Source organism: Synechococcus sp. N19 (genome assembly GCF_900474045.1).
GTDB lineage: Bacteria > Cyanobacteriota > Cyanobacteriia > PCC-6307 > Cyanobiaceae > Parasynechococcus.
In genome coordinates this window covers 1-55147 of record NZ_UCNR01000008.1, presented here as the reverse complement: position 1 = coordinate 55147, position 55147 = coordinate 1, and the positions used below count along the sequence as shown (strand labels likewise).

Genomic DNA, 55147 nt, shown 5'->3' with positions numbered 1-55147 from the left:
CCGCTCGCTCGGGTTTGTCTTTCAGCAGTTCCATCTGCTCGGCCACGCCAGCGCCATGGAGAACGTGATGCTCCCGATGATCTATGCGGGGGTGCCCAGGGAGGAACGGATCGAGCGTGCCCAATCGGCCCTGCGCCGCGTTGGTCTGGCGCAGCGTTTGGAGAACAAGCCCAATCAGCTCTCCGGAGGGCAGCAACAACGAGTGGCCATCGCCCGGGCCATCATCAACCGCCCCAGTCTGCTGCTGGCGGACGAACCCACAGGGGCTCTGGACTCCAGCACCACCGCCGAGGTGCTGGAACTGTTTGATGAACTCCACCAACAGGGCATCACCTTGGTGATGGTGACCCATGAGGACGATGTGGCGGCCCGAGCACAACGCATTGCTCGATTCCAGGATGGTCGGGCGCTCACTGGATGCCCACAATGAGTGCAGTGCCCCTGCGCTAATGGAGGAGACCCCCAATGCTCTTCGTGTTGCAGTCGTGGAGGATGGTCCGCGCTTCAGCAGCTGATCAGTGCTGAAATCACCGATGAGGGGCACGCCTGCTTCTGCTTCGGGTCCGCAGATGACTTTCTCGACGAAGCCGGTTCTGATCGTTTCGATCTGCTGCTGCTGGACTTGATGCTGCCAGGCATGGACGGCTTGGCCTGCCTGAAACAGCTGCAGCACCAGGCTGCTTCCCAGCCTGCGTTGGACGCACTGACGTCTCTGTTTCGCTCAGCATCGCTCTGGGCTAGGGCTGATCCCGTTCAAGGCTGCGCAACACCTGGCCGAACAGGAGCGAAACAGGATCGTTGTTGGCACGCATCACGGCGGAAACATCCAGATCCCCTGGATCAACGGCCTGCCAACCGGCCCGCGAGGGCGTGCGCAACTCGAAATGCAGGTGCGGCCCTGTGCTGAGACATGTGCTGCCGACGCGGCCAATCACCTCTCCCTGCCGCACCGGTTGACCGGGTCGCACGTAGATCTCCGAGAGATAGCCATAGAGCGTGCGGCGCAATGGCTCGGCGTGTTCCAGTTCGATGGCGACGCCATACCCACCGGCAAGACCACTGCTTAAGACCTGCCCCGAAAGAGCAGCCACCACCGGTGTGCCCTCCGGTGCCGCAAAGTCCCGCCCGGCATGCATCAGCCAGCTCCCCAGGATCGGATGCAGACGCCAACCAAACCCACTGCTTTTCAAAGCATCTCCAGCCACCGGGAAGAGCAGTTGACTGTCGCCATTGCCAGGAGTTGGCAGCGGACGGGGCGTGACCGCAAAGACGGATTCCAGCCGAAAGGTGCCGCCATCGGGGGCGAGAAGCGCTGACACGGGAACACGCAACGGTTGGCGGGAGGGGATCAAGCGAACCCGTGCTGAGGCAAGTGCCCCCGGCGGACGCCTGGCCACCCCGGAAGCACAGTCCTGCCGGGACAGAGCACCGGTGCGACAGGCCTCCTCAAAACGGCTTCGTTCGATGGGAACCGCCGCGCCACCGCCCCGGAGCAGCTTGCGCTCCTGGGACGTGATCACCCGTTGGCGAACCAGACCATCGAGCGACTGATCAAAACCCTGCGCAGCCGCGGCTGGAACCAACATCCAGATCAGCGCAAACCAAGCCAGCAAGGGACAAGACGGCTGTGCTCAGGAATCCTATGGATGGGACACCAACTCAGGGCCAGCGGCGCCAGGTTTCAGTCCTTGAACCCTGACGCAACCGCAGCCCTCCATCGCGTTCAAGGCCAGCAATCCTCCAGATCTGACCGTCTTGAGGATGGACGAGCTGATCAGACCAGAGCCTGGCCTGAACGCCATCGAGGCACCAGGCCCCATCGCCTCCTTCGTCGTGACAATGATCGAAGGCCAGCAAAACCTCCGCCGTCCATCGGATCGGATCCGCAGCCTGCTGCCCTTCAAGCCTTCTCAGAGCAATGGCATGGCCAGGAACTGCATTCCGCACATTCAGGCCCAGGCCGATGCGTAGCAAACGCAGCTGGGAGCCCCGCTGCACAACCCCTGGCAGAAGGCCCGCCAATTTGCGGCCGTTCACGAACAGGTCGTTGGGCCATTTGATCTGAACCGAAAGGCCCTGCTGCTCAAGCCGGTGCACCACCGAAAGGGCCAGCGCCAAGCCAAGCAAGCCGGCCTGACCGGACCCTTGGCTCCGCCAAGGCAAGGCAGCACTGATCCAGACACCACCTGGCGGAGAAACCCAGGCGCGCCCCCATTGGCCGACTCCCCGGCGCTGGTGGGTGGCAATGACGGCGCGAGGTCCCCTCAATGAAGGCTGATCGCGCAACCAGGCCCCCAGCAGCTCCTCCGTGCTGCTGCACACAGGCACATGACGGATGGACCAGTGGCGTGCCGAGGCACCAGCGAGGCGGCGATACGTCGCCATCAACCGGCCACCACCGAAGTGTGGGAATCGATGTTGCTGCATGCGTGGCTCAGTCATCCATCGCATCCGCGAGACGCGATGCAGCGTCCACCAACTCATTCACTGGCCGTACAAGCGCCATGCGCAGCCACTGGCGACCGCCGCCACCAAACCCAGACCCAGGGGTCAAGGCGACACCACTGCGCTGAAGCAGTTCCCTCGCGGCATCTTCATCACTCCAGCCCCGACGATGGGCCGCATCAGGCAAGGGGAACCAGAGGTACATCGCCATCTCTGGACAGGGAACCGACCAACCGCGTGCCCTGAGGGTCTCGACCACACGATCCCGTCGTTCGCGATAAGTCGGATGCAGTTGCCGCGGCCAATCGGGGAAGCGTTGCAAGGCCTGAATCGCACCCTGCTGCAGAGCCAGGCTCTGGTTGAAATCGATGACGGCCTTGGCGCGACGCAGGGCGGCAATCAGCGGTGCAGCCCCAACTGCAAAACCGAGTCTGAATCCCCCAAGGCACCAGCCCTTCGAAAGGGAGAAGAATTCAATGCCGCACTCCCTCCAGTTCGGAGCCTGCAAAAGCGAGGGAGGCTCTCCATCCAGGGCAAGATCCACATAGGGATTGTCGTGAGCGATCACCACGTCGTGCCGAGCTGCGATCGCCGTGATGCGATTGAGATCCTCCTGATCCCCCACCCGGGCTGATGGGTTGTGGGGATACCCCAAAACGAACAGCTTTAGTTGATCCCAGAGCTGGGGGCTGATGGTCGTCAGGTCCGGCCGCCAGTCGTTTTCTGGGGAAAGGGAAAGGGCCTTGGTCCGGGCTCCCGCCAGGTGCAATCCACCGGTATGGGATGGATAACAGGGGTCCAGATGCAGGGCGGCGTCATCCGGATCCAGGATCGCCAGCGGCAGATGGGCGGTTCCTTCCTGGGATCCCACCAACAACTGGACCTCATGATCAGGATCCACGGCAACGTCGAAGCGATGCCGACACCAGTCCGCGACGGCGGCATGAAAAGGCCTCAGGCCGGCTTGAAGGCAATAGGAGCTGCTGCTGGACTCCATGACCCCTGAGGCCATGGAGTGCAACAACGCCGTGGGAGGCCGAAGATCAGAGGATCCGATGGAGAGATCCACCAGATCCGAACGAACTGAAGAAGACGCCTCGAGCCGATAAGCCTGTTTGGCGGCATCAACACGGGCAAAAACAGCGCTGCCCAGTGAGGCAAGCCGCTTAGAGGTTGGCATCCAGGAAGGACTGCAACTGCGGTTTGGCGATGGCACCCTCGTGCCTTGCCACCACTTCACCGTTGCGGAAGAGGATCAGTGTGGGGATGCCCTGAACCTGATAAGCGTCACGGGTCTGAGGATTGGAATCCACCTCGAGCTTGCCGACGCTGACGCGATCGCCGTAGTCGCTCGCCACCCAATCCATCAACGGAGCGATCAGTCGGCAGGGGCCGCACCAGGCAGCCCAGAAATCGACGAGGACCGTGCCGGAAGCCTTGAGAACTTCACGTTCAAAACCAGCGTCGGTGAAATCGGCAACAGCTCCAGCCAAGGCACTCAAATAACTGAACTGATCCTATGGAAAGCCGGACGACTTTCCTGGGTTGATCAGAGCTTGTCGATGGATCGTTTCAAGTCTTCGAGTTCAGCATCCACCTCTTCCACCTGCACGGGCTTCACGACCTCAGAGGTCTCAGATGCGGGAAGAGCAACGGCTTCCGGGCCTTCCTTCAGCTGAGCGCGCAACGCCTCGAGATCATCATCAACACCGCCACCGCTTTCCAAAGCCGCGAACTGACTCTCCAGATCAGATCCAGCCAGCTCAGCCGCAGCCTGACCGGTGGCCTCCAGGGCCTCCACCTTTTCCTCCATTCGCTCGAAGGCCGCCATAGCGGAATCAGTGCCGATGCTGCCGACGGCACTTTGCAACTGCTGCTGGGCCTTGGCCGCCTGGGCCCTGGCCTTGAGCATGTCCTTCTTGGTCTTGGCCTCAGCGATCTTTCCTTCGAGGGCAACCAGACTCTTCTTGAGCGATTCCACCTGGCCGTCTTGGGCCTGCACCTGGGCCGTCAGCGAGGTCGCCGTCTCCTGGAAGGTCTTGCGGCGGGTCAATGCTTCCCGAGCCAGGGATTCCTCACCCTTCTTCAACGCCAGCTCAGCACGCTCATACCAGGTCTTGGATTGAGCTGCAGCCTGCTCAGCCTGGCTGGTCAGTCGCTTTTGACTCGCGATCGCCAGGGCAACCGCCTGACGCAACTTGACCAGATCCGCCTGCATGTCAGCGACGGATTGATCGAGGATCTTGGCCGGGTCCTCCATGCTGCTGACGGCAGCGTTGGCGTTGGCACGAACCAGCCTGCTCAGCCGATCAAAGAAACCCATGACTTGGCCTCAGACGCGCTGAGATTAGCGAGGTTCCTGCAGCAGTTCTGCCTAGGATCAACCCATGGCGGTTGCACCTGAATCCCAACGGCGTCGCCTTCCGGGCCTGGAGCTGCTGCAGTCAGCTGCGCCAGCGCCGGCGGAACACTTGAAAACCTGCCTCGGCGCACTTCAGAGGGAGTGGCGCAGGGACGACCATCTGGCAGCGCTCTGGCAGGACTGGCCGAGAGTTGCGGGAGCGCAACTGGCACCGCACTGCCGCCCCCTATCGCTGCAACGCGGGGTGCTGACCGTGGGAGCCAGCCATCCCCAATGGCGCCAGGCTCTCCTTTACAACAAGCCCCAACTGATCAGCGCCCTGCACCAAGCCGGCCACGCGGTGCGTGATCTGCGCATTCAGCAACACCACTCCCTCCAATCCCCGGTGCTGGAGAGCGAAGCCGGCATTTGGGCCAAACATCCGAGCCGCACCGATGTGCACGGCATGGGGACATGCCCGGACTGTGGCCGACCAGCACCCAACGGAGAAATCAAGCTCTGGGGGCACTGCGGTTTTTGCCATCGCCAGACCTTGTCGCCCTCTTAGGACCCCACAACTCAATACCGCTCCGGGCGCGGCTCTTCCCAGTCGGCATCGACGCCATCGGCCATCAGGGTTTGTGCCCGTTGCTCAAGGCGAGTGCGGTCCAGACGCCAAACGTCGTAGATCCCGATCTGTCCCAGCAGCTCAGGCTGCAGGTTCCTCCAATGATCCCGTTCTGCCGTTCCGCGATCGATCAGCACCAGCACGGTTCTGGAGGCACCGGGGCTCCCGAGGGGATATCCACTCCAGCCGCGTCGCTGTTCATGGGCCAGGCGATCCGCAATGTTGACCAACGCCCCATCGGATTGGCCTTCGTAAAGGATCACCTGGCCTGTGTAGAAGTGCAGCGAAGGCTTCATGGCGCCAACCATGACCATGGGCTCTCCACGGCGCTGCTGCGACAACATCAGTGAGGCCGCATCACGCACGGGCTGCTGACGCAGACGATCGGCGAGTTCAGCGATGGGAACCAGAGCCGTGAGATGAAATCCGAACAGACAGCCCTGCATGGCCAGCAAGGCCTGGGCGGCAGCACAACGCTGAAGAAACAGACCGGCTCCAAGCACGGCTGCAGCGCTGAACCAGACCGCAGACCACTTCAACAAACCGCTGGCGAGCAAATCCACCGACAGCGTCGGCATCTCCGGATCCTCGATCAAGTCAACCCAGAGCGATCCCAGCCAGAACCCAGCAGCCAGGACAGCGATCAAGGCCAGGCAAGTTGCCCAGGCCATCCGTTGCCAGCGCGAAGAGCCCACCGTGGCCTGGGCCACCAACAGGGCCGCCGCGGGGGTGGCGGGTAACCAATAACTGGGGAGCTTAGTGGCTGCGGTGGTGAACAGCAGCAGCACCGCCAACAGCCAGCACGCTGCGAATTGATGCAACGAATGCTCCGGAGCGATCCGAGATCGGGGCACCCTTGCCAGGCCTATCAGCAGGTAGGGCGTGAAGGGCAGGGCAGCCACGAGCATCACCGGGCCGAAAAACCACCAGGGCTGCAGGTGATTGTTCACCACGGAGGTGAAGCGTTGGAGGTTGTGGTAGCCGAAAAAGCTGTCCCAGAAGGGCTGTCCTTCCACCAGCAACTCCAGGGCGTACCAGGGAAGGCTGATCAGAGCGGTGAGCAGCAACCCGGGCAGCGGGCGCAGCCGCCGCCAGGGTTGAACGAGATCCCGTCGCAACGCTCCGAACATCAGCAGAGCGAGACCAGTCAGCACCACAGCAACAGGCCCCTTGGCCAGCACTGCGAATCCGAGGATCACCCAGGCTGGCCACCAGGCCACCTCTTGGGGGGCGGCAAAACGCCTCCATTGCAGCAACAGGCTGAGACCCAGCAGGCCACACAGCAGGGCATCACTCACCGCGGTACGGCTCCAGACGAGCACCAGCGGCGAGAAGGCAAAGGCCAGCGGTGCGATCAGTGCCGTCAAACGCGGTCGGGCATCGCCGGGGAACGGCCAGCGCAGCACCGTATCGGCGAGGCCAAGCATCAACCCAAGCGTGGCCAGGGTGGAAGGAAGCCGTGCCGCCCAACTGCCGAGAGGATCCCAAACCTCGCGTCCGGGCAAGGCATAACCGAACCCCATCAGCCAGTACACCAGGGGCGGTTTGTCGTAACGGGGCAAGCCGTTCACCCGAGGCGTCAGCCAATCGCCGGTGTCAGCCATGGCCCGTCCGGCTGCGGCAAACAACGGCGGAGTTTCATCCACCACACCGGTGGATCCCAACCGCCAAAAAGTGATAACGAGTCCCAGGGTCAGCACAAGTGCCAGAACCTGGCGTCGCTGGCGTCCTGAAACATTGACCGACAAGGGACCCTCAGCTCCTGCGGTCGATGCTGACATCCGCCGTCAGTCCTGTTCGAACCCACGCTTCAACACGCTGACTGAAGACCTCACAGGAGGCGTGCTCTTCAGCCCAGCTGCGGCAGAGGGAGCGCTCAATGCTGTCGACGCGCCGAAGCGCCTCCGTGAGGGCAGCAACATCGTCGGGCGGCACCAACCAGCCAGTGCGACCGGAACAGATCAGCTCCCCCGGTCCACCACGGTCATAGGCGACGACCGGAACACCACAGGCCAGGGCTTCAACCACAACATTGCCGTAGGCCTCATTCCATTTCGGTGTGTTGATCAGAGCGCGGCAGTGGCCCATCTCCTGCTGCAGCTCCTGGGTCGATCGAAATCCACGCCAGTCGATCGTGCCCTTGGGAACACTCGACTCCACCTGCCGCGCATAGGCGTCGTCCTCACGCAATCCCCAAACCAGAAGCTGTTCACCCAGGGCGGCAGCGGCAGCAGCAGCATCCTCCAGCCCCTTTTCCGGTGCGATGCGGCCCGCCCAACCCAGAGGGCCATTGGTCTGCCCTTGAAAGGTGTAGTTGCTGAGATCAAATCCGTTGCCCACAACACTGGGCGGAGAAGGCAGCCGGAAATCAGCGGCCTGGCGGTGGGTGTGAAAAGCAAGGCGACAGGAATCCCAGGCGGCGACGGCTTCGATCACATCGCGCATCACCGCAGCCACATCTCCCATGCTCACAAGATGAAAGAGCCTGGCGCTGACCCGTTGCGTCAGCCACAGCGGCAGCCAGTCGTAGCCACCGTTGATCACGGCGTCGGCGGACTGACCCACATCGAGCGCGGCCTCCCAGAGAGCCGGCAGAAGCCCATTACGGGGAATTTCGACCGGCGCATGCTCGGCGGCGTGCTGCCAGCTGGGCTGGTTCACACCCTCTACCTCCAGCAACTCAACTCCGGTGCAGTCGGCGGGGAGTGTGGAGCCCTTGGCGGCCACAACCGTGAGCCTGTGGCCATTCCGCACCAACCCCTGCACCAAGGATCGGAGGGTGAGCTCCACACCTCCACCCTCGCCACTGCCGAGGGCCCCGATGGGCGTGTTGACGATGACGAGGTGAAGCGGCGACTCCGTCATGAGGAGGGGTCCGCAAGCGGTAGCGGCTCCCAGAACCGGCGACGTTGACTCACAAAGATCACCGACACGAGCACCATCACAACACCGATCCACTGGAGCAGATCAAGGCGCTCTCCCAGCAACCAACCACCGGTGGCCAAGGCAAACACAGGGGTGAGAAATCCAAGGCTGCTGAAACTGGTGAGATCGCGCTGATTGGCGAACCAGAAGAACAATCCGTAGGCCAGGGCGCTTCCGAGCAAACTTGCGTACCCCATGCGCGCCCAGTCCGTTGCCGTCCAGACCAAGCCGGCATCCGTGCGCTGCAGGGCATGAACCCCGAGCAAGGGAAGTCCCCCCAGCACCATGTGCCAGGCCGTAACGCTGACCGGATCACTGTGGCGTGAGGCAAAACGAATCAACACCGTCCCAGCTGCCATGGCGACGGCCGCCAGCAACATCCAGCCCTCACCGGGCTGAAACAACTGCTGCACCACCGGCGGGTCAGCCAGCAACCACCAATGTCCCAACAGCTCAGCCGGTAGGCCGATGCAGACGATTCCAGCCAAACCGATGGCCAGCCCCATCCAGCCGATGGGATTGATCGACTCCATGAACAACGCGCGTGCCATCAGGGCCACCAACAGAGGTTGGCAATCAATCAGGACGGAACCGAGACCCGCGCCTGTGCCCTCCAACCCCCGCGCCAAGAGGCCTTGAAACAAGGTGGCATCCACCAGGGTGAACAGGAGGAACCAAGGCCGATCACGGGAATCAATCGCCAGGCCTCGGCCGGTGCACTGGCCCCAGAGCAGAAGAGCCAAACCGGCGGGCACAAGGCGCAAGCCAGCAACCAGCCAAGGCCCTGCGCTGGCGAGCAATGGCGCCATGGCGGTCATCGCCGTTCCCCAGAGCGCGAAGGGCAACACCATCAGAAACCAGAGTCGCAACGACGGCATGGATGGGCGCTGGGGTGCTCTTTTTAAGATCTGGAGCGATGCAGATGCGCAACATGATCTGGCCCTGGCGGCGAAAATCCCGACGACGGATGGCGCGCATCGTTGTTGATGGCCCCATCACCGGTGCCACGAGGAAGCGGGTGCTCAAAGCGCTGCGGGAGGTGAAGCAAAGGGAATTTCCAGCACTGCTGCTGCGCATTGACAGCCCCGGCGGCACGGTCGGAGACAGCCAGGAGATTCATGCAGCCCTGCTGCGGCTCCGGGAACAGGGCTGTCGTGTGGTGGCCAGCTTCGGCAACATCTCCGCCTCCGGCGGCGTCTACATCGGTGTGGCTGCGGAGAAAATCGTCGCCAATCCCGGCACGATCACCGGTTCCATCGGGGTGATCCTGCGGGGCAACGACCTCTCGCGGGTGTTCGAAAAGATCGGGATTCGCTTCGACACGGTGAAGAGCGGCCCGTTCAAGGACATCCTTTCCCCGGATCGTCCGCTGAGCGATGCCGAACGTGCCTTGCTTCAGGAGCTGATCGACAGCAGCTACGGCCAGTTCGTTGGTGTTGTGGCGAAGGGACGAAACCTTGAGCTGGAAACGGTGAAGCGCTTCGCCGATGGACGGGTGTTCAGCGGAGAACAGGCACAGGCGCTGGGCTTGGTGGATGAACTCGGCGACGAAGACCATGCCCGTCAACTCGCGGCGCAACTGGCCGATCTCGACGCGGACGACATTCGCCCCGTCACCCTGGGCAAGCAACGCCGCAAGCTCAGTGGCTTACTGCCTGGATCCCAGCTCCTGCATCAACTGCAGCAGCGACTCTCGATTGAATTGATGGGCAGCGGTCAAGTGCTTTGGCTGTACCGCCCATGACCAGCTCACCCCTTGTTCTGAGAGGCCTGCGCGGGGCCACCACCTGCACAGAGAACAGCTCGGAGGCCATCCATGCGGCGGTCAGCGCCCTGATGGACGCCCTTGTCGATCGCAATGATCTGACCCCCGATCAGCTGGTGTCGGTGACCTTCTCGGTCACCGCCGATCTCGACGCCTGTTTCCCAGCGGCCATTGCCCGGCGGCGGCCCGGCTGGGACACTGTGGCTTTGCTGGATTGCCAGCAAATGGCTGTTCAAGGCGACCTCCCACGCTGCATCCGTGTTCTGGCCCACGCCTGGATCCCACAGGACCAGCAACCCGTGCATCCTTATCAAGGCGACGCGCAGCGGCTCCGTCCAGACAGATCTGGTCACAACTGACAGATCAGCCTCCGACCCCTGAGATCACCGCCCACTGGTTGGACTCAGGAGAATCCCATCATCAAGATTCTTCCCATGGCCCGTTCCACCATCAGACGCTTGCTTGCTGGAGCCGGCACTGCTGCAGCTCTATTAATGGGCTCAGCACTCACCGGAACTCCCGAGCAGATCGCCCACGCCCAGGGCACACCGGGGCTGATGGAATTCCGCTGGGACAACGACCGCGATTACCGGAAGCTGTACTACTACCAAACCTCCAGCATCGAAAACGACCGCTCGGAGTGGTATCTCACCCTGCGCGAAAAGGACCGCAAGACCGCGATTCTCAAACTCACCGTCACCGTTCCGGACTACTTCGACTCCAAGCTCAAGCCCCACCGCATGCGCATTTGCCGCACCAGCGTTGGCAGCATGATGAGCCGCAGCAAGTGTCTCGAAGAGATCCCGGCGGTGATCGAGGTCAACAAAGACCAAACAGAAATCGTGGTCTTCCCCGACACGCCGCTGCCTTCAGACGGGGACTACGCGCTTCACATCAAGCTGTTCAACCCCCAGGGGAAGCGCATGTATCAGTTCAACGCTCTGGTGCAGGCCCCCGGCGATGTGCCGATGTCCGGCTACCGCGGCAGCTGGCTGATCGATGTGGACTGACTGATAAAATCCCAGATTCAGATCGGCCGGTAGCCAGGAGACGTCCATGACCAAGCGCACCCTCGGGGGAACAAACCGCAAGAGGAAGCGCGTCTCGGGTTTCCGTGTACGGATGCGCTCACACACCGGCCGTCGTGTGATCCGCACGCGCCGCAAGCGCGGCCGCGCCCGCCTCGCCGCTTGATGGTGTGGGGTGAATTCAGAGGATTCACCCCAGCCTCGGCATCCCCAAACAGGATTGGTTGATGGTCCTTCCCGCCTCCATGCGATTGCGCGGGCATCGATGCTTCAACCGTTTGCACCGGTCCTCCAAGCGCCAACACGGAACCTTGATGGTTCTGCGAGTCGCTGCAGGTGATCCCAAATTGCTTCGCCGGGAGTTGTGGGGCATCCAGGAAAGAACCTGCCGCTGCGCCTTGGTGATCAGCAACAAAGTGAGCAAGCGTTCCGTCAAGCGGAACCGGCTCAGGCGGCTTCTGCATGACCACCTGCGTCGACGTTTTGAACAACGAAACGATCTGGCGGGCCGGTGGTTGCTGATCAGCCTTCGCCCGGAAGCCGCGGAAGCCGACCCCACACAGTTGCTCGAAGAATGCGACAGTCTTCTGAGAAGCGCCGGACTAGATCCATGACCAGCATTCAGGAAGATGTCCACTACGACGGTGGACCAGCCCGCGGGGATCTGATCTTCAACATCCTGCTTGGCTTCACGCTGATCGGTCTTCCCTTCACCATCGGAGCCGTTGTTCGGGCCCTTTGGTTGCGCTTCCGCATCACCAGTCGCCGCATCTCGGTGACGGGGGGCTGGATGGGCAAAGACAAAACCCAGGTTGTGTATTCACAGATCAGCGAAGTGCGCACCGTGCCCCGGGGCTTCGGTGCCTGGGGAGACATGGTGTTGGTGCTCAAGGACGGCGCCAGGCTCGAACTGCGCTCGATGCCCCGATTCCGGGAAGTTGAGGCCTACATCCTCGAACGCATCAGCAGCCGTGCGGCCAAAGCCCAAGAGAAAACCACTGAAGGTTTCGCCGCCTGAGTGCAGCTGTTCATGCACACTGGCCTCACAACGTCCCGCCCCCCCGTTTCTTCAACGTGATCGGATACATCTCCGACAACCTGCTGATTCCAATCCTGGACTTCTTCTACGGGTTGGTTCCGAGCTATGGCCTGGCCATCGTCGCCCTCACCCTCGTGATCCGGATCGCGCTCTACCCCCTGAGCGCAGGATCGATTCGCAGCGCTCGGCGCATGCGCATCGCCCAACCGGTGATTCAGAAACGTCAGGCTGAGATCAAAAGCCGGTATGCCAACAATCCTCAGAAACAGCAGGAGGAGCTGGGCAATGTGATGAAGGAATTCGGCAGCCCCCTGGCGGGATGCCTGCCGCTGCTGGTGCAGATGCCGATCCTGTTTGCACTGTTTGCAACCCTGCGGGGGTCACCGTTCGCCGATGTCCCTTACACCTTGAACATGAAGGTGTTGCCGGCCGACCAGATCGCTGCCGTTGAACCCAAACCCTTCAACAGCGCCAGCCATTCCATCTTCATCGGTGAAACCGACCACGTGCCGGTGATCGCCAGCCTGCCGCGGGGCACCAAGATCGGCGTTGGCGACAGCGCCACCGTGAACCTTCATACGAAGGACGGTCGCGCCTTCAGCGACGTGCTCACGGATGTTGAGAACCCTGGACGCTTCTCCCCCACATGGGCAGTGACCAAAGGTGATGACATCGTCAGCGTCAGCGAGGACGGCACGATCACGGCACTCGCCTCCGGTGACGCCACCGTTGAAGCGAAGATTCCGGGCCTGGCAGCCCGTAGCGGCTTCCTGTTCATCAAAGCCCTAGGCCAGGTCGGCTTCTATGCCGACGGTGCCATCAACTGGGACATCGCCATTCTCGTTGCCGGCTTCGGCATCACCCTGTTCATCTCCCAACTGCTGTCGGGCATGGGCATGCCTGCCAACCCTCAGCAGGCCACGGCCAACAAAATCACTCCGGTGATGATCACGGGGATGTTTTTGTTCTTCCCACTCCCCGCCGGCGTTCTGCTCTACATGCTGATCGCCAACATCTTCCAAGGCCTGCAGACGTTCATCCTCACCAAAGAGGCACTGCCCGACAACCTGCAGAAAATTCTGGATCAGCAAATGGCCCAGAAAACAGTGACGGTCTCTGCCACCTCAGGCGGCTCACGCCTGCCCTTTGAACCGAAGGGCAAGTGATCGAGGCACTGGAGCCTGTTCCCCTCCAGGAGCTCCGGGCCCTCGGCACCGCGAAAGTCTGGGAGGTTGAGGGTGAGCTCGATGAGCTCCCCTCACTCACACCAGTGCGAGGCCATGTTTCCGCAGAGCACCGCGGCAACGTCTTGGCGGTTGAGGGGAGACTCAACACGATCGTCACGCTCTGCTGCGATCGCTGCCTGAATCAGTTCAATCAGAAGCTCAGCTGCACGCCTTCCGAGCTGATATGGCTAGGAGACGAGCAACCGACGGCCGACGAGCTGGAGCTTTCCGGAGAGGCGGCCGAGATGGAAGGGCTGGTGGATGTTCTCGATCCACGCGGTCAATTTGACCCCCAGCAATGGGCCTTCGAACAACTCAACCTGCTGTTGCCGGTCGTCAACCACTGCGGTGACCACTGCCCAGGCCCACCCGGCCTCCAGCAGCAGCCCGTGATCCCAGACACCAAGACAAAGGCTGTGGATCCCCGCTGGCAGGCCCTGCAGCAGCTTCAGCAGCAGATCGATCAGCCATGAGCAGTGCCACCTGGGGACATCAGATCGACCTTCTGGTGCGGGCGCGCACACCCCTGATCTGGGTGCGGAGCAATGAGGAAGCCCGGGTGGAGAGCCTGCTGGGAGAGGCTGCTCAGCGGCTTGCACGCCAGCTGGTCTGCTGGAATTTCATCGATGGCATCAGCGGGCCGGTGAATGCCGATGGCCAGGGGAGCCGTCAACCGATGGCCATGCTGCAGTGGCTTCAGCAACGGGATGCGGGCAGCCCTACCCTGCTGCTCGCCAAGGATTTTCATCGTTTCTGCGATGACCCGGGCGTTGCCCGGATGCTGCGCAATCTCGAAGCATCCCTGCGCAGCACCCCGCACACCCTGGTGTTGTGCTGCGGGCAATGGACACCCCCCGGCGACCTGGAAGAAAGCCTCACGCTTCTCGATCTCCCCCTTCCCGACAGCGACGACCTGCGCCGGCTGATCAGCAGCATCGGCACCAGCAGCGGCAGCCCACTGCCAGCTCCTGTCCTGGATGAATTGGCTCAGGCCTGCAGCGGGCTCAGCGAGATGCGTGTTCGCCAGGTGGCCGCCCGGGCCCTTGCCCGCCGCGGCCAATTGGGATCTGAGGATCTGCAGGACGTTCTGGACGAAAAACGCCAGACGATTGCCCGCAGTGAGGTGCTGGAGTTCTGTCGCAGCGATGCGGGCACCGAAGCCATCGGAGGCCTCGATGGTCTCAAGACCTGGCTGAACCAACGGCACCGGGCCTTCTCGGAAGATGCACGGCGTTTCGGACTGCCTCTGCCCCGTGGGGTCCTGCTCGTGGGTCCTCAAGGCACCGGCAAATCCCTCACGGCCAAGGCCATTGCCTGCAGTTGGTCGATGCCCCTGTTGCGGCTGGATGTGGGGCGGCTTTTCGCGGGTCTGGTGGGGGCCAGCGAGGCACGCACCCGCGAGATGATCCAACGGGCTGAAGCCATGGCACCCTGCGTGCTCTGGATCGATGAGATCGACAAGGGCTTCGGCGGGGATGGCCGCAGTGACGGCGGCACAACCCAGCGGGTTCTGGCCAACGTGCTCACCTGGATGGCGGAGAAACAGTCACCGGTGTTCGTGGTGGCCACCGCCAACGGCGTTGAGAAGCTGCCACCGGAGCTGCTGCGCAAGGGACGTTTCGATGAGATCTTCATGCTCGATCTGCCCAGCAGCGCTGAGCGCCGCAGCATTCTTGAGCTGCATCTGGAACGGAGACGACCGGGGCTGAAGCTTCCCCTGGAGACGGTGGTAAGCCGCAGTGAGGGCTTCTCAGGTGCCGAGCTGGAGCAGACCGTGATCGAAGCGATGCACCTGGCCTTTGCCGACAACCGTGAGTTGACGGAGCCTGATCTGATTGGAGCGGCCTCCCAGCTCATCCCCCTCTCCCGCACCGCCAGCGAACAACTCGAGCGGCTGAAACAGTGGGCTGACGGCGGCCGTGCCCGCCCCGCCTCTGTTGCTGCAGGTAACGAAGCCTGACGCGGCGTAACGAACACCCGCCTTGAGTAAGGCGCTGGCCGGCGCGCTCCCTACGGTCCCAACAACAGCAGGACCAACGTGGAGAGCCGCAACGACATCGCCACTCAGCTCTGCGTGGCCTGCCTTGGTGCCGGTGTGATCACGACCATGGCCGTCGCCCAGGGGCAAAGCCCCCTCACCGCCCTCGGCATCACCCTGTTCTCGGGCATCGCAGCGGTGATGGTCGGCCAGGTGCTCTGAAACGGACTGCCATAGGCTGCCGGCGCTGACGCCCCTGAAACCGTGCTCGATCAGCGCCTTGTGCGTGACAACCCCGAAACGATCGCCCAGCAACTGGAGCGTCGAGGTAATGCTGTTGATCTCACCAAACTGCAGTTGATTGCCCAGCAGCAGCGCGATCTGGAGCAACAACGCAGCAACCTGCAGGCGGAAGGAAACCGGATCGGCAAGGAAGTCGGCCAACACATCAAGTCGGGCGCTGATCCCAAAGGCGACGAGGTCGCCGAACTCCGCCAACAGGGCAATGCCATCAAGCAGAAGGTGGCGGTGCTGGAGGAGGAAGAGAAGCAGCTCTCCAGCGAGCTCAAGCAGCAGCTACTGGGGTTCCCCAACCTCCCCTCAGAGGCCTGCCCTGATGGACGCAGCGAAGACGACAACGTTGAAGTGTGCCGCTGGGGTACCCCCCGGGTTGATGACAGCCTCGACGAGCACTGGCAGATCGCTGAGCGGTTACAGCTGTTCGACACCGAACGCTCCGTCCGCATTGCGCAGAGCCGTTTTGTCACGCTGATGGGCCAGGGGGCACGCCTGGAGCGTGGCCTGATCAATTTCATGCTCGACCTCCACACGAGCAAGGGCTACCGCGAGGTGCTGCCCCCTGTGCTGGTGAACAGCGCCAGCCTCACCGGATCAGGACAACTGCCCAAGTTCGCTGAGGAAAGCTTCCGTTGCGCGGAGGACGACCTCTGGCTGACACCGACCGCTGAGGTGCCCGTGACCTCCCTGCACCGGGACGAAATCATCCCGGCAGATCAACTGCCCCTGCGCTACGCCGCCTACAGCCCCTGCTTCCGCCGTGAGGCCGGCAGCTACGGCCGCGACACCCGTGGCCTGATCCGCCTGCACCAATTCAACAAGGTGGAGCTGTACTGGTTTGTGCACCCCGATCACTCCGAAGAGGCGCACCAACAGATCACGGCTGATGCAGAGGCCGTGCTTCAGGCGCTGGAGCTGCCCTATCGGGTTTTGGACCTCTGCACCGCCGACCTCGGCTTTTCCGCCCGCCGGACCTACGACCTCGAGGTTTGGCTGCCGGGAGCAGGGGCTTACCGGGAAATCTCCAGTTGCAGCGTCTGTGGCGATTTCCAGGCGCGACGGTCCTCCATTCGCACCAAGGAGGGCAAGGCCACAAAGTTGGTTCACACCCTGAACGGCAGTGGCCTGGCCGTCGGCAGAACCATGGCGGCCCTGTTGGAGAACGGCCAACAGCCCGACGGCAGCGTCCTGCTGCCCAAAGCGCTGGTGCCCTACGTCGGCCGCGAGCGACTCCAGCCAGAATGATCCGACTGGACTCCTGACGGACATATGAACGTGTTGGCCGCCCTTCTGGTGCTCGCCCTGCTGATCGTGGTGCATGAGGCCGGCCATTTCCTTGCTGCCACGCTCCAGGGCATCCGCGTCAGCGGTTTTTCCATTGGCTTTGGCCCGGCCCTGATCAAGCGGCAACGGCGTGGGGTGACCTACGCCCTGCGGCTGCTGCCCCTGGGTGGTTTCGTCGCCTTCCCTGACGACGATGAGGAGAGCACGATCCCGGCTGATGATCCGGATCTGCTACGCAATCGGCCCATCCCCCAGCAAGCCCTGGTGGTGGCTGCGGGGGTGTTAGCAAACCTGGCCTTGGCACTGGTGGTGCTGTTCGCTCAGGCAGCGTTTGTCGGCGTTCCCGCCGCGCCGGATCCGGGGGTTTTGGTGGTGCAGGTGCAACCGGGTGGCGCTGCCGCCCGCTCCGGGCTTCGTGCCGGTGACCAGATCCTCAGCCTGAATGCCCAACCCCTTGCTGCAGGACAACGGGGCGTTGAAGCGATGGTTCGGGATGTGAAAGCAGCACCCGAGCGAGCCATCCGTGTGGAGCGAAAGCGAGGAGACGAGACGTCCAGCCTTGAACTCATCCCTGACGATCAACAGGGCACAGGAAAAATCGGCGCCCAGCTGCAGGCCAACATCAGTGGGGAGATGCGCCCCGTGCGCAATCCCGGTGAACTGGTGCTCACCACCGGCTCGCAATTCAGCCAAATGCTGCAGCAAACCGTGCGTGGCTACGCCGGCCTCCTGACCAACTTCCGCGCCACGGCGGGGCAGGTGAGTGGCCCCGTCAAGATCGTTGAGATGGGAGCTCAGCTCAGCCAGCAGGGGGGATCCGGATTGGTGCTCTTCTCAGCCCTGATCTCCATCAATCTGGCGGTGCTCAATTCACTGCCACTGCCGCTGCTCGATGGCTGGCAGATGATGATGCTGGCGATCCAATCCGTTCGGGGGCGTCCGGTGTCTGAACGGATCCAAATGGCCTTCGTGCAATCCGGTTTTCTTCTGTTGGTGGGGCTCACACTTGTGCTGATCGTGCGTGACACCAGCCAGCTGCCGGTGGTCCAGCAATTGATGGGTCGCTAGGAGGATGATGGCGCCCATGTATCGTTGACTATTCGTTCACTCGCTGCCCTCAGCTGCATGGCCAAGAAGTCGATGATCGCTCGCGATGTGAAGCGCAAAAAAACGGTTGAGCGCTATGCGGCCAAGCGCGCAGCACTGATGGCAGCCTTCAACGCAGCCGAAGATCCGATGGATCGCCTGGAGATCCATCGCAAGATTCAGGCTCTGCCCCGCAACAGCGCACGCATCCGTGTGCGCAACCGCTGCTGGGCCACCGGCAAGCCCCGTGGCGTTTATCGCGATTTCGGTCTCTGCCGTAACCAGCTGCGTGAGCGCGCCCACAAAGGTGAACTGCCCGGCGTGGTCAAGTCCAGCTGGTGATCAGCCTGTCGCCATGGCGTCGTGAGGGGGAGGCTTGGCCTCCCCTTTCTTGTGAAGAGCAGCCATGAAATGTCAGACTTGGGATTGACAAAAGGACATAAGACGTCGTGCAAGGACAAACCCAGTCGATCTCCTTTGACGGACGCGAGATTCGACTGACCACCGGGCGCTTCGCCCCTCAGGCGGGAGGATCCGTCTTGGTGGAGTGTGGCGACACCGCCGTGCTTGTGACCGCAACCCGTTCAGGCGGACGAGAAGGCATTGATTTTCTGCCGCTGATCTGCGATTACGAGGAGCGGCTTTATGCAGCTGGCCGCATTCCCGGCAGCTACATGCGTCGTGAGAGCCGCCCCCCCGAACGCGCCACGCTCACGGCCCGACTGATTGACCGCCCGATGCGGCCACTGTTCCCCAGCTGGCTGCGCGACGACCTGCAGGTGGTGGCCACCTGCCTGTCCCTTGATGAGCGGGTCCCCGCTGATGTTCTTGCGGTGACGGGCGCATCGATTGCCACGCTGCTGGCGGGCATCCCCTTCAACGGCCCGATGGCCGCCGTGCGGGTGGGTCTGCTCGGGGATGACTTCGTGCTCAACCCGAGTTATCGGGAGATCGAACGGGGTGATCTGGACCTGGTGGTCGCCGGCACCCCTGACGGCGTGGTGATGGTCGAGGCCGGCGCCAACCAACTGCCCGAGCAAGACGTGATCGAGGCGATTGATTTCGGCTACGAAGCGATCTGCGAACTGATCAAGGCACAGGAACAGCTGCTGAAGGATCTGGGCATCACCCAGGTAAAGCCTGAGAAGCCGGAGGAAGACAGCACCGTTCCTGCCTATCTGGAGAAGCAATGCACCAAGGCGATCAGCGCTGTCCTCAGCAAATTTGATCAGAGCAAGGACGAGCGGGACACAGCCCTGGAAACCGTGAAGGGCGAGGTGTCCGAGACCATCGCAGGTCTGAAGGACGACCATGCCGTTCGCCAAGCCCTGGCCAGCAGCCCGAAACTGCTCGGCAACAGCTTCAAGGCGCTGACCAAGAAGTTGATGCGTCAGCAGATTCTCAAAGACGGCAAGCGTGTGGATGGACGCGGCCTCGACGAGGTGCGTCAGATCAGCGCCATGGCCGGCGTCCTGCCGCGCCGGGTGCATGGTTCAGGTCTGTTCCAACGTGGACTCACCCAGGTGCTCTCCACCGCAACACTGGGCACCCCCAGCGATGCCCAGGAGATGGACGACCTCCATCCCAACACCGAGAAGCTGTACCTGCACCACTACAACTTCCCTCCCTACTCCGTCGGTGAAACGCGGCCGATGCGCTCCCCCGGTCGTCGTGAGATCGGCCATGGCGCCCTCGCCGAACGCGCCATTCTTCCGGTGCTTCCCGAGAAGGACACCTTCCCCTACGTGGTGCGTGTGGTGAGCGAAGTGCTCAGCTCCAATGGCTCCACCTCGATGGGTTCCGTCTGCGGCAGCACTCTGTCCCTGATGGATGCCGGTGTGCCGCTAAAGGCTCCGGTGAGTGGCGCAGCCATGGGTCTGATCAAAGAGGGCGATGAGGTGCGGATCCTCACCGACATCCAGGGCATCGAGGACTTCCTCGGCGACATGGACTTCAAGGTGGCCGGCAGCGAAAAGGGCATCACCGCCCTGCAGATGGACATGAAGATCACCGGCCTCTCGGTGAAGACGGTGGCCGAAGCCGTCAACCAGGCACGTCCAGCAAGGCTCCACATCCTCGAGAAGATGCTCGAGGCGATCGACACCCCTCGGGACAACCTGTCTCCCCATGCCCCACGTCTGCTCAGCTTCCGGATTGATCCAGAGCTGATCGGCACTGTGATTGGCCCCGGTGGACGCACGATCAAGGGCATCACCGAACGCACCAACACCAAGATCGACATCGAGGACGGCGGCATCGTAACCATCGCGTCCCACGATGGTGCTGCGGCTGAAGAAGCCCAGAAGATCATCGAAGGCCTGACCCGCAAAGTGAACGAGGGTGAGGTGTTCTCCGGTTCGATCACCCGGATCATCCCGATCGGCGCCTTTGTGGAGATCCTTCCGGGCAAGGAAGGCATGATCCACATCTCGCAGCTCTCCGAAGCTCGCGTCGAGAAGGTCGAAGACGTGGTGAAGGTGGGCGACGAGGTGACCGTGCGGGTGCGAGAAATCGACAACCGCGGCCGCATCAACCTCACCCTGCGGGGCGTGCCCCAAGCCGGCGATGCCTCCGAAGTGGAGCCTCAACCCACCCCGGTGGCACCGCTCAGCTGATCAGGTCTCAGACCTGAAAGCCGGGATCGATCTCGGCCATGGCCCGCGTCGCACGCTCTCCGAGCTCGGCGTGGGCTTTTCCATGGCTGGCGATCAGACAGCCGGCCTGTCGCACATCGCCGGTGTTGTAGGTGAGGTCGGCCTGATCGGCATGGGTGAAACGACCACCGGCCGCCAGCAACACCGCCTCCGGAGCAGCCATGTCCCAATCCTTGGGAGCGCTCGTGCCGGAGAGGGAAACGTAGAGGTCGGTTTCGCCTCTCAGGATCGTGGCCACCTTGAAGCCAACGCTGCCCACGGCTTTGGAACCGCCGAGATTGAGGGCATCAATGAGCTTGACCAAACGGTCGTCGCGGTGGCTGCGGCTGGCCACCAGGATCAGATCTGAAACCTCGGTTCTGTCGCTGAAGCGAACAGGCGACCGCTCACCTTGACGGTCTTCACACCAGGCACCCTCACCAACGATGCCGATCCAAAGTTCATCGGCATCCGGCAGAAGCACAACGCCGATCACCGGCCGCTTGTCGCGAACCAGGGCCAGATGAACGGCGTATTCGCCAGTGCCCTGCAGGAAATCCTTGGTGCCGTCCAGGGGATCGAGGATCCACAACCACTCCGCCGGCAGCGGTTGGCCTTCGGTGAGCTGCTCCTTGGCGGTCTCCTCGCTGAGCAGCATCCAGTCGGCCTGGGGGAACGCGGCCGACAGTCCATCCAGCAACCACTTGTTCACGGCCAGATCAGCCGCAGACACAGGGCCCTCTCCGCCGTCATCGACACTCAACGCCTTGGGGAAACCATGCGGAGGCTGCTCGCCGCGGGCATAGGCCCGCAGGATGTCGGCGGCACCCCAACTCAGGCGACGCAATTCCGTCAGCAGAGCCTCCTTGTCAACGCCAGCGGGGAGGACGGCGGAGCTGGGCATCATGATCAACAGAGGCGCTCGCCATTGTGATGCAGCGGGATGAACCAAGCGGCGGCAGCCTGTATCTGGTGGGCACTCCCATTGGTCATCTGGGGGACCTGTCACCACGCGCCCGTGACTTGCTCCGCAGCGTGGATGTGATCGCCTGTGAAGACACCCGCCACAGCGGACAGCTGCTCAGCAGCCTTGGAGCGGGCGGCCGCAAGCTGTCCTTTCATCAGCACAACACCCGCACCCGCGTGCCACAACTGCTGGATCTGCTGGCGGAGGGTCAAAGCCTGGCGGTGATCAGTGATGCCGGGCTGCCGGGCATCAGCGACCCCGGTGAAGAGCTGGTGGCCGCCGCGCATCAGGCCGGCCATCCCGTGATCTGCATCCCTGGCCCCTGCGCCGCCACCACTGCTCTGGTGAGCAGCGGCCTGCCCAGCGGACGCTTCTGCTTCGAAGGATTTCTGCCGACCAAAGGCAAGGAACGGCGGGCCCGCCTCGAAGCCATCAGCCATGAACCCCGCACAACGGTGCTGTACGAAGCGCCGCACCGCCTGATCACGTTGCTAGAGGAACTCCAGCACCACTGCGGAGGAGACCGTTCTCTGCAGGTGGCACGGGAACTGACCAAACGCCATGAAGAACAGGTGGGGCCGACGGTGGATCGTGCCCTGCTGCACTTTCAGCAGCACCCGCCCCAGGGGGAATGCACGGTTGTGCTGGGTGGAGCACCGTCGCAGAACGTAGAAGAACCCAACGACGACGACCTGCTCAGGCAGCTGCAGGCGTTGCAGGACGAGGGTGCAAGCGCCAGCGACGCTGCACGGCAATTGGCCCAGACCACAGGGCTGTCCAGAAGACGCCTGTATGCCCTCTTGCACCAGGGCACGTCAAACTGAGCCCGTCGACGGTTGTGCTGTGTTGATTCGCCTGCGTCTTCTGCTGATCAGCTTTGGCGGTGGCCTGCTGCTGTTGCTGCTGCTCTGCCTTGGAGCCCAGAACCTTCAGGATCGCCACGCGCTCCAACTCGGGGGGCAGCGCTCAGTGCCTCTTCCCACGGGTTTTCTCGTGGGGATTGCGTTGGTGATCGGCGTGATCAGCGGCGGAACGGTAACGGCCGTTTTGCTTCCCGATCAACGCGATCGCTTCGATTGAGAGCAATGAGGTAAGAGCAATCAGCGGCGGTGCTCAGGCATCCAGCGCAATCAAGGTTCCGTCCAACACCAGTCGTGTAATGCCCCGGGCCAACAGGTAACTGCTGGTGCGCTGAAACACAGCCGTATCGGGAACCTTGATCACCCGCTGACTACGCCCGCACTGGCGCTTGGCTGCACGGGGGCTGGCAAACAGGCACAACCCCTGACGTTCCTGTTCGGCATCGTCGAGGAGGCCCAATTCGGGGAACTCTTTGAGGGGGCGCGCATCCAGCTCGACCACCTTGTCGACCAGCATGTAGGCGCTGTCCGGCAGCAGGTCGACACTGAACGGTTGGGCTTGATTCAGTGGGCGATCGCTGAGATTTCCCACCCCAAGCAGGGGAACAAGCTCCGTGAATGTTTCAACGCTGCCGTTGTCATCGTCTTCGGCGAGCTCCTCCTCAGAGTCTTCGCCGAAGTCATCGGCGTCATCAAGAGCCAGGCTGCTGTCGTCTTCCTTAAGGGAGTCAACCTCTGGTTCTTCCGCCTGAGTGACGGTTGGCGGGGGAGGAGTGGCCAGCCCTTTTTGCCTGCTGGCCTTCAGCGCGGCATAAGCATCAGCTGGCAATAGTGCTTTCACCGTGCGACTCACGGTGTTGGGGCTGCAGCCAAAAGCCTCAGCCAAAGCTGATGTTGACTCGCCGGCCTTGTAGCGACCGACCAGATCCTGCTTCTCGCTGTCGCTGAGACGACGCGGGGCCATGGATGCCGATCAAGAGCCCATCACCTTAGGTGGCGCAAGGCTTCCAAATCCAGCCTGCCTCGATGCAGCCTGCCAAGATGTGGTCGCTTGCTCCCTTAGCTCAGCTGGATAGAGCAACTGCCTTCTAAGCAGTCGGTCGATGGTTCGAATCCATCAGGGGGCGTCAACAGTCATGCCAATGGTTCTCAGCGATTTGCTGGGAGCCGTTTTCCCTTGAAAATCAACAAATGTGCGCAAAATTGTGCGCAGATTTGACCCAAGCCCAGCCGGACAGGGTGTTGGGTAGCGATTTCCGCGCACAGACTGCAAAGAGCGGTACCCGCACTCGAAGAGGACCCATCCCCAGCAAGGCCACTGTTCAGCGGTGCATCAGCAAGCTGTCGCCACACTGGGATGACGAGCAGCTTGAGGCTGTCGTATCAATGTTCAAAGCGCACGGCTTGCTGTGAACCAACTACTGATTGCCATCCTCTTTTTGGCTGCTGCATTGGACGCTCCAGCTAGAGCAGATAGCGAAGCAGATTGGAGAAAGGTAGACGAAGCGTCTTCTTATATGGGTCAAGAAATGTCCCCACCAAAATTCGTTGATATTAATTCTGCTTTACTTACATCTGATGGATATATCGTCTTCAGGCAAATAGCTCCTATCCCAACTTATGAGATGAGGAACGGAAAAGTGTATGCCAACAAAAGCAAGCGCAATTTTGAAAATCGATGGCAATATTATGGAATTGACTGCAAAGAAAAGCACTTTGCCTCCTCTAAGCAGTATCCAAAATTCAAGAGTTCAGCAAGGCATTATGGAAAAGATGTTGTTCACAATGGGAACAAAGTATACAACAACACTTGGCCAAGAAATGTTGAGAAGCTTCTGTGTGGCAAGACTGGGATCAGGTCTATTCCCCATACAGTTGGTCAAATACTATTTTTGAATTGTATCGAAGGGAAAAATTCAAATATCAAGCCTTTGCCCTATGACAAAGCTGTGATGCTTGGAGTGATCAAATGAATCCTTTGGCGCAGATTAGTCGGTTTTTATTGACAGTTCCGTTGATCGCTGTGTCGACAACACTTTTGCATGCACAGCGACCCATTTATGCTTCGGAGCTTATCCAGGATTTCTTTCTAGATGATGCACGCATGCAGCAACATATGCAAAAATCATCTGGACAGGAAGATGCTCTAATTACAAAAAAAGATATCGACGAATTTCGTAAAGGAATTTGCTTGGCATGGGATAACTACCGACGATACCCTCCTAATCAGGGTATTAAAGAGCTGTGCGTAAAGCTTATTTCAGGCAATGCTCCTTCAAGAATAAATGCTTTGCCAACCAAGCAAAAGCCTCTCCAGGAAGATTCTCATTCAGCCTGCCTCAACGCAAAAGATTACGAGGGCTGCATGCGGTATCAGGCTGGCCGATCTGAAACTAAAGCAGACAATTGCAAGCCAGGTAAGTGGTGTAAGGCTACTGCTGGCATAGATATTTTAGGCAAGCCTAAGATTGAAGGATGGTGGATGAAGTCGACGCCCGAATCCCAAAGTGTTGGTTATTTGAGGCCAAAGCCTCGAAAAGTCCTTGTGAGGGGAAAAACGGATAGATATATCGCTAGGGAAATGGTAATTCGCTATTACCAGGCTCCAAGAGCTGGAACAGCGCCAACGACAACAACCATTGGCTCTTCGACTACAAACTGTTATGACGCAGGTTATTCGTTTAATTGCACAACCACACCAGCAACAACGATCACTAGTCCTGGTGTAGCAGCCCGACCAGGAGGCGTTGTTCAATTCACGGTTACAACTGTTATTGACTGCCATGAAAAGACAGTGGGCAATCACCGTGGCAATCAGTTAGACGGCAAGTGGGTCAAGCTAAGTAAAACAAGTCATCAGAAATTGGCGAATAACTTCTGCCCAGTCGTTGAATCATTGGAATTGTCGAGCTTCAGTAAATATGCTGAGTAGTGTTGGATCATTTAAATACTGAGATACCTGAAGCCACAGAAACAAATCATTTTTTTAGGGGCTGATCAATGGCCAGAACCAGCAGAGCTGAACGCCACAGACGCCGTGAATCAGCTTTAGCTCTAGTCAGTCAGGGCAAGGGGTTCAGCGACGTTGTGACCGCACAGATGTCTCAATGGGGGTGCAGTAGGTCATCTGCCCAGCGGGACTGTCGTTGGGCGCATGACCAGCTCCAGCTGAGCATTGATTCACACGATGCTCAACACCTGATGGTCCATATGGCTACAAGCCTTCAACGCATCTCTCTGAAAGCCGAAGAGTCAGGTCAGTTCGCAGCTGCTGTCGGCGCACAGAAGATGCTCTACGAGCTTCTTCTGCGCAGGAAATTGGACCATGAAGCCGCCAAAGCCAGTCGTCCTGGCTGGGGTTATCGACATGGCAACACCCGGTAGTGATTGGCGTTGCTACCAGGAAGTGAGGTTTGGAAATCCAATGCTTCCAGCAATCGTCGTCATCTTGTTTTTCATCGGTGCCGTTATGGCTGCGTTGAGCTTGTTTGTGGCCCACGCAATCGATGAGCACAGCAAGCACGATCTGAGGGGCTATGTCGCTTCGCTCTGGGGCTTGATTGGTGTTGGGGGAGCCATTTGTGGCTGGCAAACCTTGGAGGTCCTCGCCAGAGGTGCGTCGTTTTAGGGCACCGGAGGCTGACAGCTGCGGGAGAATACAGAAAGCACCTGCTTACCCATGACGCAGAAGAGGCTTGACGAATGGACTTTCATCAGTTCCCGGTGTTCTTTTTGAAGTCTCTTAGAGCTAACTGTAGCTGACCTAATGCAGCGCGAGCAATGTTGTAGCCGGCCCATGAGAGTGCTAAAAGGATTGGAAGTATTACAGCAACGATTCGATAATCCATACACGCAGTAATAGCTTGTGGAGGCCTTATTAAGGATATAAATCTTACAGCGAACGCCAGGATGTCTATTGGTCATAAGAGCAAATAGGTTGTAAGATTAATTCCCTCTCGCCTATCATTTGTTATATTCATATTTTACTGAAATCAGCCTCTCTGCTTGCTTAGTATCGTAAAATTTGATTTTTAAAAGAAATATCTTGCGATAAAGTTGCAATAAGCCTATAGGCAGCAAGATGATTGAGCCTAATTGGGATTACTTTATTCATGCACCCTTGGATGAGGGCGTAATTCGCTTCGAAACTAAAACAGAACGAGCACTTCATGCCAAGGTTGTAGCAAGTGAGGCCAACTGGGTGGAATATCAAACTAGTGAACGTCTTGAGAAATGGTGGCGAGCGAAAAATGACTTAGAGGCTTTTCTGGAAGGACAGGCAATTAGGCGAAAAAGAGAAACTCCATGAAATGAATCACAGATCAAGATCTGAATTAATGAACAATGTCGTGATGGCACCTATCATGATGCCTGAATAGATTATATAGCACCAAAAGTTTAGCCAAAACAATAGCTGTTCAAGCACTTGCTTATCAAATCCTTGATGTAGTTGCCATTCTCTTCCATTCTTTCTTGCGGCAATGGCTTAAATGGAACAACTTCTGGCTTGGATTGACGCTAGTGATTGGATGATTTGTGTTACTCGTGAAGTTAAGTTCGCAACACGTATGCGCAACACTAAGGCATAGAGTATAGAAAATAAAATTCTATGTATCAAGATTACACCGCTATCGCACTTCTTTTGTTGACTGCAGTACCTCTGGTAGCTGTTGCCACAACGGTTTTTTTCTATGTGCGTAGTAATGATCGGAAGACTCCACTCAAGAGAGAAGATTTTTACCGATAATTAAATCGATTTGTTTGCCTGCATCGCGTCATTATATCAATCGTGCTCAAGACCCTTGTGCTATATCTTCTGCATGCGGATTACTCAATGTGATCAAAACCAATTTGCTCAGTTGTTTGCAAGAACTTTGATTCCCTTCCAGGGGAGCTTACAAGTTGGTTGATGGAGTTACTGTTTATGCGGTACAGAGCCGAAAAATTATCTTGAAATCGACTGCGCTGCAACCAGTCTCATTTTCGGATGGACTGCATGTCATGCGGCTGGCACCGGTTCGATTAGTAATTACGCACGATAAACAGCGCGGGAATCCTCAATTTCAGTAATTGCACAGGGTTTAGACCAAGTGACCTATTGGTGTGGGCAATCGATCTGTCCAAACGACAGGCTTTGACATCGCTGATGTCACCCCGAACCAACTGCGCTGCAACTGATCCGGGGAAATCTGACAAAAGGACAAGGATTCAGCACCGCTCACAACAGTGGGTGTTGCAAGCGGTGAGAGCATTGTCAAAACCGTCGTTTCTTTGAAACTGACTGCACTGCAGTCGATTCCAGCTGACAGACGGGTTGTTTTTTGCTGTTAGTGCTGTCACCAGGCATTCGCCGCAGTGACCGGTAGGTCAGCGAGCTGGTGTCCTCAACAACTTCGCCATAACCCTGATCGCAGAGCATCTCCACGCAGGCAGCAAAGTCCTTGGATTTGTAGGTGCGCCCACCCTTCCACGTCGCTTTGGCGTGGGAGAGCTTGTAGGTCACCTCACCATGCTCTTGGCTAACCGAGTTGATGTGCTGCATGTACCGCAGCGCCCTGTCAGCAGGCTGGTTGTGGAACAGCTCTGTCTCTTGGAGACATTGATCAACGATCGCCGCTGCCGTCTGCATCAGTTCAACGCTGATCTCTTGGTCTTGACCAACCCACAGGATGTGCAGGTTGCCAGCAAGCCGAAGCGCATGGGCACCAGCTTTGCCCCACATTGCTGAAATCACCTTTGGCGTTGAGGGATCAATCGCCTTGAGATTCCGGGGCGCAAACCAGCGGTTGTAATAACGCCGGGCGTCAGCCGAGAGCTTGTAGACGCGTGGTGGTGCTTTATGGAAGCGGTCGGCGTATTTAGCCAGCACCTGGCGGGCTTTATGCAGCTCAGCTTCCTCTTCTGGGGTTTCATCCTCATCACGCAGCTTGAGCCCAACCAGCGGCACCTTCACGCAGAGCAATCGTGCAAATTTGCCGGTGGCATCTTTGCCATTGATCAGCTCAGTCAAAGCATCCGGCTGGATGTTGCCGAACACCGAAACCATGCTGGCGTCGTAATGGCGGGCACCAGCAACAACGCCGTAACTGGTGTTGCCGCCACCATCGAACAACTCCAGAAACTGCCCTTCAGCAGTGCCGCGCCCACGCTTGGTGTCAGCGTCCATTGCCCTTAGCAAGGCGCTGAACTCTTCACGCTTGATCAGTGCCCCAAGGCGTTTTCCCTCGAAGTGAGGGAGCCAAACATCAAGGGCTTCAGGCGTGTACTGCTTGATGTGCGGGTACAGCGGGAGCGGCTTAGGTGGCCTGTCTTCCTTTTTCTTGATGGCCTTGCAGTCGTGTTCCCACTGCAGAACCATGCGCTCATGATGCTCTTTGGCATCAAGGCGGATGTGGGCTGATGGCGCATCAATCAGCTTGGTGGTGTGACCTGTCTTGGACAAACCAGTTGGGCCTACTGAGGCAATAAACAGGTTCATCGGCACGCTGTACCGGGCGCTGCATTTGACGCGGTTGCCGAGCTTCAGCAGTCCGGCACAACCAACCAGAAAGATCAGCGTTGCCGTCAGGGCGTCAGCTGGATCTTCCTGATTGATCAGCTCAACAGCAGCCGCCACCATCAGGGTGACCCGCTACCGATCGGGAGCCAGCTTGCGCTGCAGGCTTAGAACGGCCTGGGCCACAACGGCCACAGCCGCCACCATCAAGCCATGCACCCAGCCCCCATCGATCCAAAGGGGATGGGCTGAAAGCAGCGATGCCGCCAGCACCATCAACACAGCAGAGGGCAACGTGAACCCTGCCCAGGCCGCCAGTCCACCAAGCCACCCGGCCCGGATCAGCCCCAGACCCATGCCTACCTGGGGACTCGAGGGTCCAGGCAACAACTGGCAGAGCCCAACGAGATCGGCATAGGCATCAGCGGTGATCCAACGCTCCCGCTGCACAAAACGCTCATGGAAATAACCGAGGTGCGCCACGGGGCCACCAAAGGAGGTCAGCCCCAACACGAAGAACTGGACAAATACCTGCAACGTCCGGGAGATCACTTGCTTGGGTGTATTTCGTCCTGTTGTTTCATAAGTTTTCCGAGGCGGGCGAGGAGGTCGGTGGTGTCTTCTAGAAGAGCGATTTCGGAGTCGTAGCTGGGATCGTGGGGGAGGGTCTCTGGCTTTTGTTGTTGCACCTCCTCCAACAGAGCAATAAAGTTGATGAACGCGGGACGCAAATCATGTAGTGCCTCGCCGATATCTGTGATGTTCATCCAGTAACGGCTGCGGCGAATGCTCACTAATCGGACCGCCAGAGAGTCCTGAAGTGCCTCGTCACTAAAGTCTGGTGGCATTGATTGTTCAGGGCAATGAGACCCTGTTGACAGCCGAAAAAATGATGCCATCACTTGGTTAATGGCATGTAAAAGAATAGATAAGAGAGTGGGTAGTGTGATCTAAGTCAAGCGATTAACGAGAATGACTATTTGTATTCACCGAAGTAGATCAGCTTCGCTTTGATGTAAGGATAGATAAAGAGCACAATCGAGCAGGTCAATGGTTCTCTGGCACAAGCGCTTCATGAAGCGGTTTAGGAAGAAGCTTGGCTTGAGCAAGTATCAGTACCTTTGGCTGACTTTTGGTAAAGGTTTACTAATAGGATACATCCTCGCTTTTCTGTTGCACCGCTAGGGACTGATCAGGGGGGTATCGGCAACATGTGATTTTTCTGCAAGTGCAGCGCCAACAAACCTAGTCCCCAAACTATGCCTGCAGCAAAAAGCTAGGACCAAAAGGGAGATCTCAAGAGAAGGTCTTGCAAAGTGCCTGCGCTTTTCGATCTGAATTTCTACGGCTTAAAGGTCAAGACTGGATTTCAGACTGATTAAGAGAACCGACTGGCCGGAGCTGCTGCCATGGTCAATCCAAACGCTGATGGCCGCGGCTGGGCAGGCGATGTAGCAGAAGAACCCAGGCGCCGTGGTGTCCTGCATCCGCCAGCTCGACCACATGACCGGCACCGGATACAACTCCCACCGCGGCCTCGGCGTACGCCGTTGAAATGCATTGGCGCATCAATCACAAATGAATGAAGAAGAGGTTTCACATCCCACACAGGAAGGTGAGCCGAGACAAACCTTCGACCCCAGCACAAAACAGCACTGCCCGCGACGCGGGTTGCTGCCAGCTCACCCACAACCGTTTCCAAGGCACCCTAGGAGTTCAAATCGAACAAGCTGATAGTCACTGCAACCGCCGACCCAAAAAATTGGAGGAGCCGTTCATGGCCCATGGTGCAGCAATTGCCTTCGGTTGACTTGCTGAGCGCATCCAAAACACCGTAATCCAGAAAATCAGATAGGTCTGGAGGATCAGCGAGGAGATCGCCCAAGCGTTCCAGGAAGAAGAGTTGAAGCAGGCAGGTGAGATGCTCTGCAAGCGGATTGATTACAGCATCAACGAGACATCTTGTATTACTGCTTACAAAAATAGGCAATTTCTACTGTAAATTGCGGCAACAATTGCAATATTAGTCAGTGTTTTGTATCTTGGAAATACTTGCTTAAGCAAAAATGATAGGACTTATCTTCTTTAGGTCAGAGGAGGATGATACAATTAATGAGCACAACCAATTCTCATTGTACTATAACATGATTTTAGATAATAAAGCGTTTGCCAAACTGAGGGAACTGCTCATAGAAGGAGGGCATTTTGAAGCAGTTTGCAATTTACAAATTTCCAGGAATAATGCATTAAAATTGTTAAAATCAAAAGTAGCAGCCGACAAGGACAAAGAGGCGGACTTTAACTCCTATACTTTTCATTGAAATGAATCATAGCTTACTATATATCAAGCAAGAAGCTGTTGATAAAACTTCTCTAAATTTTGAGATTTTGTTTTTAAGCGTAGAAAGGATGCTATGCCTTGTATCTAACTTGTACAAGCAAGAAAAAGATATCCTGATGAATGTGTACATTCTTCCTGCCGAGGAAAGCCTGATTTCAATTTCTGGCAAGGAAATAAATAATTATATAAAGCTGCTAGAAAAATCATTTAAAAAAGTTTCTAAAAAGAAGCAATCGATAAAGCTAGAAGTTGTAAGCAAAATAGACCTGGATCAATACAAAGATATTTATTTCCCGAGTCATCCTCCCAATGGAATTAGTGAAGATGAGCTTTCTGAGCATCACAACTCAGAACTCAAAAAATACTTAGAAGATGTAAGCGTACTTGCCGATAAAAAACAAAGTGGAAGTAGAATACTAAGAATATTTAAAGTTCTCCCTAACACAATTTCATTGAATTTGATTAAAGCTCATAGAGATGATTGTTATTTTCTTAAATTCTTAGAAACATTCTCTTACATGAAATGTGTTATTAATTTACCGTCATCTGGAGAGTCTCTAAGTGAAAATCAAATAGAAGATTTACTTCCGAATTCCAAGTTGACTTTAAATCACGCTGTAGTTGGTCTAGAAACATTAACACCAATGGCAAAAAAAGGCATTGCCAGTTGGCCAATAATAAAGGCAGTAACTAATAGCTTTTATATGCCAACGAACTGTTACTATTCAGCAATAGGTAGATTAACAGTCAACGACTACGGCCCAAATCAAACCAAGTATGGTTTCCGCACGGCAATACCAAGAAGAGATGAATATAAATTAGATCACGAAAAGAGAATTCTATTATTGGGTGGTTCATTTGTTTATGGCCATGGATTACCACCTCATAGGACTATTGGAAGTTATATGGAAAAAATACTAAATCACCAACATGCAGTTACTAAATATAGAGTTATTGATATTAGTGGGTGCCGAGAAACGCTTTTTGATCAAATCGTCAAATTAAATCAATTCTACTCATTGATTAAGCCTGATATAATTATACCAATAGCAGGCCTAAATGATATTCATCATATTATTAATTCACCTTACGAGTACGATGCTTACAGCGCCATGGAAGAAGCTTATCCAATTAAAGAGCATGAAAATATAAAACCATTTATCAATCATTTGAGCCATGATATTTACGAAAATATCCGATCGAAATTCAGTTCCATTAGTGGATTTGCAGAAAGTGAAGGCATGAAGTCTCTTATGTATTTACAACCATATCCATCTTTTCTTAGCCTGAAAACTCCACTCACTGCTTTTTATTTACCAAAAATCAAAAAAATGCAGGAAATATATGACTCAATTTTACTAAAATTTAGTCAAGACAGTGGCCCAATCAAGATTGGTTTGCAGGATTTTGCTTACGATCTAATAAAGGAGTATTATTATCCAACAGTATTTTTTGACAATTGCCATGTTACAAGCCTTGGCGCTAAACTTGTAGCAGAAAAAATTTGTGAGGACATAAAAATGTTATGACAAAACAAATGTATACTTTGGGGCTTTCTTACGGCTATCATGATTCAGCCGCCTGTTTTTTGGGCGTTGATGGGCAGATTGCATTTGCAGCTCAAGAAGAACGTTTTACTCGAAAAAAGAACGATTTTGCTTTCCCTGTAAATGCAATTCATGCAGGACTTAAGTATCTAGAAATTAGCACTGATCAAATTGCGAAGGTTGGATTTTATGAGCAGAATATAAAAAAAATAGCGAGAATTTGTTTGCTAAATCCAGATAATTGCCATGAATTGATTTCAAAGAGGCTCTCGTCCGATCCATGCTTTCTTAATCCCGAACAAGAAATATCAAATATCTTTGAAAATATACAATATGCTAATTGCTATCCTCATCACTTAAGTCATGCAGCCAGCTCTATCTTTCTGGATGACAGTGATCATGGCCTTGCCATTGTAATTGATGGTGTCGGTGAGTTTGATTCTACATCGATATGGACTTACGAAAATGGATTAATAAATAGAGTTGGAGGCACCCAAATTCCAGATTCAATTGGACTTTTGTATGCAGCAATAACATCATTCCTAGATTTTAGAGTGAATGATGGCGAATATAAAGTGATGGGCTTGTCGGCTTACGGGAAACCAGAATATGCCGAGAAAATCTGGAATTTAATTACGATTAAGGACGACATTGAATATCCTTTCGTAATCGATCAGCTCCATTTAGATCTGACAGGAAACTCATGTTTGTTATATCGTGACTCATTGCAAGATTATTTGGGTATAAATGAGCTAAGGCTAAATAATAAAAAGACTTACGATGATCTGACAAGTGGTGAATTTGAAAAATATGCAAATCTTGCTGCTTCCATTCAAATTGTAGCCGAAAAAATGGTTCGTCACGTATTTAGCCTTTCAATCAAAGCTTATCCAAGTAAAAAAGCGCTCTATTATAGTGGAGGTGTGGCATTGAATTGTGCGATAAATAAGTCATTAATGCGAGATTTTGGTGAGATTAATATTCAACCTTCCTGTGGTGATGCTGGTGGTGCAGTAGGTGCCGCATTCTTGGCCCATTACGAGTTTAATGCAAGCAATACTAGTTGCTCTTCATTTCATAGTAGCGAATTCAATAATCATAAGATTGTGAAACCTGCTCAGAAACAAATTGCCTACCTCGGCGCTAGTGTCACCCAAGAAAGTGCAAATAAAGCAATAGAGAGCAAGTGCTTAAAGAACTATAAGTGTTATAAGACTACTGAACAGATGGTTTCCGATGCTGCAAAAGTCATATGCAGTGGGAATATAATTGGATGGGTTCAGGGAAGAATGGAATGGGGCCCTAGATCCTTAGGTGCAAGGAGCATCCTGGCCTCTCCAGTTGGTTCTGAAACTCAAGCAAAAATCAACCAGGCAATAAAATTTAGAGAATTGTTCAGGCCATTCGCACCAGTGATGCTCAAAAGTTTTTATAAAGACTTTGTGCATAGCAATGAAATTCAAGAACCGGCTGTGGCTCATGCATATATGCTATCTGTAGTTGAATCATCGCAGAAAGCTCAAAAACATTTTCCAGCATGCATTCATGTTAACAAAACAGCAAGGATACAAATTGTTGACGACAATAGTGACCTGGAAATTGCTTTGCTTTTGAAAGGCATTAAGTTGCTTGGGCATGATCCTATTTTGTTGAATACTTCATTCAACCTCAAGGGTGAACCTATTGTTTCGAGTGCAGAAGAGGCGTTTGGTACTTTTTGGTATAGTGGACTTGATTATTTGTATCTAAGTAATTATCGGATCGGCAGGGATAGTTTTTAGGAAATGGTCGAGCCAATTTGGGTGCCTAGTGGGTGTCGTCTTCGTCCGAGTCGACACCGTGAGCATCGATTTGGGTAGTGTTCAGCCCCGGGAGTGGAGGGTTTGAAGGGTTTTTCCGCTTCGGGTTTTCCCCCTTCTTTGAACTCACTCCATTTCTCTCCGCGTGAAGCGGTGGAGAAAAACTATTCACACTGTTCACCCCTGATTGAGACCCTGCTGCTGGCGCTGGATCTGGGGGTGGAGGGTTTTGAGTTGAACCGTTCACGGGTGAAGGGTCCAACCGTTCATCGGAGCCCGTCAGGCCGAAGAACAGCGCCAAGTCGAACTCGCTCATCGGGCTGATTTCATATCGATACCCGGTGTTGGTGAGGCATTTTGCCAACGGCAAGCGGGAACCCTTCACGCCTTTGGGAGCCGTCAGCTTCCGCAGCTTTCGACCGAAGTTCGTTTGGTTCAGAACTCCGCTGCGGCGTTCATCGGCGCACCATTCCTCGTATCGCCGAAATAGCTTCTTGGCGGCGATATCATTGATGCCGTCGGGGTAAACCTCGATGAGGAACTTCAGCCATGGGTTCGCATCCAGCTGCGCCTCGATGGACGCCTCGCTGATGCTGGCGATGCGACCGGCAGAGTCGAACGCCTCCCTGATCTGATCGAGCGATAACGACCAAGCCCACTGCAGGATCCCTGGCAGCTCAGCGCGGAGCTTTGCCTTGAGGCTTGGATCCTTTCGCTGGACCGACTGCGCGATCGAGAGACTAATGATGCGCCGCTGCATCCCCTCGACGCCTCCCACATCGGAGACCCCGGGCAGATCGTTGAAGAATCGCCAGAACACCACGCCGAGCCTGGCGTCAGCCCTGTTTTGGAACTTGCGCCAGACCTGCACCGGCTCGTTGGAAACGATGCTGTTGAACTGGCCTGGATCTTTAACGACACCGCTGGAGTCGTAGTCGATTGCGGCCTTCTTCCCTTGCAGCGCCAGCATTGAATCGGGGTCGCCGATCATCTTTGGCCGCAGGGTCGTGGCACCATGCCCGCCGCCGCAGAGTGCGCGGATCACGTCACCGATCACTCCCTTCCCGCAGCCTTTCGGCCCTTCAAGGTCGAACGCTTTCTCGAAGGGGAACGGCGCATCCGGCTTCTTCGGTTTGATTGTCCAGCCGAAAGCCGCTCGGAATACTTTCGCGGTGTCGGCGTCGAAGGTTTGCTGGATGAACTCCAGCCAGCGTGGGCACTTCGCTGAGGGATCCCAGCGATATGGGAACGAGAAGGTCAGGCGGTCGCTTGGATCGTGGCCTGGGCGAAGGATGTTGGTGTTTAGGTCGAGCGTCCCGTTGCTGAACGCCGCCAGGTTGGTGCCGTCCCAATCGTTGTGCTGGAGGTAGGTCTCAACCTCGGACAGGATCTCCGCCATTCGGCGCCCGCGACGGTGAAAGTCGTGTTCATCCATCAGCTGGTGGAGTAGGCCGAGCAGTGGTTGTTTCCCCTGCACCACCTCCCAGTGCTTGCCGTTGAACGTGAGGGTCCCGCGCGTGGGATGGATGGCGTACCGCTCCTTCAACACGGCGACGAAAGCCTGAGCGATGTGGTGCGTGTTGTCGGCTTCGGGGTTCCAAAAGATGGGCGTGTCGCCCTTCCAATGGACGGCTGCCCTGGCCACCTTCAGCTGTCGCCTGAACGCATCGGCACCGTGCCGAACAATGAAATCGTCAGCGCCGTTTTTCTCCCCGTTCAGCTCTGACGGGAGAAACACCACGTCGGGAATGTGCCCGCCGAGCCCTGGATCGTCAGGATAGAAATCGCCAACGATGTGCTCGGTCAGGTCTCGCAAGGCGTCAAGGACCTGGGGCTTGATCACGACATCGCTGTCGAAAACGATGCGGACGGGCCGCCTCCAGTTGATCTCCCCCAGCTCTGGGATGGGGGCTGACGTGCCGCTGCGTTTATCCCTCCAGCCGTAAACACCGGTGAGCCCAATGCAGGGAAAACCATGCGCGGTAAGGCTGTCGGCCTTCTTTTCCCCTTCGGTGATGAGAAGAGGCTTGGTCCCTCCCAGGTATCCCTCGGGGAGCAGCGGTGAAAGGTACGGGCGATTACCCGCGCCGGAGGGCGTCAGGTATTTCGGATCTGACCCTGGCTTTAGTTTCCGGCGGACGAATGGAACCCCATCGCCGTAGGTGTATGGCTGGCCCTGGGGGTCGAGATAGGGGATCTCCCACCCACCATCGGCATTGCAGCGATAGTTCAGCCGCGCAGCGGTGGAGCGGTCGATGCCGCTGGCCGCCAATTCCTCGAACGGAATCATGGCCACCTCCGCTCTGGGCCACGGATTGGGCCACACCAACCCCTCAAGGCCATATAAACGTCAGTCTCTGAAGGGTGTTTGGGTTGTTTGCGCGACTGCCCCAATGGCAGTGGGTCACCTAAATTGGGCTCATCCTTGGCAGGGAGTGAGCGCCACGCAGATTGTGTGGGGCTCATTTTTATGCCCCCACCTGTTCGCGGATGACCTCAGCGGCTTTGCGCTGGATCATTCCCCTCCAGGCCAACTTGGCGCGCACACCATTCACCTCCCAGGTGATGGCGCTGTTGCTGCTGAAGCCCACTTGGTAGTGAATGCCCTCCTCGAGGACGTCACCACGTAGGAGTTTCAGGGTTCGCTCTGAAACACCGCAGGCGATCGCAGCCTGTGGCGTTCGAAGCCAATGTTCTTCGGGCATGGGAAGGCACACGTCTGGTGTTGTGTGTCAGCCCCCATCTCTTTTCAACGGAGCTAACGCAGACCTTCCCGGGTCCTTTGTTCTTTCGGCAGTACCGCCAGACCATTGATGTATTGGGCCTGGGCAACATGCTTTCTCGCGAAAGCAACGGCCATCCTTGGTAAGGGGGACGAGGTCAGGGACCAGTTGCACCGTCACGCCCCTCAAAGAGTGGGCTCTTTCGCGGTGGTCGGCGAAGAGGCGTTCCGCGGCAGCAAATCACCGGAGCGATTCACAACGGGACGATGACACATGTCATACCACGGCGCAACATTTTCACCAAGCGATAACCACCCGCCATCCTAGCAGTTTCAGGCAGATTGTAGGGCTTCGTTATACTTCTTGCCAGCTTCTTCCAGCTCCTTTCTGTTTACCCAACTCGAATAATATTTGAGATGAGTTTCGACGCTGTGGCCCATGAAAGCCGCTGCCTGACTGTAGTGAAGCGGACGACTTGAATATTTATGGGCGCGCCATGCCCATCCGTGCCGCAATCCATACGGTCGCAATCCTGGATTCCTCTTAACTAATTCCTGCCAGGGTTTGTATCTCTGAAGAATTTGAGCGTAAGCAGCGCCCACCTCCCGGTAGCTGTTGCGCTCGGCCACCTTATCGATCTGATTTTTTACGGGACGGGGAAGGCCGATTCGTCCAGAACGGAATAGTTGAGCAACCCTGCGGGCTTCGCCGGGCTGACCCTTCAGGTCGAGGCCCAGGGCGAGGCGCTCCTCCTTCTCTGCCCCGCTCTGCAAGGCGCGAACGTCCCTCTTCAGCTCTCCGCCGACGCAAACGTCTCCGTTTTCATCGACATCGAGGAGGCAGATCTCACCTTCCCTCAACCCGAAGAATCCGAGCAGCGCGGTCATCAACCAAAGCTGCTCCTTGCCATCCTCGAGCATCCTCTGGAGCAGCCACTCGAAATCGTCAGGCATCAGAGGGATGGTCCGCTTCTCTTTCTTCTGCCCGGTGGTGGGAGGGCTGCCCACCAGCTCCTGACGCTTGGCCGTTGACAAGGGCATCCACCGCGCCGGGAATCCCAGGTCGTCGCAGCAATAAAGGAGAAGGGCGGAAACATCTTGCAGTTGGCGCTTACGGCCTTGGCCGCCGGGTGGGCAATCCGCAAAATGCAGCGCGGCGTAACGGCGCATCAAACCTGGACCGTCGGTGACCCTGGGCTTGCTGGCCATCACCTCCCGAACACGCCGCAGCCGGGTCCGCAGATCACTGAGGGTGCTGCTGCGCCGATTGGATCGGGACTCGAAGAATCGATCGCAGGCCGCGCCCCAATCCACCTGCTTGATGGCCTTGGTGGTGCCGGTGCTGTGGACGGTCAGCTCAGCGCGCGCGGCGACTGCTCTGTCCCAGTCCATACCTCCATCGAGATATTCCCGGAGCTGGGCCACCGCCTCGAGCATCAGCCGGGCGTTCTTGCTGGCCCAGATGCTGTCGAGCTTGGTGCTGCGCCTGGAGCGGTCTTCCAGAATCTGAACGAGCTGGGCCCGGCCACGGCTTTCCCTGAGGCTCCAGCCCGTGCCGTGCTCACTCTTCAGCGTGCGGCGCAGAGCCTGCTCCCAGACGGCGACTGGCTTTTTCTTCTGCTCCGCCACTGTGGCCCAAACGCTCGGGTGTGGCCCAAATGGTCACGACACGCCATGACACGCTTGGACAGTGTGTGGCCCAAATCTGGCAGACCTCAGCTGTAAAGCTGTTTCTGGGCAGTGATTTCAGTCCCTTATGGAAACCAGCCGAACGTATGACCAACTGCCTTCTAAGCAGTCGGTCGATGGTTCGAATCCATCAGGGGGCGTCAGCAAAAGCAACGGTTCTTGGCGAAAGCTGGGAGCCGTTTTTATTTTGCGTGCTCAAACTGGTGCTCAAAATACGGAGCTAAGCAGCGACAGCAGGACCGGTTTCAACCTGGTGCACGGGCTTCCAATTACGGCAGCCGTGAGTGAGGTGTTGTCCCTGTTCAAGCAACGCCTCCATCAGCGCAAACAGTCGCAAAACCTCGAGAGGCAGGTACCAGCCATAAATTGAACAAATATGGAAATACGCAAACGAAAAGCGCACAAATCCGAGAGAATTACTACAAATACAAGAGCAGCAAATCAGCTTTGAAAAAATCCTACAATCACGCAAGCAGAACTTTATATGCCAGACGCGTTGGTGCATGTATTTGCTCAGCCACAGTTCTTGCACTTACATCTGTCGCAAGCAACCTGATATTCGCCGAAAAAATACTTGCTCGTTCAGCCACACAGGAAGATAGAGCAGAAGAGAAAATTGAAAAAGATAGCAACAAGCCTCCAACAACCAGCATTTCATATCCAATGCTGATCAATAAATCAGCACTACTAGATCTTGCGACGGGTGCAACATACCCTGCTGTAATCTCATCAGAGGACAGCCTGACTCCTTTCAAGGTCGAATACATTCAGTCAAAGGAACAAGAAAGTAAAAGCAAAATCATTGATAGCAGCAACATTCTTAGCTGGAGCGTTGGAAATTACACTGAACAGAAGTTCTCATTTGCGAATGCAGCTTCAGGAACACTCGGATTTGCCGCTGGAGCATTAATCATTCCGAGCCCGGCAACACCATTGCTATTGCTCATGTCTCCGCTAATGGGCGGAATAAGTGGCGCTACATCGGTCGACCCTAAGTGGAGGATTGCCCTTCAACTCATAAACGAAGAGGGGAGAGAGGAGACCATTCTTATTCAGTTTTTCACCGAAGAAGATGTTTCATTATTTGGAAATTACATAGAAGACAAAACATCCTTAAACGCAGGAGTCAAAAGATCACTTAGCGAGATATCAGAACTCCAGAAGGATCGGCTTTTTGCATTAATCAATAAGCGAAACAAGCTGGCGGCGAAGCTGTCGAAAGTAAACAGAAGAAAACCATGGTGCAGCGTCCTGGATTTATCAGGGACAACCGGCGACCCAAATGAGTATAACTCGGTGAACGACAAGGTAAAACAACTCTCTCAGAGATTATCAATAGATGTATCTCAACACAAACTAGACGTTTCCAATAGTGAGCTATGGGAACGGCACCTGGCAGCAAATCCGAACATCAAAATTTGGGCTGAGGCAAATCCCCAGGCAGCTGCCAAATTGAAGGAATGCCCCAGCCTTTAATGAAAAGGCTCATGCCTGAATAACAGGCTGCCGCTGATCTACGTGATCGGCAGCAGCGGGAACTAGACATTGACGGTAGTAGAGGATGACTAATCCATCAGCCAATCAAAGTCGTCCTCCCAGACTTGGTGCCTACCGCTATTTCGCCTGCGCTTCTTGGGTTTGGCTGGTTCAAAGAGCAAAGGAGGTGGCGGCAGCAAGAACGGCAGGACCGGAATCTCCTGGTTTCTCACCTGATACGGAATCACCTGCAGGCGAATTGGCTCCGCCCCCTCTGCAGGCAGTGCTGTCAACACCAATAACGCCAGCAATGCCCTTCGCACGCCCCACCTGAAAGATGGCCAACATTCTCGACGACGTTTGCGATGACGGCCCTGTGTTGTCACCACGGCTGTCCCGGCCCAAGGGCATCACCAAGCGTCAAGTGGAACGGTGCATCTCTGAGCTTTCAGAGCATTGGAGTGAGCAGGAACTCAACGATGTAATCGACATGTTCCAGACCCATGGCTTACTTTAAAAAGATCTGTGCTGATAAATGACAGATTCCAGCAAAGCCAAGACTCGCCAAGAAGCGAGAGACAAAGGCTTATCAACATACTTTACAGGCAAAACATGCAAAAACGGACATATCGCTGAACGCAACACATCTACTGGAGCGTGCAGGCAATGCGTCTGGGAAAGCAACCATAGGTCTGAAGAAGAAAAGCAGAGAATAAAGGAACTAAAATCAATCGAAGAAGAAAATGCCAAGAGCGAATACGGCGAACAACTAATTTCCAGAGCAGAAGCCAGATCCAAAGGCTTGACCCATTATTTCACCGGCAAGGCATGCAAAAATGGACACATCAGCAAAAGACTGACCAAATGCGGAAGATGCCTGGAGTGCTGCAATATGTGGGTGAGGAGAGATTATTCAACCAACCCAGATAAATTTCGACAACAGGCAAAGGACAGGTACGCATTAGACCCAGAAAAGCACGCCCAAAAAGCCGCTGACTGGCGAGCAGAAAACCCAGACAGGGTCAAGGCAATTCAAAAAGGATACAGAGAAAGAAATCCTGAGGTGGTATCAAAAAGAAAAAAAGAATGGAGAAAAAACAATCCCGACTATGCAGCAGAGCACAGAGAGAAAAACAGAGGTGAATACATGAACTACAGCGCCACCAGGCGAATAAGGAGAAACTCCGCTGTCGCGACTTCTATTGAAACAATGATGATCAAAATAAAGTATGAGCAATGTGCAGCACTTAACGATGAAGCTGGATACATTAAGTACCATGTCGACCATATTTGGCCCCTCTCAAGAGGGGGACCACACTTGCCATGGAATCTCCAAATCATTACCGCAGAATCAAATAGCCGCAAAGGCTCAAAGTTAGTTACTTAGATATGTGATTTTTAATGGCAATCACCACCAAACAGCAACGGCAGCAACGCCGCAGCGAGGCTCTTCAGCTGATTGCTGATGGTGTGCCGCCAACTGATGCAGCGACGCAGCTGTCATCCAAGTGGGGGTGCAGCAGGCGAACAAGCCTGCGTGACATAGAACTCGCCCAAAGTGAGCTTGCAACCGCCTTGGACTCATCAGAGTTGAGGCACATGGTCGGCTGGCTTGCGACTCAATATCAACGCCTAGCCGCCCGTGCAGAACGCGATGGCCAATACAGCGCAGCCTGCGGATGCTTGAACGCTTTGCGGGCAATGCTGATTCAGCCGCAGCTGGACAGGCAATTTGAAGCGCACTTCCGTGGCCGTTTTACGTACCAGGGGCACCGCAGGTATTAACTGAGCACCAGACTGAGCACAAACCGCAGCAGACCACAGCAAGAACACTTTGACCAACTGCGATTCGGAGCAATTAAGCCACTGCTAATGCAGCAATCGGCCAGGAAAGATCACCCATTTGCTAATCCACATCCATCGATAGGCACAAAAGGCCACGGTGCTCCATGCTGAGGAGTAGTGGTTTGGACTAAGCCAACAATGCGCAGACTATTTTTTCTCTTTTCCTTAGCAGCACTTCCGCTTCCAGCCATGGGCAACGACTTCTTCGCAATGCCAAAGAGCCTGAAGCAAAGCAATGGCGAGGTGATCTTGTACGAAAATATGAGCAGTTGCCAAAAAGAATTAATGAAACAATGGGTTAGGACAGCTATTGTTTACGAAGAAGTAAAGAAACTAAGGGCAGAGAACTCCAACACAGGAGCGCCGAAAATAGACCAAGAAACAATAAATCAGATGATGCTTAATCAACAACTGTACGACCATCAACTTGACATGCTCATATTGAAAGGCCTCCAATGAAACTCTTTTCTTTAAAGATGGTGGCACCATTGGCATCAGCCCTAATGGTCATTTCAGCCACACCTGCATATAGCTTTATAGATAAAATTTGGAATCTAGCCACTAAAAAAGGGTGCGAACAATGGGAATACATTAAATCTCTAAGACCCAAAGTGCATGATCACGACTACTGTTACGAATGGCTGGGCGAATCAGACAAGGCTTTCAGAGTATGGAAGATCAAGGATGGATCTATCGGCGAATTTTTATCACATGATGTATGGGTACTGAGCGGCAGCCTTAGCGGATTTGGCAACTGGCAGGGCAAAGGCAACTTAAAGGCAATACTTAGAGACGAGAACAAAAATACGCGCTACATGATTGAATGTTATGGCAGAAAATTTACTGGAAAGAAATACGGGCATTGCATAATCTCAGGCCTTGATTAGGGAGAGTCTTGTCGATACTTTGCCTAGAAAATCAATTCAGCATTTAAGACACTAACCAACGTCATACATGACAACACCCCTCCGATGGGAAGAAATCACATCTGATCTATTGCAATAACAGGAGTTTCTGGTATTCCCGTCGATGTTCCTTGGGAACTACAGTTTTTCCCGTTAAAGGCAGCAGGAACAGTCTCGGGAACTGGCAAGACCTCTGGATGTGACTGCCTTCTTGCTTTATTACTTCCTTCTAAAGAGAGATCCCTATTAGAGGTCAGCCGCTGCAGTGTTGACGGTGCCAGCGCAACCCGACCACGCGCTGGTTTAATAATCTCCCTTTTGGCCACCATGGCGCCAACAGTGTTGTCCACGGTCTTCTGAGCGTATCCATGGGCCGTGTAGACCTCATCACCCAATGATTGACGACTAAGGCTATTTCTGCCGTTTTGATGCGCCTTGTAGAGCACATCAGTAATGGCTTCTAAGCAAGTGCCGACTACATCACACTCAGGTGAAAGTAGAAAACCACCATTCTCACGATCAAGGCTAAATGTCAGCTTCCGGTGAGGATCAACAGTTGCAGCACGATCTTTTTTGAACTCAGCAGTTACACCAGCCGAACGACCCTCAGGATCAACAGCGCGAGCCAAACTAATGACCATAGAAGGATCTTCAGCCCAGCTCTTTGCACCAGCGTGAGTTCCGTTTCCAGTTCCATCGTGCGACAGCAAACAAATGCTGTGTTTAAGCGGCTGGCAGATGCCCTCACGCATGTAGCGCAGCAACTCCCGCACAGCATCGTTGTCTGAATAACTCCAGCCCGCTGCAGAGCTGACTGACTTGGCTGAATCAATCACAGTCCAGGCGATGTTGTTCTGCTGAACAAACTCCCGGAGATGAACGACACCGTTGATATCGGCACACCAGCTTTGGTGACCTTGGTCTGCAGCTTGCCCCCAAACCCAGATCATTTGATCAGGGTGGTCTGGCTTTAACAGTGGATCGTCAGGATCAACGCCAAGATCATCCAACGACTTTTTCAGCGGGCCAACGCCGCTATCTGTGCAAATAACCAACGTCCTCAGCCTCTCACCAGGAGTCGTCCGATCTAGGAACGGCTCACCCTTTGCAGCAGCAAGCGCCAAGCCAAGCGCCAGCGATGTCTTACCTGTGCCGAATGGGCCGTAAACCAGGCTGACATCACTGCTGGGAATCCAGCCATCCTTCAGATAACCAAGCTGCTCAACCTTGCTGAGATCAACGCTGTCGCTGGTCTTCTTGGCAACGGCAACTTCAGTGGCGGTAAAGGCTTTGAACAACTCACGGGTGATCTGACCATCGCTGATTTTGTAATCAGCCTTGAGGTCAGAACGACATTGCATCTCAGCGTCTCTGTCCTGTTTGAGGATCGCGTTGAGCGTTGCCCTCACCATGTCGGTGAAGGTGGTTTCGACTGGCTCAAGGCCAATATCAATGCCCTCTTGCTGCTGCCTAAACAGCTCTTGGTAATTCACTTCCATGGCGGATTTATCCCAACGAGGTTGTTCAGCAGTTCGGGGGCAGCCAGTTCCGTTTTGCAGGCTTCCAACACCCCAGCCAGTTGCCAGCTGACATCCTTGGCAGCACGTTCCACCAACGGCATCAGCCGTTTCACCGCTGGCATTGCTGCAGCAAATTGCCGCAGTATCGGCAGCAGGTCTTGGCCGCGTTGATCTGCCCTTTGAATCAGATCGCGAAGGGCCTTCCGCTCTTGGAACGACAGTGGCGTTTCCAAATAATCGGGGACTTCAAGCGCAAGATCAGCCAGCACCAGATACCGCTTGATCTCTGCCACCACTTCTGATGGCTTGGTCTTTGCCGTTGGCGAAACAACCTGCTTTCGCCCATGGCGTTTGCCGGTATACGGCACCAGAACGATGCAGTTGCTGCCAAGGCCAACGTCGTCAGCGATGACTTTGAACCGCTGGCTGGCGACAGTAACGATGCCGTTGGCATCAGCTGGTGGCAGCGGAAAGCTCTTGCCTTTCCAGTGAATGATCTTGTCGCCAACAGTGCCGCACTTGTTTGGCCTGCCGCAGATGCAGCGATTGTTCCGCGTTGCGGGTTGAAACTTGCCCCGTTGAGCACCAGAACGAGCACCAGCCTTAACGGGTCCAGAGCTGAACCCTCTGCCTGGCTTGTGTTTTGACGATAAAACCGACTGCTGATTATGCAGTGGTGGACTTAAAATTGAGTCTTCCTTGGCAGGGAGTGACTCAGGCCCAAGATGGGTTTGAGTCATTTTTTTGCCCCCACAAGATCAGCAACGACCTCATCAACGCGGCGAATCAGTTGACCACGCTCGTGGAAGGCTTCACGAACAGCATCAACATTCCAGACGATGCTGGCTGTTCGACTGACGCCGAGAATGTAGTGCTTACGGGGTAGCAGAAAGCCACCCTCATAATCAATACGGCAACGCTTTAAGTAAGAACGGCTTACAGCTAAATGCCTTGCAGCATCTGCCGTTTTGAGCCAAAGCTCGGGCATGACATAGGCACACGAAGGGTGTGTGCAGCGCCCCCATGCCTCATCCGGAGCAACTGCGACCCGTTCCAGAGCCTTCGTGATTTGGGCAGTGCCCCTAACCGTCGCCTAGCCGGTTAGTGCTTTGTTCCTTCGCAGGATTCCGACCGTCACATGATGCTGTGATCGCTGGCAAGCCAGATATGTCGGGGCCGCACTCAGAGAGTGGTCCGCGGGCAAGGCTCAAGAGTTTGAGTTCCCCTACGGTGACGAATGTCACGAGCGCAGTATAAGCATGATCAAGCTGATGCAACCCCCTGATTGAACCGTTCAAAGACTTTTTCCGTTTGATCAGGATCAATAAACTCGCTGTAATACCGCAAATGAGTTTGATGCGTATGCCCCATCGCAGCGGCGACAGCACGGGTTGGCACAATCATTTCCGTTGATTGATGCACCCGCCAAGCAAAGCTGTGGCGAAGAGCGTTTGGGGTGATTCTGGGCTCAACCTTGACCAGATCTTTCCAGAATTGTGTTGCTTTCACCTGCTCACTAAAAGCATCACCAACATCACGGAAGAATCCTTTCTCCTCAACCTTGTCAATCTGCTTGCGCAACCGCTGGGGCAGTTTTACAAGACCAGAATGATACTGAGCCAGCATATACATGGCCTCATCCACTGGCCTACCATCGCATTTGGCATACATCGCTAAGCGTGGCTCTTTGGGCGGCGCTGAGCGTGTTTTGGCATTGGCCTTCGCCTGCATACCAACCTTCAACTGCAAGCCTTTTGCTGTCTCTGTTGGCATCAACAGAGCAAGCTCACACACACGCAGACCAAAATATCCAGTCAGGCCAACCGCAAGCCTCAACTGGTCTTTGCCGTTTTCCTTGAGCCAATCAAGGAAGTCTGAAAACTGCTGATCCGTCAGCGGAATGGTCTTGCGCCCAACCTTGCTGTCAACCGGGCGAGTACCAATCAGCTCGCTTTTCAGCGCAGTCGATAATTTAGGGCGGTAACGATTACTAGCACCACATTCTTCAACAGCAAAGCTCAAGAAACGGGTGACATCTTCAATGCCACGCTTCCGGCCTGAGCCGCCAGCTGATGTAACAACAATCAGCTTCCCGTTTTTATCCTTCTTGTAAAAGTGCTGCTCGGCGTAAGCACGAATGAACGCTTCGTAGTTGCGGGGCTTCGGCGCTGTTTTTAATGTGTTCAGCGCCTTGGCTACACGCTGCTCAATCAGCTTCAGCGAGTTTGACCTGAGGATTGGCCTAAGCGATGCCAAGAACCGCTCAGCAGCGTTGTCCCAGCCTTCAGCGTTAAAGGCACCCTCACCGTCTTCACGCTTGTCACCAGACCATCCTTGGCGCTCAGTGATGGCCTGCTTAAGGCTCTTGCTGGCGTCCTCAGAAAGGATTTTCCGGATATCTCTGACCCACTCACGAATGGTGAGCGCATCTTCCGCAGTCCATGTCAGGTGCGGAGGAAGGTAGTTCTGCTGCCTGGTGCCGTCGTCAAAGATTGTCGTCAGCTGGACCTGTGAACGTCCTGAAGGCAGCTTCACCAGAAAGCCAGCGCCGTTGTCGAGCTTGATGTCCGAACGCAGCTTCTTGACCCACGCAGGCTGCTTTGCACGTTTTTGAGCACCAGCGGGCATTTTGAGCACGAAATGGAGCGTGGCTACAGACCGACTGCCTAGAGGGCAACTGGCCTCGCCTGTGCTCAATATTGTGCTCAAAACGGGCACAAGTGTCTACAAACTGGCCTAAGCGGCTGTGCTCAACGCCTTGGGCAAGCCAGTTATTGCAACGGTTCTGACTGGGATCTCGGCGCCAAAAGCCGGTTTCTTTGAAATTTCACCGATTGCCTTCTAAGCAGTCGGTCGATGGTTCGAATCCATCATGGGGCGTGTACGACGAAGCCACTCCAACGGATACGTCTCGGAATGGTTCAAACGAGTTGTGGAGCCCCCCGGAGTGTTGAGGGGCATGGCTTCAATCAGACGATCAGCTGTAGGCCTTGGCAATCAGGGGGCCAGCTTGCTCATCTGACAGCACCGGGGTGACCTCCCAGTCGAGGCACTCGGCCCACTCCGCGGCGTGCTCGTAACAGGCATCGGCATTGTCTGCCTCCACGAGAATCCAGCCCTCAACGGAACCCGGTGCATGCCAACGCTTCCAGGACTTGCACTCGGGGAAAGGCGCACCCGTTGCCAGGAACTTCTTAGCAGCAATTTCGTGGTAGCCGGTCTTGAACGACCAGTGCATCAAAAAGGTCATGGAAGGTGTTGAAGCCAACGAACATTCCCACAGGCCAAACAGTTTGTCTGTGAGGGCAAACACGGCGGGATAGATCGCTGCAAGCCCTTCCCTCAATCGTCGTCAGCAATCGTCTTGCATCCAGCGTTATGCGCGGTTACATGGGAGCCATGCAGCCAGATGGCGGAATGCCGGAGCTTCTCAAGCGTCAGATTGACCGCCTGGAAACCGCCATTGACCTCTCGACGGACTGGCTTGAAATTCAATATCTGATGGTTGAGCTCGATCAGCTCAAGGCTTTGTATGAGGAGGAGGAATCAGAGGCTGCATAAGCGGGTTTTGACCTCAGCCTCAGAGCACAACCCATCGAGCTCAGCAACACGTCAGGCCAGCTTGTTCAGCGTTCTTGATCCAACCCTGCCAGCGTGGGAAATCACTAACGTTCCATGGCATGAATAACGAGCAGCAGGCGGAACTGGAACGCCTCGAGCGTGTGCTTGCGGTGGCCAAGCGGAACGGGAACGAGCTGTTCATTCAGAACATCGAACGGGAGATCAGCGCCGTTCAGCGGGGCGAACACTCCCCCCTCATCGAGGAATACCTCACAGCGGAAGAGCGGGCATCAAGGGGCGTCGACAACCAGCCCGAGGCTTGAAACCAACTGAAAGGCACGTCATCCCAACAATCGATCGTTCAGGCCCTCAAGGCAATGCGCCTTAATGCTGATGACTTTGTGCCCGGAAGGCACAAAACTATGGGCATCGAGATCGGAGGAGCCCATGACGGACGACACTCCACCCCAACAGACCGAAGAAGCAGACTGACTTTCTGGCCCCTGCTCCAACAGTCTCAACAATGACCTGGGTTGGTCCTTTGGTGGGCACGCAATGGTCCGCCACGCCAATCGACGCTCCACTTGCACCGTTTCAGGTGCCCTCGGAGAAAACGACCCAACACCTCGAGCCCATGGCCCCAGGGCGCCTCGAGCCAGACGCTTAGACCCTTTCTTTCCCTAGCTGAAGTGATGGGTTGAACGATGCACAAACGAGCGAGTTAGGCCGTCTTTCCACCGGGAAGGGCGGCCTTCCTTTTTGGCTGATCACCCATGAAACAGGAGCCACCCGATCTCATCTGGGGCTCACATTTAAACAGTTAAGGGAAGAGTCATTCCGGCAAGCATCAAGCGTCTGCATCCTCCACATCGGCCCCAGAACCAACACCTTCAGCAACAGGATCCTGACCAGGCCGCCAGCCACTCTCCCAGATTTCACGCGTCTTGAGATTCAACTCATCGCGCGAAAGTCCCCATAGCGTGAGACATTTCTGCAGATCATCACGAATATCTTCAGCGCCAGGAAAATCCGCATATCGCGAAAATAACGCGGCAATCGTTGTCAACTGCTGCGGGCCTGGTTCGCCTTCATGACCCAACACAGCATCAATCTGGTCGCGATCAATGGCGTAAAGCGGATGGGTTTGCTGCGTGTCGTCGGTCATCCACCGATCATGCCTGAACAGGGGGAGCAGAGCAGCAGATCAGTCGAGCTCCCAGCACTCAGACCCACGACTGGTGAGCAGGCAGACAACATGCTTTTCCTCGCTGATCAGGCGATACGTGTGCCCATCAGCATCACTACGGGCACGGGCATGCCAGAAGGCATTGTCTTTGGAAGCGTGTTCGGCACGATTGGACCAACCATCAACTGTTAGCTCTTGAACCGCAAACATGCGCCTGACTCGAACTGAACAAAGGCTCGAGGAGCACGCACGTTCTGAGCAGGATCAACAGAAACTCGTTGGGATCGCTTGATCAGCTGTTGTAATCAGCGCAAAGCCGAGATTTTGTCGACACTTGAACCAACTTCCTCAATAGAAAGACGCTCAGCTGAGGCGTCATTTTGAAGACGAAAGAGAAAGCCATTTACCCAAGCTGTCTCTTTATTGTTGACCTCATGGCCACGGTCAACGAACCCGGGCTGCTGCTGGAACAGATACAGGAGAATGGTCAAAACGTCCTGCGGCGAAAGATTTTCTGGGTCAATCGATGGCAGTTGATCCCTTACATCCAGATACGACATTGACCCGGTGGTCGCAACATCAAAGGCCACTGTCGACTTGCACGCACGATCAGTCCATCCAAACAAAAAGCCCCACCGAAGTGGGGCTTCATCTCTTGAGTGAAACAGGAGTCAGAGCCAATTGGCACGCATAGCCTCGTAGGTCACTCCTCGGTATTTCAACTGAGTTGGAGCAACCTTCTCCTTCGCCAGCTTGACGGGAGAGAGATGTGCAGAGGTGTAGTCGCCGGATTCAGATCCGCGAGCCACGGCCTTTTTGGAGCTGTTGCGGAGCTGCACGCGCAGCTCACGCTCCTTAAGAAGCTGAAGAGCATTCATGGTGTTCCTCGTAGAAAGCTCAGGCCCCGTTCCATGCCCTGAGTCGAACTGCGCTCCGCTGTGTAGCGAAGTGAACGTTTGTAGCGGTTGCTACAAAAAATATAGGGCACCCAGGCCGAGTTGCGCTGTTCATCCCGTTACAGCCAGAGGCAATTAAATCAAGTTCAACCGCAAAAGCTGCGCCAATGCGAGCGAATTGTGGTCGTCTTCGTTGGTCGTTCTCAATTCAAGGTTAAAAAAGAGCGCTGATTGCTCCTGAACAAAAGGGCCTGCATGCCACGTTCCCGGATGCAGCTTGAAGGCTTCACCGGCCTGAAACTTGATCAGAGCGATCGAGGATGCGGGGGGCGGACAGCCGGAATCCGTGGAAGGGGCCATGGCCAGCCACCAGGGCTGGGCATCGGCAGACCCCAGACACTGACTCACGCGATGGTGCCGCGTCATCGACTTGAGCACAGGAGGCCGGCGGCGGATCCGCATCACGTAAAAGCGCGGTTGACCGTCTGCAGCGAAATACAGATCTGCGTCCGCTGAACCGAACAATGCAGGATCACTCTGCGGACGCAACAAGGTGCCACAGCGCTCCAGCCAAGGCGAGTCCGATGCAATCGGCGTCAGGCTCTGGGCTTCCTCATGATCCATCCCGTCAGGATATGAAAACCAGCCCATGCACCCGCGCAACAAATGGTGCCTTCGGCCACTGACGGCAGGGTCGGAACTCCCTATCACCTGAAAAAGGTGAACCGATCATGCTGACCACGTCGACACGCTTGAAACTGCAAAACATCTGCAGCCGCCTGGCGCAGGGTGAGTTCGTGTCACTCCAGGAACGCGTCTACCTTCAAAAATTTGCCGAACGCGATCGCAGCGTGAGCACGTGGGTGAGCAGAGCGCAACGCTTTCAACAGGAAGGCACACAACAAGGCCTCGACGGCTTGATGGCCGATCTCGACCTGGGGCGACGTCATCCAGACGACCCTGAGCATCCAGAAGATGATCTCGGCGACTGGTTCAGCAATGCTTCGCCTTGGCTGCGTCGCGACTGACGCGCCTTAGCTGGGATCGTCGAGGGGGCCGAAATGGTTGACGGCAACCGCCTGCAACGTCTTCAACGATTCCAGAACAGCCAGGCGTTGCTGAGCCTGAGCAAGCATCGGCTTGCCATGGGGGACGCATGATTCGATCAGAGATGCCGCCTCAGAGGCTTCAGCCTTCACCCAGCCAGTGCATCGCTCAAGGCGGGTGGTGAGATCACCATCACGCAATGCGCCCGAGTAGTTCGGCCCCGCGAAAACCTCGAGAAGTGTCGCCAGCGCATCCCTGGCCTGCTCCCGGTTCACCGTCATAGGGCTTGTGGAATACGGGACCACACTGGCAGCCCAGGCACAAAAAAGCCGCCTCAAATGGGCGGCCGGGTGATGGGGATATCCACAGCTTACCCGAACGAACCAGTGATTGCAGGCCTTCTGAAGAAATGGCGACAACACAGACTGCCAAGGTTTTCCACCTTCCTGTGGATAAGCTGCCACCAAACGGTGTTTTGTGAAATTTAATCCACCACATCTAGCGGATCAGCTGCACAAACTTGACGAGAAGCACTACACTTCTTGAAAAGCCGGGTGATGGGGATTACTTGGCTTATTCCTCCGTTTAACGGAGGTTTTTTTATGCCTTTTTCCATGACAAGTCAGCCCTGTCTGCAGAGCTCACATGGCCAAGGAGCATGTCCATGCAGAAGAGGCAAGCCACATCTGCACAACTTTGTTCACGGATCTGACTCATCTCAGTGAACTGGAGAAACTGCTTCAGGTCTGATGACCCAGTCCAGTGAAATCAAACCAACAACTTTGTCAGGCAAGACTGAGATCCACGCCATAGGCTCCGTGCAGCAACGCAAGATCTCGACCAGATGCGTGCCCTGAACGGATTGCTGCTGCTAGCGATTGCTCTGAGCGTGCTCCCGTCTTCAGCAGGCGCTCTTGAGCTGGGTCCTTGTGAACCGGCCGAAGCGGTGAAAATCATCGACACCAGCCTGGGACAAGGAAAAACGCTTCAGCAAGCCATGCAGATGATGATTAAAGCGAAAGTGTTCGACGGATCCAAGGCGTGCATCACCTTCATCCGCGAGACCTCGATGAGCATGCGCGATTCATACCCAAGAGCCTTTAAATCGCTTTGGTTGAACTAGGCATCCTTCGGATCCTGATGATGTCGGTTTGGCGGAGAACCGGGCCTTAAGCCAACGGCCCACGAGCAAACCCGACATCATCGAGTCAGGATCTCGGCCCATCATGCAAACCCCACGACGGATCAACGATCCCGCCAATAGCCTCGCCGTGGTGGTTGCCGTCGTTCTCAGCGCGCTGCTGTTGTTGGGGCAGGCTCTGTTCATCGTTCCGGCCGGCAAGGTTGCCGTGGTCACCACCTTGGGCAAGGTGAGCGGAGGATCGAGACTCCCGGGCCTCAATCTCAAGGTGCCGTTCATTCAATCGGTGTATCCCTTTGATGTGCGCACCCAGGTCAGACCGGAGGAATTTGCCACCCTCACCAAAGACCTCCAGGTGATCGAAGCCACCGCAACCGTGAAATATGCCGTTCGCCCCAACGAAGCCGGACGGATCTACAGAACGATCGCCGGCAACGATCGCGAGATCTACCCCCGCATCATTCAGCCGTCATTGCTGAAAGCCCTGAAGTCGGTCTTCTCCCAATACGAGCTCGTCACCATTGCCACCGAATGGAACGACATCTCCGCCCTGGTGGAGCGCACGGTCGCCGAAGAACTCGACAAATTTGATTACGTGGAAGTGCGGGGGCTCGACCTCACAGGCCTGCAAATCGCCGAGGAATATCGCGCTGCCATTGAACAAAAACAGATCGCAGAGCAGCAACTGCTCCGCGCCCAGACCGAAGTGAAGATCGCTGAGCAGGAAGCCCTGCGCTACGACACCCTCAACCGCAGCCTCGACGATCAGGTGCTCTACAAGCTTTTCCTCGACAAATGGGATGGGCAAACGGAGGTGGTACCGGCCCTTCCGGGCAGCAACGCCAGCACACCTCCAGTAATTGTGGGGCGACGCAGCTGAAATAACGCAAGCCGTGGTTGTTGATCAACAATCGCTTCTCGAAGACAAAGATCGTCTCGAAGAACTGCGCCGCAGTTACGACGGCGAAGCACGACTGAACGAGTCCTTCATCGTTCTGACGGTTGGCGCCAGCCTGAGATCGCCAGCCTGGGTTTGGTCGCCGACAACAATGCTGTGATCATTGGTGCCATGGTTGTGGCGCCGTGGATCCTGCCGCTGCGGGTGGCGGTGTTCGCGATTCTGATCGGGCAGGCCAGGCTGTTGTCACGATCACTGATCACCCTTGTCGCCGGAGCAGGGATCACCTTGATCCTGTCGATGGGATGGGCCTCATCGCACGCCGTCAGGGCTTGCTTGTGGTCGAGGCCTTGCCAGAACAGATCGTCGCCCGACTTGAGCCCAACACATTTGATTTGGGGATCGCCCTGCCTGCAGGTGCCATCGCGACCTACGCCAAGGTCAACCCGGGTGCCGTGAGTTCGATGGCCGGCACGGCGATTGCCGTGGCCTTGGTGCCACCGGTATGCGTGATGGGATTGATGCTCTCCGGGCCAGACATCAGCAACGCCCAAGGGCCTGCACTGCTCTATGCCGCCAACCTGCTTGGAATTCTGATTGGCGGGATCACGGTTCTGGCGATTCGTGAGCCGTACTTCCGCGACAAACTCAGGCGCCGCCGCCGCTCACGCTTACCCGTGCTGTTGGCATTGGGTTTGGCCGTGGTGGTGAGTCAAAAACTGTATGGGAGGTATGAGCAATACCGATACAGGCTGAATCGGGAGGTGGCCCAAAAACAGATTGAATCGGAGATCCGCTACTAGCTCAAGAATGAGACATTGACCTTTGGCGCCAACGACGCCGTGGAACTGGAAAAGGTTGTCTTCGACTGGCCTGACTACTGGGAACAAAATCAAGCCCCAAGTTTCCTGGTGGTGGTGCGATCACTCGACCCCAAGCTACCGAGTTACAAGCAGGTTCAGAACATTCAAGACACGATCAACAGCAGACTTTCAGGGCAGTTCCCTGGCCTTGAACTGCAGATGCAGGTGCAACGCATCAACGTGAGCGTGGTGGAAGGCAATGAAGTGGACCTTGAGGTTAACCTCGAGCAAATCATCAACGAAGCGGATACCAGCCAAGCACCGCCACAGGCGCTTGAAGATGAACCAAAAGTTCAAGCAGAAGATTCAGCCGTAGCTGAAATCTGTTCAGAGCCAGATTGCTGAAACGCGATTTATTTGCGGGTCAGGATGACAAACAGGGCGTGAATCACAGCGGCTGGCCACATGCCAAACAACACTGGGAAGCCAAGGCCACCAACGGCAAGGAGATAGATCACCAGGTTGATCCAAAAGGGCTGCGTCAATCCCACCTGAGTGAAGACGCCCAGAGGGGGAATGAACAGGGCAATGATGATCCGAAAGATGTCGCCGCAGGTCATCAGAGAAAGCACGGGAGTGCCTATGTCTAGCCATCAGAGCCTGACGCACAGATGGCTCTTCTCTATTGATGGTTGATTGGAGCTCAATTCTGAAAGCACAACAAAAAGCCCCCTCCGAGGAGGGGGCTTTCCGATTCAGTTGATCTGAATCGT

General features: G+C 56.0%; 65 protein-coding genes, 3 tRNA genes and 2 pseudogenes (1 of these 70 cut by a window edge). 42 read left to right on the top strand and 28 right to left on the bottom strand.

Features of this window, described 5'->3' with window-relative positions:
* On the top strand, positions 1–430 hold the 3' portion of the coding sequence (locus DXY02_RS04570) for an ABC transporter ATP-binding protein (RefSeq protein WP_114988237.1). 269 nt of this gene lie to the left of the window's left edge; only the last 430 of its 699 coding nucleotides appear in the window; its start codon lies off the left edge, out of view; the stop codon is at positions 428–430.
* Positions 431–625 (top strand): annotated as a pseudogene (locus DXY02_RS12910) (hypothetical protein); the annotation flags it as partial.
* Between the two features lie 112 nt (positions 626–737).
* On the opposite strand, the gene DXY02_RS04560 reads toward DXY02_RS12910, so the two are convergent.
* The 5 genes from DXY02_RS04560 to DXY02_RS04540 form a co-directional block, all read right to left on the bottom strand.
* Positions 738–1586 carry a M23 family metallopeptidase gene (locus tag DXY02_RS04560; protein WP_114988292.1) on the bottom strand — a complete coding sequence of 283 codons (849 nt, stop codon included), beginning with the start codon at positions 1584–1586 and terminating at the stop codon, positions 738–740.
* A gap of 73 nt (positions 1587–1659) precedes the next feature.
* Positions 1660–2451 (bottom strand): biotin--[acetyl-CoA-carboxylase] ligase, encoded by a 792-nt coding sequence (locus tag DXY02_RS04555; protein WP_244276148.1) that lies wholly within the window; start codon positions 2449–2451, stop codon positions 1660–1662.
* On the bottom strand, positions 2435–3625 hold the full coding sequence (locus tag DXY02_RS04550; protein ID WP_114988235.1) for an aminotransferase class I/II-fold pyridoxal phosphate-dependent enzyme: 1191 nt from the start codon (positions 3623–3625) through the stop codon (positions 2435–2437). The genes DXY02_RS04555 and DXY02_RS04550 overlap by 17 nt, the downstream gene beginning before the upstream one ends.
* On the bottom strand, positions 3612–3938 hold the full coding sequence (gene trxA, locus DXY02_RS04545) for a thioredoxin (protein ID WP_170950537.1): 327 nt from the start codon (positions 3936–3938) through the stop codon (positions 3612–3614). The genes DXY02_RS04550 and trxA overlap by 14 nt, the downstream gene beginning before the upstream one ends.
* 56 nt (positions 3939–3994) lie before the next feature.
* Positions 3995–4768 (bottom strand): PspA/IM30 family protein, encoded by a 774-nt coding sequence (locus DXY02_RS04540; protein ID WP_114988233.1) that lies wholly within the window; start codon positions 4766–4768, stop codon positions 3995–3997.
* Between the two features lie 64 nt (positions 4769–4832).
* On the opposite strand from DXY02_RS04540, the gene DXY02_RS04535 reads away from it, so the two are divergent.
* A complete protein-coding gene (locus DXY02_RS04535) occupies positions 4833–5354 on the top strand; it encodes a DciA family protein (RefSeq protein WP_114988232.1) in 522 nt (173 codons plus the stop codon).
* Between the two features lie 11 nt (positions 5355–5365).
* On the opposite strand, the gene DXY02_RS04530 is transcribed toward DXY02_RS04535, so the two are convergent.
* Genes DXY02_RS04530 through DXY02_RS04520 form a run of 3 tightly spaced genes read right to left on the bottom strand, consistent with a single transcriptional unit; the run spans position 5366 to position 9217 of the window.
* Positions 5366–7195, bottom strand: a complete 1830-nt coding sequence (locus tag DXY02_RS04530; RefSeq protein ID WP_114988231.1) for a glycosyltransferase family 39 protein — start codon at positions 7193–7195, stop codon at positions 5366–5368.
* Positions 7170–8279 (bottom strand): glycosyltransferase, encoded by a 1110-nt coding sequence (locus DXY02_RS04525; protein ID WP_114988230.1) that lies wholly within the window; start codon positions 8277–8279, stop codon positions 7170–7172. The genes DXY02_RS04530 and DXY02_RS04525 overlap by 26 nt, the downstream gene beginning before the upstream one ends.
* Positions 8276–9217, bottom strand: a complete 942-nt coding sequence (locus tag DXY02_RS04520) for a DMT family transporter (RefSeq protein ID WP_114988229.1) — start codon at positions 9215–9217, stop codon at positions 8276–8278. The genes DXY02_RS04525 and DXY02_RS04520 overlap by 4 nt, the downstream gene beginning before the upstream one ends.
* Positions 9218–9270: 53 nt before the next feature.
* On the opposite strand from DXY02_RS04520, the gene sppA reads away from it, so the two are divergent.
* The 14 genes from sppA (at position 9271) to DXY02_RS04455 (ending at position 20657) form a co-directional block, all read left to right on the top strand.
* Positions 9271–10083, top strand: a complete 813-nt coding sequence (sppA, locus tag DXY02_RS04515; protein ID WP_114988291.1) for a signal peptide peptidase SppA — start codon at positions 9271–9273, stop codon at positions 10081–10083.
* Complete coding sequence (gene aroH, locus DXY02_RS04510; RefSeq protein WP_114988228.1) at positions 10080–10463, top strand: chorismate mutase; 384 nt, start codon at positions 10080–10082, stop codon at positions 10461–10463. Before sppA ends, aroH begins: the two co-directional genes overlap by 4 nt.
* Before the next feature lie 75 nt (positions 10464–10538).
* Positions 10539–11114, top strand: coding sequence for a DUF2808 domain-containing protein (locus DXY02_RS04505; RefSeq protein WP_114988227.1), 576 nt, complete (start codon positions 10539–10541; stop codon positions 11112–11114).
* A 46-nt stretch (positions 11115–11160) separates the two neighbouring features.
* Positions 11161–11298, top strand: a complete 138-nt coding sequence (gene rpmH / locus DXY02_RS04500; RefSeq protein WP_011363584.1) for a 50S ribosomal protein L34 — start codon at positions 11161–11163, stop codon at positions 11296–11298.
* Positions 11299–11359: 61 nt separating this feature from the next.
* Entirely contained in the window at positions 11360–11746 is a 387-nt protein-coding gene (locus tag DXY02_RS04495; RefSeq protein ID WP_114988226.1) for a ribonuclease P protein component, read from the top strand.
* On the top strand, positions 11743–12150 hold the full coding sequence (locus tag DXY02_RS04490) for a PH domain-containing protein (RefSeq protein WP_114988225.1): 408 nt from the start codon (positions 11743–11745) through the stop codon (positions 12148–12150). The genes DXY02_RS04495 and DXY02_RS04490 overlap by 4 nt, the downstream gene beginning before the upstream one ends.
* Before the next feature lie 56 nt (positions 12151–12206).
* Positions 12207–13337, top strand: a complete 1131-nt coding sequence (gene yidC / locus DXY02_RS04485; protein WP_114988224.1) for a membrane protein insertase YidC — start codon at positions 12207–12209, stop codon at positions 13335–13337.
* Complete coding sequence (locus DXY02_RS04480; protein WP_114988223.1) at positions 13334–13870, top strand: DUF177 domain-containing protein; 537 nt, start codon at positions 13334–13336, stop codon at positions 13868–13870. The genes yidC and DXY02_RS04480 overlap by 4 nt, the downstream gene beginning before the upstream one ends.
* A complete protein-coding gene (locus DXY02_RS04475; RefSeq protein WP_114988222.1) occupies positions 13867–15357 on the top strand; it encodes an AAA family ATPase in 1491 nt (496 codons plus the stop codon). The genes DXY02_RS04480 and DXY02_RS04475 overlap by 4 nt, the downstream gene beginning before the upstream one ends.
* Before the next feature lie 78 nt (positions 15358–15435).
* Complete coding sequence (locus DXY02_RS12430) at positions 15436–15597, top strand: hypothetical protein (protein ID WP_006852120.1); 162 nt, start codon at positions 15436–15438, stop codon at positions 15595–15597.
* A gap of 42 nt (positions 15598–15639) precedes the next feature.
* Positions 15640–16917, top strand: coding sequence for a serine--tRNA ligase (gene serS, locus DXY02_RS04470; protein WP_114988221.1), 1278 nt, complete (start codon positions 15640–15642; stop codon positions 16915–16917).
* Positions 16918–16941: 24 nt separating this feature from the next.
* Positions 16942–18024: an RIP metalloprotease RseP gene (gene rseP / locus DXY02_RS04465; protein WP_114988220.1), complete on the top strand. Its 1083-nt coding sequence runs from the start codon at positions 16942–16944 to the stop codon at positions 18022–18024.
* A 57-nt stretch (positions 18025–18081) separates the two neighbouring features.
* Positions 18082–18384 (top strand): 30S ribosomal protein S14, encoded by a 303-nt coding sequence (gene rpsN, locus DXY02_RS04460; RefSeq protein WP_011363576.1) that lies wholly within the window; start codon positions 18082–18084, stop codon positions 18382–18384.
* 107 nt (positions 18385–18491) lie between these two features.
* On the top strand, positions 18492–20657 hold the full coding sequence (locus DXY02_RS04455; protein WP_114988219.1) for a polyribonucleotide nucleotidyltransferase: 2166 nt from the start codon (positions 18492–18494) through the stop codon (positions 20655–20657).
* A gap of 7 nt (positions 20658–20664) precedes the next feature.
* Here DXY02_RS04455 and DXY02_RS04450 read toward each other — a convergent pair whose 3' ends face one another.
* Positions 20665–21582, bottom strand: coding sequence for a 3'(2'),5'-bisphosphate nucleotidase CysQ (locus DXY02_RS04450; RefSeq protein ID WP_114988290.1), 918 nt, complete (start codon positions 21580–21582; stop codon positions 20665–20667).
* A gap of 26 nt (positions 21583–21608) precedes the next feature.
* On the opposite strand from DXY02_RS04450, the gene rsmI reads away from it, so the two are divergent.
* Positions 21609–22466 carry a 16S rRNA (cytidine(1402)-2'-O)-methyltransferase gene (gene rsmI / locus DXY02_RS04445; protein WP_114988218.1) on the top strand — a complete coding sequence of 286 codons (858 nt, stop codon included), beginning with the start codon at positions 21609–21611 and terminating at the stop codon, positions 22464–22466.
* A 19-nt stretch (positions 22467–22485) separates the two neighbouring features.
* Positions 22486–22722, top strand: a complete 237-nt coding sequence (locus DXY02_RS04440) for a hypothetical protein (RefSeq protein WP_114988217.1) — start codon at positions 22486–22488, stop codon at positions 22720–22722.
* 33 nt (positions 22723–22755) lie between these two features.
* Here the strand turns inward: DXY02_RS04440 and DXY02_RS04435 are convergent, their stop codons facing one another.
* Positions 22756–23466: a helix-turn-helix domain-containing protein gene (locus DXY02_RS04435; RefSeq protein WP_114988216.1), complete on the bottom strand. Its 711-nt coding sequence runs from the start codon at positions 23464–23466 to the stop codon at positions 22756–22758.
* Between the two features lie 89 nt (positions 23467–23555).
* On the opposite strand from DXY02_RS04435, the gene DXY02_RS04430 reads away from it, so the two are divergent.
* From DXY02_RS04430 to DXY02_RS12820, 4 genes are all read left to right on the top strand, one after another.
* Positions 23556–23629, top strand: a tRNA-Arg gene (locus tag DXY02_RS04430).
* Positions 23630–23911: 282 nt separating this feature from the next.
* Positions 23912–24475, top strand: a complete 564-nt coding sequence (locus DXY02_RS12125) for a hypothetical protein (RefSeq protein ID WP_137024403.1) — start codon at positions 23912–23914, stop codon at positions 24473–24475.
* Positions 24472–25434 (top strand): hypothetical protein, encoded by a 963-nt coding sequence (locus tag DXY02_RS12120; RefSeq protein WP_137024401.1) that lies wholly within the window; start codon positions 24472–24474, stop codon positions 25432–25434. Before DXY02_RS12125 ends, DXY02_RS12120 begins: the two co-directional genes overlap by 4 nt.
* Before the next feature lie 393 nt (positions 25435–25827).
* A complete protein-coding gene (locus DXY02_RS12820) occupies positions 25828–26130 on the top strand; it encodes a hypothetical protein (protein ID WP_206749626.1) in 303 nt (100 codons plus the stop codon).
* An 85-nt stretch (positions 26131–26215) separates the two neighbouring features.
* Here the strand turns inward: DXY02_RS12820 and DXY02_RS04415 are convergent, their stop codons facing one another.
* Positions 26216–26350, bottom strand: coding sequence for a photosystem II protein Y (locus DXY02_RS04415; protein ID WP_114988213.1), 135 nt, complete (start codon positions 26348–26350; stop codon positions 26216–26218).
* 233 nt (positions 26351–26583) lie between these two features.
* On the opposite strand from DXY02_RS04415, the gene DXY02_RS12115 reads away from it, so the two are divergent.
* Positions 26584–26811, top strand: a complete 228-nt coding sequence (locus tag DXY02_RS12115; RefSeq protein ID WP_137024399.1) for a hypothetical protein — start codon at positions 26584–26586, stop codon at positions 26809–26811.
* 945 nt (positions 26812–27756) lie between these two features.
* Here DXY02_RS12115 and DXY02_RS04410 read toward each other — a convergent pair.
* The 3 genes and pseudogenes from DXY02_RS04410 to DXY02_RS12425 all read right to left on the bottom strand — a co-directional run bounded on the left by DXY02_RS04410 (position 27757) and on the right by DXY02_RS12425 (position 30567).
* A pseudogene (locus tag DXY02_RS04410) lies at positions 27757–29547 on the bottom strand (chromate transporter).
* Positions 29547–29792 carry a hypothetical protein gene (locus DXY02_RS04400; RefSeq protein WP_206749625.1) on the bottom strand — a complete coding sequence of 82 codons (246 nt, stop codon included), beginning with the start codon at positions 29790–29792 and terminating at the stop codon, positions 29547–29549. Before DXY02_RS04400 ends, DXY02_RS04410 begins: the two are co-directional and overlap by 1 nt.
* Before the next feature lie 619 nt (positions 29793–30411).
* A complete protein-coding gene (locus DXY02_RS12425) occupies positions 30412–30567 on the bottom strand; it encodes a hypothetical protein (protein ID WP_170951472.1) in 156 nt (51 codons plus the stop codon).
* Between the two features lie 753 nt (positions 30568–31320).
* Here DXY02_RS12425 and DXY02_RS12110 point away from each other — a divergent pair.
* Positions 31321–32868: an SGNH/GDSL hydrolase family protein gene (locus DXY02_RS12110; RefSeq protein ID WP_137024394.1), complete on the top strand. Its 1548-nt coding sequence runs from the start codon at positions 31321–31323 to the stop codon at positions 32866–32868.
* Entirely contained in the window at positions 32865–34667 is a 1803-nt protein-coding gene (locus tag DXY02_RS04385) for a carbamoyltransferase C-terminal domain-containing protein (RefSeq protein WP_114988209.1), read from the top strand. The genes DXY02_RS12110 and DXY02_RS04385 overlap by 4 nt, the downstream gene beginning before the upstream one ends.
* Positions 34668–34692: 25 nt before the next feature.
* On the opposite strand, the gene DXY02_RS04380 is transcribed toward DXY02_RS04385, so the two are convergent.
* From DXY02_RS04380 to DXY02_RS04370, 3 genes are all read right to left on the bottom strand, one after another.
* On the bottom strand, positions 34693–36975 hold the full coding sequence (locus DXY02_RS04380; protein WP_137024392.1) for a DUF3854 domain-containing protein: 2283 nt from the start codon (positions 36973–36975) through the stop codon (positions 34693–34695).
* A 178-nt stretch (positions 36976–37153) separates the two neighbouring features.
* On the bottom strand, positions 37154–37390 hold the full coding sequence (locus tag DXY02_RS04375; protein WP_137024390.1) for a hypothetical protein: 237 nt from the start codon (positions 37388–37390) through the stop codon (positions 37154–37156).
* 350 nt (positions 37391–37740) lie between these two features.
* Positions 37741–38844 (bottom strand): site-specific integrase, encoded by a 1104-nt coding sequence (locus DXY02_RS04370; RefSeq protein ID WP_206749624.1) that lies wholly within the window; start codon positions 38842–38844, stop codon positions 37741–37743.
* A 312-nt stretch (positions 38845–39156) separates the two neighbouring features.
* Between DXY02_RS04370 and DXY02_RS04365 the strand changes: the two genes are divergently transcribed.
* The 6 genes from DXY02_RS04365 to DXY02_RS12105 all read left to right on the top strand — a co-directional run bounded on the left by DXY02_RS04365 (position 39157) and on the right by DXY02_RS12105 (position 43304).
* Positions 39157–39236 (top strand) — tRNA-Arg (locus DXY02_RS04365).
* Positions 39237–39543: 307 nt separating this feature from the next.
* Complete coding sequence (locus DXY02_RS04360) at positions 39544–40572, top strand: hypothetical protein (protein WP_137024388.1); 1029 nt, start codon at positions 39544–39546, stop codon at positions 40570–40572.
* A gap of 337 nt (positions 40573–40909) precedes the next feature.
* Positions 40910–41089, top strand: a complete 180-nt coding sequence (locus DXY02_RS04350; protein WP_114988203.1) for a hypothetical protein — start codon at positions 40910–40912, stop codon at positions 41087–41089.
* An 18-nt stretch (positions 41090–41107) separates the two neighbouring features.
* Positions 41108–41959: an HNH endonuclease signature motif containing protein gene (locus DXY02_RS04345; protein WP_114988202.1), complete on the top strand. Its 852-nt coding sequence runs from the start codon at positions 41108–41110 to the stop codon at positions 41957–41959.
* A 647-nt stretch (positions 41960–42606) separates the two neighbouring features.
* Positions 42607–42876 carry a hypothetical protein gene (locus DXY02_RS04335; protein ID WP_114988200.1) on the top strand — a complete coding sequence of 90 codons (270 nt, stop codon included), beginning with the start codon at positions 42607–42609 and terminating at the stop codon, positions 42874–42876.
* A complete protein-coding gene (locus DXY02_RS12105; RefSeq protein WP_137024386.1) occupies positions 42873–43304 on the top strand; it encodes a hypothetical protein in 432 nt (143 codons plus the stop codon). The genes DXY02_RS04335 and DXY02_RS12105 overlap by 4 nt, the downstream gene beginning before the upstream one ends.
* 95 nt (positions 43305–43399) lie before the next feature.
* Here the strand turns inward: DXY02_RS12105 and DXY02_RS04330 are convergent, their stop codons facing one another.
* The 4 genes from DXY02_RS04330 to DXY02_RS04310 all read right to left on the bottom strand — a co-directional run bounded on the left by DXY02_RS04330 (position 43400) and on the right by DXY02_RS04310 (position 47479).
* Positions 43400–44821: an AAA family ATPase gene (locus tag DXY02_RS04330; RefSeq protein ID WP_114988199.1), complete on the bottom strand. Its 1422-nt coding sequence runs from the start codon at positions 44819–44821 to the stop codon at positions 43400–43402.
* On the bottom strand, positions 44812–45210 hold the full coding sequence (locus DXY02_RS04325) for a hypothetical protein (RefSeq protein ID WP_137024383.1): 399 nt from the start codon (positions 45208–45210) through the stop codon (positions 44812–44814). The genes DXY02_RS04330 and DXY02_RS04325 overlap by 10 nt, the downstream gene beginning before the upstream one ends.
* A gap of 368 nt (positions 45211–45578) precedes the next feature.
* A complete protein-coding gene (locus DXY02_RS04315) occupies positions 45579–45830 on the bottom strand; it encodes a hypothetical protein (protein WP_114988196.1) in 252 nt (83 codons plus the stop codon).
* Positions 45831–46105: 275 nt separating this feature from the next.
* The gene (locus DXY02_RS04310) at positions 46106–47479 is read right to left on the bottom strand and encodes a tyrosine-type recombinase/integrase (protein WP_137024381.1); all 1374 of its coding nucleotides are present in this window, start codon (positions 47477–47479) and stop codon (positions 46106–46108) included.
* 163 nt (positions 47480–47642) lie between these two features.
* Here DXY02_RS04310 and DXY02_RS12420 point away from each other — a divergent pair.
* Positions 47643–47722 (top strand) — tRNA-Ser (locus DXY02_RS12420).
* 97 nt (positions 47723–47819) lie between these two features.
* Here DXY02_RS12420 and DXY02_RS04305 read toward each other — a convergent pair.
* Positions 47820–48092, bottom strand: coding sequence for a DUF3303 domain-containing protein (locus tag DXY02_RS04305; RefSeq protein ID WP_114988194.1), 273 nt, complete (start codon positions 48090–48092; stop codon positions 47820–47822).
* 128 nt (positions 48093–48220) lie between these two features.
* Between DXY02_RS04305 and DXY02_RS04300 the strand changes: the two genes are divergently transcribed.
* Both DXY02_RS04300 and DXY02_RS04295 read left to right on the top strand, forming a co-directional pair.
* A complete protein-coding gene (locus DXY02_RS04300; RefSeq protein ID WP_114988193.1) occupies positions 48221–48403 on the top strand; it encodes a hypothetical protein in 183 nt (60 codons plus the stop codon).
* A 119-nt stretch (positions 48404–48522) separates the two neighbouring features.
* The gene (locus DXY02_RS04295) at positions 48523–48726 is read left to right on the top strand and encodes a hypothetical protein (RefSeq protein WP_114988289.1); all 204 of its coding nucleotides are present in this window, start codon (positions 48523–48525) and stop codon (positions 48724–48726) included.
* A gap of 524 nt (positions 48727–49250) precedes the next feature.
* Here the strand turns inward: DXY02_RS04295 and DXY02_RS04285 are convergent.
* The 4 genes from DXY02_RS04285 to DXY02_RS04265 all read right to left on the bottom strand — a co-directional run bounded on the left by DXY02_RS04285 (position 49251) and on the right by DXY02_RS04265 (position 51109).
* Complete coding sequence (locus tag DXY02_RS04285) at positions 49251–49568, bottom strand: DUF3288 family protein (RefSeq protein WP_114988192.1); 318 nt, start codon at positions 49566–49568, stop codon at positions 49251–49253.
* A gap of 326 nt (positions 49569–49894) precedes the next feature.
* Positions 49895–50179: a hypothetical protein gene (locus DXY02_RS04275; RefSeq protein WP_114988191.1), complete on the bottom strand. Its 285-nt coding sequence runs from the start codon at positions 50177–50179 to the stop codon at positions 49895–49897.
* Between the two features lie 81 nt (positions 50180–50260).
* On the bottom strand, positions 50261–50467 hold the full coding sequence (locus DXY02_RS04270; protein ID WP_114988190.1) for a hypothetical protein: 207 nt from the start codon (positions 50465–50467) through the stop codon (positions 50261–50263).
* A gap of 153 nt (positions 50468–50620) precedes the next feature.
* Positions 50621–51109 (bottom strand): hypothetical protein, encoded by a 489-nt coding sequence (locus DXY02_RS04265; RefSeq protein WP_244276147.1) that lies wholly within the window; start codon positions 51107–51109, stop codon positions 50621–50623.
* A gap of 107 nt (positions 51110–51216) precedes the next feature.
* Here DXY02_RS04265 and DXY02_RS04260 point away from each other — a divergent pair, with 107 nt between their 5' ends.
* On the top strand, positions 51217–51513 hold the full coding sequence (locus DXY02_RS04260; protein WP_114988188.1) for a hypothetical protein: 297 nt from the start codon (positions 51217–51219) through the stop codon (positions 51511–51513).
* A 6-nt stretch (positions 51514–51519) separates the two neighbouring features.
* On the opposite strand, the gene DXY02_RS04255 is transcribed toward DXY02_RS04260, so the two are convergent.
* Complete coding sequence (locus tag DXY02_RS04255; RefSeq protein WP_114988187.1) at positions 51520–51813, bottom strand: hypothetical protein; 294 nt, start codon at positions 51811–51813, stop codon at positions 51520–51522.
* Between the two features lie 581 nt (positions 51814–52394).
* Between DXY02_RS04255 and DXY02_RS04250 the strand changes: the two genes are divergently transcribed.
* The 6 genes from DXY02_RS04250 to DXY02_RS12895 all read left to right on the top strand — a co-directional run bounded on the left by DXY02_RS04250 (position 52395) and on the right by DXY02_RS12895 (position 54779).
* Positions 52395–52655 carry a hypothetical protein gene (locus DXY02_RS04250; RefSeq protein ID WP_244276146.1) on the top strand — a complete coding sequence of 87 codons (261 nt, stop codon included), beginning with the start codon at positions 52395–52397 and terminating at the stop codon, positions 52653–52655.
* Positions 52656–52758: 103 nt separating this feature from the next.
* Positions 52759–53553, top strand: coding sequence for a prohibitin family protein (locus DXY02_RS04245; protein WP_114988288.1), 795 nt, complete (start codon positions 52759–52761; stop codon positions 53551–53553).
* Positions 53554–53566: 13 nt separating this feature from the next.
* Positions 53567–53731, top strand: a complete 165-nt coding sequence (locus DXY02_RS12905) for a hypothetical protein (protein WP_244276145.1) — start codon at positions 53567–53569, stop codon at positions 53729–53731.
* A gap of 11 nt (positions 53732–53742) precedes the next feature.
* Positions 53743–54030, top strand: a complete 288-nt coding sequence (locus DXY02_RS13060) for a DUF389 domain-containing protein (protein WP_256377299.1) — start codon at positions 53743–53745, stop codon at positions 54028–54030.
* On the top strand, positions 53922–54374 hold the full coding sequence (locus DXY02_RS12900; RefSeq protein WP_256377297.1) for a DUF389 domain-containing protein: 453 nt from the start codon (positions 53922–53924) through the stop codon (positions 54372–54374). The genes DXY02_RS13060 and DXY02_RS12900 overlap by 109 nt, the downstream gene beginning before the upstream one ends.
* A gap of 15 nt (positions 54375–54389) precedes the next feature.
* Complete coding sequence (locus tag DXY02_RS12895) at positions 54390–54779, top strand: hypothetical protein (RefSeq protein ID WP_244276143.1); 390 nt, start codon at positions 54390–54392, stop codon at positions 54777–54779.
* An 8-nt stretch (positions 54780–54787) separates the two neighbouring features.
* On the opposite strand, the gene DXY02_RS04235 is transcribed toward DXY02_RS12895, so the two are convergent.
* Entirely contained in the window at positions 54788–54994 is a 207-nt protein-coding gene (locus DXY02_RS04235) for a YqaE/Pmp3 family membrane protein (RefSeq protein ID WP_114988185.1), read from the bottom strand.
* Positions 54995–55147: the final 153 nt, after the last annotated feature.

Coding starts and splice junctions, on each gene's coding strand:
- DXY02_RS04560 (WP_114988292.1), bottom strand. CDS start 1,586: ATGTTGGTTCCAGCCGCGGCTGCGCAGGGTTTTGATCAGTCGCTCGAT.
- DXY02_RS04555 (WP_244276148.1), bottom strand. CDS start 2,451: ATGCGATGGATGACTGAGCCACGCATGCAGCAACATCGATTCCCACAC.
- DXY02_RS04550 (WP_114988235.1), bottom strand. CDS start 3,625: ATGCCAACCTCTAAGCGGCTTGCCTCACTGGGCAGCGCTGTTTTTGCC.
- DXY02_RS04540 (WP_114988233.1), bottom strand. CDS start 4,768: ATGGGTTTCTTTGATCGGCTGAGCAGGCTGGTTCGTGCCAACGCCAAC.
- DXY02_RS04535 (WP_114988232.1), top strand. CDS start 4,833: ATGGCGGTTGCACCTGAATCCCAACGGCGTCGCCTTCCGGGCCTGGAG.
- DXY02_RS04530 (WP_114988231.1), bottom strand. CDS start 7,195: ATGTCAGCATCGACCGCAGGAGCTGAGGGTCCCTTGTCGGTCAATGTT.
- DXY02_RS04525 (WP_114988230.1), bottom strand. CDS start 8,279: ATGACGGAGTCGCCGCTTCACCTCGTCATCGTCAACACGCCCATCGGG.
- DXY02_RS04520 (WP_114988229.1), bottom strand. CDS start 9,217: ATGCCGTCGTTGCGACTCTGGTTTCTGATGGTGTTGCCCTTCGCGCTC.
- sppA (WP_114988291.1), top strand. CDS start 9,271: ATGATCTGGCCCTGGCGGCGAAAATCCCGACGACGGATGGCGCGCATC.
- aroH (WP_114988228.1), top strand. CDS start 10,080: ATGACCAGCTCACCCCTTGTTCTGAGAGGCCTGCGCGGGGCCACCACC.
- DXY02_RS04505 (WP_114988227.1), top strand. CDS start 10,539: ATGGCCCGTTCCACCATCAGACGCTTGCTTGCTGGAGCCGGCACTGCT.
- rpmH (WP_011363584.1), top strand. CDS start 11,161: ATGACCAAGCGCACCCTCGGGGGAACAAACCGCAAGAGGAAGCGCGTC.
- DXY02_RS04495 (WP_114988226.1), top strand. CDS start 11,360: ATGGTCCTTCCCGCCTCCATGCGATTGCGCGGGCATCGATGCTTCAAC.
- DXY02_RS04490 (WP_114988225.1), top strand. CDS start 11,743: ATGACCAGCATTCAGGAAGATGTCCACTACGACGGTGGACCAGCCCGC.
- DXY02_RS04475 (WP_114988222.1), top strand. CDS start 13,867: ATGAGCAGTGCCACCTGGGGACATCAGATCGACCTTCTGGTGCGGGCG.
- rseP (WP_114988220.1), top strand. CDS start 16,942: ATGAACGTGTTGGCCGCCCTTCTGGTGCTCGCCCTGCTGATCGTGGTG.
- rpsN (WP_011363576.1), top strand. CDS start 18,082: ATGGCCAAGAAGTCGATGATCGCTCGCGATGTGAAGCGCAAAAAAACG.
- DXY02_RS04450 (WP_114988290.1), bottom strand. CDS start 21,582: ATGATGCCCAGCTCCGCCGTCCTCCCCGCTGGCGTTGACAAGGAGGCT.
- rsmI (WP_114988218.1), top strand. CDS start 21,609: ATGCAGCGGGATGAACCAAGCGGCGGCAGCCTGTATCTGGTGGGCACT.
- DXY02_RS04435 (WP_114988216.1), bottom strand. CDS start 23,466: ATGGCCCCGCGTCGTCTCAGCGACAGCGAGAAGCAGGATCTGGTCGGT.
- DXY02_RS12120 (WP_137024401.1), top strand. CDS start 24,472: ATGAATCCTTTGGCGCAGATTAGTCGGTTTTTATTGACAGTTCCGTTG.
- DXY02_RS12820 (WP_206749626.1), top strand. CDS start 25,828: ATGAAGCCGCCAAAGCCAGTCGTCCTGGCTGGGGTTATCGACATGGCA.
- DXY02_RS04415 (WP_114988213.1), bottom strand. CDS start 26,350: ATGGATTATCGAATCGTTGCTGTAATACTTCCAATCCTTTTAGCACTC.
- DXY02_RS12115 (WP_137024399.1), top strand. CDS start 26,584: ATGATTGAGCCTAATTGGGATTACTTTATTCATGCACCCTTGGATGAG.
- DXY02_RS12425 (WP_170951472.1), bottom strand. CDS start 30,567: ATGCGCCAATGCATTTCAACGGCGTACGCCGAGGCCGCGGTGGGAGTT.
- DXY02_RS12110 (WP_137024394.1), top strand. CDS start 31,321: ATGAATCATAGCTTACTATATATCAAGCAAGAAGCTGTTGATAAAACT.
- DXY02_RS04385 (WP_114988209.1), top strand. CDS start 32,865: ATGACAAAACAAATGTATACTTTGGGGCTTTCTTACGGCTATCATGAT.
- DXY02_RS04380 (WP_137024392.1), bottom strand. CDS start 36,975: ATGATTCCGTTCGAGGAATTGGCGGCCAGCGGCATCGACCGCTCCACC.
- DXY02_RS04375 (WP_137024390.1), bottom strand. CDS start 37,390: ATGCCCGAAGAACATTGGCTTCGAACGCCACAGGCTGCGATCGCCTGC.
- DXY02_RS04370 (WP_206749624.1), bottom strand. CDS start 38,844: ATGCTCGAGGCGGTGGCCCAGCTCCGGGAATATCTCGATGGAGGTATG.
- DXY02_RS04350 (WP_114988203.1), top strand. CDS start 40,910: ATGGCCAACATTCTCGACGACGTTTGCGATGACGGCCCTGTGTTGTCA.
- DXY02_RS04345 (WP_114988202.1), top strand. CDS start 41,108: ATGACAGATTCCAGCAAAGCCAAGACTCGCCAAGAAGCGAGAGACAAA.
- DXY02_RS04335 (WP_114988200.1), top strand. CDS start 42,607: ATGGGCAACGACTTCTTCGCAATGCCAAAGAGCCTGAAGCAAAGCAAT.
- DXY02_RS12105 (WP_137024386.1), top strand. CDS start 42,873: ATGAAACTCTTTTCTTTAAAGATGGTGGCACCATTGGCATCAGCCCTA.
- DXY02_RS04330 (WP_114988199.1), bottom strand. CDS start 44,821: ATGGAAGTGAATTACCAAGAGCTGTTTAGGCAGCAGCAAGAGGGCATT.
- DXY02_RS04315 (WP_114988196.1), bottom strand. CDS start 45,830: ATGCCCGAGCTTTGGCTCAAAACGGCAGATGCTGCAAGGCATTTAGCT.
- DXY02_RS04305 (WP_114988194.1), bottom strand. CDS start 48,092: ATGACCTTTTTGATGCACTGGTCGTTCAAGACCGGCTACCACGAAATT.
- DXY02_RS04300 (WP_114988193.1), top strand. CDS start 48,221: ATGCGCGGTTACATGGGAGCCATGCAGCCAGATGGCGGAATGCCGGAG.
- DXY02_RS04295 (WP_114988289.1), top strand. CDS start 48,523: ATGAATAACGAGCAGCAGGCGGAACTGGAACGCCTCGAGCGTGTGCTT.
- DXY02_RS04285 (WP_114988192.1), bottom strand. CDS start 49,568: ATGACCGACGACACGCAGCAAACCCATCCGCTTTACGCCATTGATCGC.
- DXY02_RS04270 (WP_114988190.1), bottom strand. CDS start 50,467: ATGAATGCTCTTCAGCTTCTTAAGGAGCGTGAGCTGCGCGTGCAGCTC.
- DXY02_RS04265 (WP_244276147.1), bottom strand. CDS start 51,109: ATGGATCATGAGGAAGCCCAGAGCCTGACGCCGATTGCATCGGACTCG.
- DXY02_RS04260 (WP_114988188.1), top strand. CDS start 51,217: ATGCTGACCACGTCGACACGCTTGAAACTGCAAAACATCTGCAGCCGC.
- DXY02_RS04255 (WP_114988187.1), bottom strand. CDS start 51,813: ATGACGGTGAACCGGGAGCAGGCCAGGGATGCGCTGGCGACACTTCTC.
- DXY02_RS04245 (WP_114988288.1), top strand. CDS start 52,759: ATGCAAACCCCACGACGGATCAACGATCCCGCCAATAGCCTCGCCGTG.
- DXY02_RS13060 (WP_256377299.1), top strand. CDS start 53,743: ATGGTTGTGGCGCCGTGGATCCTGCCGCTGCGGGTGGCGGTGTTCGCG.
- DXY02_RS04235 (WP_114988185.1), bottom strand. CDS start 54,994: ATGACCTGCGGCGACATCTTTCGGATCATCATTGCCCTGTTCATTCCC.